54 protein-coding genes, 5 tRNA genes and 1 pseudogene (2 of these 60 running past the window's edge) are annotated in these 57,522 nt (G+C 50.8%); 29 read left to right on the forward strand and 31 right to left on the reverse strand.

What is annotated here, in order from left to right; all coding sequences use genetic code 11:
* A protein-coding gene (locus tag ACT3XD_RS04345) for a hypothetical protein (protein ID WP_018916097.1) crosses the window boundary here: on the reverse strand, positions 1–142 show its 5' portion. Its footprint begins 56 nt before the window's first position; only the first 142 of its 198 coding nucleotides appear in the window; the start codon lies at positions 140–142; its stop codon lies off the left edge, out of view.
* A 161-nt stretch (positions 143–303) separates the two neighbouring features.
* On the opposite strand from ACT3XD_RS04345, the gene ygfZ reads away from it, so the two are divergent.
* Positions 304–1,266, forward strand: a complete 963-nt coding sequence (gene ygfZ, locus ACT3XD_RS04350; RefSeq protein ID WP_192538677.1) for a CAF17-like 4Fe-4S cluster assembly/insertion protein YgfZ — start codon at positions 304–306, stop codon at positions 1,264–1,266.
* Between the two features lie 7 nt (positions 1,267–1,273).
* Here the strand turns inward: ygfZ and ACT3XD_RS04355 are convergent.
* From ACT3XD_RS04355 to ACT3XD_RS04395, 9 genes and pseudogenes are all read right to left on the reverse strand, one after another.
* Positions 1,274–1,492 (reverse strand): annotated as a pseudogene (locus ACT3XD_RS04355) (TatD family hydrolase); the annotation flags it as partial.
* A gap of 48 nt (positions 1,493–1,540) precedes the next feature.
* On the reverse strand, positions 1,541–3,130 hold the full coding sequence (locus tag ACT3XD_RS04360) for a peptide chain release factor 3 (RefSeq protein ID WP_192538678.1): 1,590 nt from the start codon (positions 3,128–3,130) through the stop codon (positions 1,541–1,543).
* 199 nt (positions 3,131–3,329) lie between these two features.
* Positions 3,330–3,854, reverse strand: coding sequence for a hypothetical protein (locus ACT3XD_RS04365; RefSeq protein ID WP_192538679.1), 525 nt, complete (start codon positions 3,852–3,854; stop codon positions 3,330–3,332).
* A 281-nt stretch (positions 3,855–4,135) separates the two neighbouring features.
* On the reverse strand, positions 4,136–4,345 hold the full coding sequence (locus ACT3XD_RS04370) for a putative motility protein (RefSeq protein ID WP_192538680.1): 210 nt from the start codon (positions 4,343–4,345) through the stop codon (positions 4,136–4,138).
* A 99-nt stretch (positions 4,346–4,444) separates the two neighbouring features.
* Positions 4,445–5,692: an NAD(P)/FAD-dependent oxidoreductase gene (locus ACT3XD_RS04375; protein ID WP_192538681.1), complete on the reverse strand. Its 1,248-nt coding sequence runs from the start codon at positions 5,690–5,692 to the stop codon at positions 4,445–4,447.
* Positions 5,693–6,055: 363 nt separating this feature from the next.
* Positions 6,056–6,130: transfer RNA gene (locus tag ACT3XD_RS04380), tRNA-His, on the reverse strand.
* Positions 6,131–6,164: 34 nt separating this feature from the next.
* Positions 6,165–6,239, reverse strand: a tRNA-His gene (locus tag ACT3XD_RS04385).
* Positions 6,240–6,300: 61 nt separating this feature from the next.
* Positions 6,301–6,377, reverse strand: a tRNA-Arg gene (locus ACT3XD_RS04390).
* Positions 6,378–6,467: 90 nt separating this feature from the next.
* Positions 6,468–6,544: transfer RNA gene (locus tag ACT3XD_RS04395), tRNA-Pro, on the reverse strand.
* A 206-nt stretch (positions 6,545–6,750) separates the two neighbouring features.
* Here ACT3XD_RS04395 and folD point away from each other — a divergent pair.
* Complete coding sequence (gene folD / locus ACT3XD_RS04400) at positions 6,751–7,611, forward strand: bifunctional methylenetetrahydrofolate dehydrogenase/methenyltetrahydrofolate cyclohydrolase FolD (protein ID WP_192538682.1); 861 nt, start codon at positions 6,751–6,753, stop codon at positions 7,609–7,611.
* A 104-nt stretch (positions 7,612–7,715) separates the two neighbouring features.
* The gene (gene mtnN, locus ACT3XD_RS04405) at positions 7,716–8,429 is read left to right on the forward strand and encodes a 5'-methylthioadenosine/S-adenosylhomocysteine nucleosidase (RefSeq protein ID WP_192538683.1); all 714 of its coding nucleotides are present in this window, start codon (positions 7,716–7,718) and stop codon (positions 8,427–8,429) included.
* Positions 8,430–8,495: 66 nt separating this feature from the next.
* Here mtnN and pyrC read toward each other — a convergent pair whose 3' ends face one another.
* Positions 8,496–9,533, reverse strand: coding sequence for a dihydroorotase (pyrC, locus tag ACT3XD_RS04410; protein ID WP_192538684.1), 1,038 nt, complete (start codon positions 9,531–9,533; stop codon positions 8,496–8,498).
* Between the two features lie 145 nt (positions 9,534–9,678).
* Between pyrC and ACT3XD_RS04415 the strand changes: the two genes are divergently transcribed.
* From ACT3XD_RS04415 to ACT3XD_RS04425, 3 genes are all read left to right on the forward strand, one after another.
* The gene (locus tag ACT3XD_RS04415; RefSeq protein ID WP_192538685.1) at positions 9,679–10,095 is read left to right on the forward strand and encodes a hypothetical protein; all 417 of its coding nucleotides are present in this window, start codon (positions 9,679–9,681) and stop codon (positions 10,093–10,095) included.
* Positions 10,096–10,102: 7 nt separating this feature from the next.
* On the forward strand, positions 10,103–11,374 hold the full coding sequence (locus tag ACT3XD_RS04420; RefSeq protein ID WP_192538686.1) for an ATP-binding protein: 1,272 nt from the start codon (positions 10,103–10,105) through the stop codon (positions 11,372–11,374).
* Between the two features lie 72 nt (positions 11,375–11,446).
* Positions 11,447–11,986 (forward strand): response regulator transcription factor, encoded by a 540-nt coding sequence (locus tag ACT3XD_RS04425; RefSeq protein WP_192538687.1) that lies wholly within the window; start codon positions 11,447–11,449, stop codon positions 11,984–11,986.
* A 43-nt stretch (positions 11,987–12,029) separates the two neighbouring features.
* On the opposite strand, the gene ACT3XD_RS04430 is transcribed toward ACT3XD_RS04425, so the two are convergent.
* Positions 12,030–12,803 carry a 3-hydroxybutyrate dehydrogenase gene (locus ACT3XD_RS04430; RefSeq protein ID WP_192538688.1) on the reverse strand — a complete coding sequence of 258 codons (774 nt, stop codon included), beginning with the start codon at positions 12,801–12,803 and terminating at the stop codon, positions 12,030–12,032.
* Between the two features lie 239 nt (positions 12,804–13,042).
* Here ACT3XD_RS04430 and ACT3XD_RS04435 point away from each other — a divergent pair, with 239 nt between their 5' ends.
* Both ACT3XD_RS04435 and ACT3XD_RS04440 read left to right on the forward strand, forming a co-directional pair.
* Positions 13,043–13,306 (forward strand): GrxA family glutaredoxin, encoded by a 264-nt coding sequence (locus ACT3XD_RS04435; protein WP_192538689.1) that lies wholly within the window; start codon positions 13,043–13,045, stop codon positions 13,304–13,306.
* Between the two features lie 259 nt (positions 13,307–13,565).
* The gene (locus ACT3XD_RS04440) at positions 13,566–14,333 is read left to right on the forward strand and encodes a DUF1338 family protein (protein WP_192538690.1); all 768 of its coding nucleotides are present in this window, start codon (positions 13,566–13,568) and stop codon (positions 14,331–14,333) included.
* Between the two features lie 37 nt (positions 14,334–14,370).
* On the opposite strand, the gene ACT3XD_RS04445 is transcribed toward ACT3XD_RS04440, so the two are convergent.
* Together ACT3XD_RS04445 and ACT3XD_RS04450 are read right to left on the reverse strand one after the other, a co-directional pair.
* Complete coding sequence (locus ACT3XD_RS04445; RefSeq protein ID WP_192538691.1) at positions 14,371–15,033, reverse strand: CoA transferase subunit B; 663 nt, start codon at positions 15,031–15,033, stop codon at positions 14,371–14,373.
* A gap of 59 nt (positions 15,034–15,092) precedes the next feature.
* Positions 15,093–15,791, reverse strand: a complete 699-nt coding sequence (locus tag ACT3XD_RS04450; protein ID WP_018916080.1) for a CoA transferase subunit A — start codon at positions 15,789–15,791, stop codon at positions 15,093–15,095.
* A gap of 133 nt (positions 15,792–15,924) precedes the next feature.
* Between ACT3XD_RS04450 and ACT3XD_RS04455 the strand changes: the two genes are divergently transcribed.
* The 3 genes from ACT3XD_RS04455 (at position 15,925) to ACT3XD_RS04465 (ending at position 18,681) form a co-directional block, all read left to right on the forward strand.
* Positions 15,925–16,815: a LysR family transcriptional regulator gene (locus tag ACT3XD_RS04455; RefSeq protein WP_192538692.1), complete on the forward strand. Its 891-nt coding sequence runs from the start codon at positions 15,925–15,927 to the stop codon at positions 16,813–16,815.
* A 91-nt stretch (positions 16,816–16,906) separates the two neighbouring features.
* Positions 16,907–17,788, forward strand: a complete 882-nt coding sequence (locus ACT3XD_RS04460; protein ID WP_192538693.1) for an acyltransferase — start codon at positions 16,907–16,909, stop codon at positions 17,786–17,788.
* Between the two features lie 119 nt (positions 17,789–17,907).
* Positions 17,908–18,681 carry a murein hydrolase activator EnvC family protein gene (locus tag ACT3XD_RS04465; RefSeq protein WP_192538694.1) on the forward strand — a complete coding sequence of 258 codons (774 nt, stop codon included), beginning with the start codon at positions 17,908–17,910 and terminating at the stop codon, positions 18,679–18,681.
* Positions 18,682–18,814: 133 nt separating this feature from the next.
* On the opposite strand, the gene gcvT is transcribed toward ACT3XD_RS04465, so the two are convergent.
* Together gcvT and ACT3XD_RS04475 are read right to left on the reverse strand one after the other, a co-directional pair.
* The gene (gcvT, locus tag ACT3XD_RS04470; protein ID WP_192538695.1) at positions 18,815–19,927 is read right to left on the reverse strand and encodes a glycine cleavage system aminomethyltransferase GcvT; all 1,113 of its coding nucleotides are present in this window, start codon (positions 19,925–19,927) and stop codon (positions 18,815–18,817) included.
* A 98-nt stretch (positions 19,928–20,025) separates the two neighbouring features.
* Complete coding sequence (locus ACT3XD_RS04475) at positions 20,026–21,432, reverse strand: alanine/glycine:cation symporter family protein (RefSeq protein ID WP_192538696.1); 1,407 nt, start codon at positions 21,430–21,432, stop codon at positions 20,026–20,028.
* 474 nt (positions 21,433–21,906) lie between these two features.
* Between ACT3XD_RS04475 and gcvH the strand changes: the two genes are divergently transcribed.
* Positions 21,907–22,296: a glycine cleavage system protein GcvH gene (gene gcvH, locus ACT3XD_RS04480; RefSeq protein WP_018916074.1), complete on the forward strand. Its 390-nt coding sequence runs from the start codon at positions 21,907–21,909 to the stop codon at positions 22,294–22,296.
* A gap of 83 nt (positions 22,297–22,379) precedes the next feature.
* Positions 22,380–25,274 carry an aminomethyl-transferring glycine dehydrogenase gene (gcvP, locus tag ACT3XD_RS04485; RefSeq protein WP_192538697.1) on the forward strand — a complete coding sequence of 965 codons (2,895 nt, stop codon included), beginning with the start codon at positions 22,380–22,382 and terminating at the stop codon, positions 25,272–25,274.
* 46 nt (positions 25,275–25,320) lie between these two features.
* On the opposite strand, the gene ACT3XD_RS04490 is transcribed toward gcvP, so the two are convergent.
* Positions 25,321–26,223, reverse strand: coding sequence for a LysR family transcriptional regulator (locus ACT3XD_RS04490; protein WP_018916072.1), 903 nt, complete (start codon positions 26,221–26,223; stop codon positions 25,321–25,323).
* A gap of 147 nt (positions 26,224–26,370) precedes the next feature.
* On the opposite strand from ACT3XD_RS04490, the gene ppnN reads away from it, so the two are divergent.
* From ppnN to ACT3XD_RS04510, 4 genes are all read left to right on the forward strand, one after another.
* On the forward strand, positions 26,371–27,753 hold the full coding sequence (gene ppnN / locus ACT3XD_RS04495) for a nucleotide 5'-monophosphate nucleosidase PpnN (RefSeq protein ID WP_225736219.1): 1,383 nt from the start codon (positions 26,371–26,373) through the stop codon (positions 27,751–27,753).
* 92 nt (positions 27,754–27,845) lie between these two features.
* Positions 27,846–28,577 (forward strand): sulfite exporter TauE/SafE family protein, encoded by a 732-nt coding sequence (locus tag ACT3XD_RS04500; RefSeq protein ID WP_192538698.1) that lies wholly within the window; start codon positions 27,846–27,848, stop codon positions 28,575–28,577.
* Positions 28,578–28,739: 162 nt separating this feature from the next.
* On the forward strand, positions 28,740–28,940 hold the full coding sequence (locus tag ACT3XD_RS04505; RefSeq protein WP_018916069.1) for a hypothetical protein: 201 nt from the start codon (positions 28,740–28,742) through the stop codon (positions 28,938–28,940).
* A gap of 197 nt (positions 28,941–29,137) precedes the next feature.
* On the forward strand, positions 29,138–29,341 hold the full coding sequence (locus tag ACT3XD_RS04510) for a hypothetical protein (protein ID WP_192538699.1): 204 nt from the start codon (positions 29,138–29,140) through the stop codon (positions 29,339–29,341).
* A 59-nt stretch (positions 29,342–29,400) separates the two neighbouring features.
* On the opposite strand, the gene ACT3XD_RS04515 is transcribed toward ACT3XD_RS04510, so the two are convergent.
* The 5 genes from ACT3XD_RS04515 to ACT3XD_RS04535 all read right to left on the reverse strand — a co-directional run bounded on the left by ACT3XD_RS04515 (position 29,401) and on the right by ACT3XD_RS04535 (position 31,976).
* The gene (locus ACT3XD_RS04515) at positions 29,401–29,583 is read right to left on the reverse strand and encodes a hypothetical protein (RefSeq protein ID WP_192538700.1); all 183 of its coding nucleotides are present in this window, start codon (positions 29,581–29,583) and stop codon (positions 29,401–29,403) included.
* 300 nt (positions 29,584–29,883) lie between these two features.
* A tRNA-Pro gene (locus ACT3XD_RS04520) sits at positions 29,884–29,960 on the reverse strand.
* 131 nt (positions 29,961–30,091) lie between these two features.
* On the reverse strand, positions 30,092–30,898 hold the full coding sequence (locus ACT3XD_RS04525) for an inositol monophosphatase family protein (protein ID WP_192538701.1): 807 nt from the start codon (positions 30,896–30,898) through the stop codon (positions 30,092–30,094).
* A gap of 93 nt (positions 30,899–30,991) precedes the next feature.
* Positions 30,992–31,444, reverse strand: coding sequence for an anti-virulence regulator CigR family protein (locus ACT3XD_RS04530; protein ID WP_192538702.1), 453 nt, complete (start codon positions 31,442–31,444; stop codon positions 30,992–30,994).
* Positions 31,445–31,556: 112 nt separating this feature from the next.
* Entirely contained in the window at positions 31,557–31,976 is a 420-nt protein-coding gene (locus ACT3XD_RS04535) for a type IV pilin protein (RefSeq protein ID WP_318782767.1), read from the reverse strand.
* 245 nt (positions 31,977–32,221) lie between these two features.
* Between ACT3XD_RS04535 and pilB the strand changes: the two genes are divergently transcribed.
* From pilB to ACT3XD_RS04565, 6 genes are all read left to right on the forward strand, one after another.
* Positions 32,222–33,916, forward strand: a complete 1,695-nt coding sequence (gene pilB / locus ACT3XD_RS04540; RefSeq protein WP_192538703.1) for a type IV-A pilus assembly ATPase PilB — start codon at positions 32,222–32,224, stop codon at positions 33,914–33,916.
* Positions 33,917–33,919: 3 nt separating this feature from the next.
* Entirely contained in the window at positions 33,920–35,152 is a 1,233-nt protein-coding gene (locus tag ACT3XD_RS04545; protein WP_192538704.1) for a type II secretion system F family protein, read from the forward strand.
* 17 nt (positions 35,153–35,169) lie between these two features.
* On the forward strand, positions 35,170–36,012 hold the full coding sequence (locus ACT3XD_RS04550; RefSeq protein ID WP_192538705.1) for a prepilin peptidase: 843 nt from the start codon (positions 35,170–35,172) through the stop codon (positions 36,010–36,012).
* Positions 36,013–36,141: 129 nt separating this feature from the next.
* Positions 36,142–36,732 carry a dephospho-CoA kinase gene (gene coaE / locus ACT3XD_RS04555; protein ID WP_192538706.1) on the forward strand — a complete coding sequence of 197 codons (591 nt, stop codon included), beginning with the start codon at positions 36,142–36,144 and terminating at the stop codon, positions 36,730–36,732.
* A gap of 31 nt (positions 36,733–36,763) precedes the next feature.
* The gene (yacG, locus tag ACT3XD_RS04560) at positions 36,764–36,997 is read left to right on the forward strand and encodes a DNA gyrase inhibitor YacG (RefSeq protein WP_018916059.1); all 234 of its coding nucleotides are present in this window, start codon (positions 36,764–36,766) and stop codon (positions 36,995–36,997) included.
* 33 nt (positions 36,998–37,030) lie between these two features.
* Positions 37,031–37,906: a DNA replication terminus site-binding protein gene (locus ACT3XD_RS04565; protein WP_192538707.1), complete on the forward strand. Its 876-nt coding sequence runs from the start codon at positions 37,031–37,033 to the stop codon at positions 37,904–37,906.
* 48 nt (positions 37,907–37,954) lie between these two features.
* On the opposite strand, the gene ACT3XD_RS04570 is transcribed toward ACT3XD_RS04565, so the two are convergent.
* The 9 genes from ACT3XD_RS04570 to ACT3XD_RS04610 form a co-directional block, all read right to left on the reverse strand.
* Entirely contained in the window at positions 37,955–38,293 is a 339-nt protein-coding gene (locus ACT3XD_RS04570; protein WP_192538708.1) for a hypothetical protein, read from the reverse strand.
* A gap of 1,030 nt (positions 38,294–39,323) precedes the next feature.
* Positions 39,324–39,701 carry a histone-like nucleoid-structuring protein, MvaT/MvaU family gene (locus tag ACT3XD_RS04575; RefSeq protein ID WP_192538709.1) on the reverse strand — a complete coding sequence of 126 codons (378 nt, stop codon included), beginning with the start codon at positions 39,699–39,701 and terminating at the stop codon, positions 39,324–39,326.
* Between the two features lie 294 nt (positions 39,702–39,995).
* The gene (gene rpsA / locus ACT3XD_RS04580) at positions 39,996–41,672 is read right to left on the reverse strand and encodes a 30S ribosomal protein S1 (protein WP_192537884.1); all 1,677 of its coding nucleotides are present in this window, start codon (positions 41,670–41,672) and stop codon (positions 39,996–39,998) included.
* 195 nt (positions 41,673–41,867) lie between these two features.
* Positions 41,868–42,557 (reverse strand): (d)CMP kinase, encoded by a 690-nt coding sequence (cmk, locus tag ACT3XD_RS04585; protein WP_192537885.1) that lies wholly within the window; start codon positions 42,555–42,557, stop codon positions 41,868–41,870.
* The gene (locus ACT3XD_RS04590; protein ID WP_192537886.1) at positions 42,550–44,808 is read right to left on the reverse strand and encodes a bifunctional prephenate dehydrogenase/3-phosphoshikimate 1-carboxyvinyltransferase; all 2,259 of its coding nucleotides are present in this window, start codon (positions 44,806–44,808) and stop codon (positions 42,550–42,552) included. Before ACT3XD_RS04590 ends, cmk begins: the two co-directional genes overlap by 8 nt.
* A 26-nt stretch (positions 44,809–44,834) precedes the next feature.
* On the reverse strand, positions 44,835–45,926 hold the full coding sequence (gene pheA, locus ACT3XD_RS04595; protein ID WP_018916052.1) for a prephenate dehydratase: 1,092 nt from the start codon (positions 45,924–45,926) through the stop codon (positions 44,835–44,837).
* 5 nt (positions 45,927–45,931) lie between these two features.
* The gene (gene serC, locus ACT3XD_RS04600) at positions 45,932–47,035 is read right to left on the reverse strand and encodes a 3-phosphoserine/phosphohydroxythreonine transaminase (RefSeq protein WP_192537887.1); all 1,104 of its coding nucleotides are present in this window, start codon (positions 47,033–47,035) and stop codon (positions 45,932–45,934) included.
* Positions 47,019–49,730, reverse strand: coding sequence for a DNA gyrase subunit A (gene gyrA / locus ACT3XD_RS04605; RefSeq protein WP_192537888.1), 2,712 nt, complete (start codon positions 49,728–49,730; stop codon positions 47,019–47,021). Before gyrA ends, serC begins: the two co-directional genes overlap by 17 nt.
* Before the next feature lie 149 nt (positions 49,731–49,879).
* Complete coding sequence (locus ACT3XD_RS04610) at positions 49,880–50,314, reverse strand: acyl-CoA thioesterase (RefSeq protein ID WP_192537889.1); 435 nt, start codon at positions 50,312–50,314, stop codon at positions 49,880–49,882.
* Between the two features lie 168 nt (positions 50,315–50,482).
* Between ACT3XD_RS04610 and ACT3XD_RS04615 the strand changes: the two genes are divergently transcribed.
* The 6 genes from ACT3XD_RS04615 to rsxA all read left to right on the forward strand — a co-directional run.
* On the forward strand, positions 50,483–51,421 hold the full coding sequence (locus tag ACT3XD_RS04615; RefSeq protein ID WP_192537890.1) for a recombination-associated protein RdgC: 939 nt from the start codon (positions 50,483–50,485) through the stop codon (positions 51,419–51,421).
* 55 nt (positions 51,422–51,476) lie between these two features.
* The gene (locus ACT3XD_RS04620; protein WP_192537891.1) at positions 51,477–52,661 is read left to right on the forward strand and encodes a 1-acyl-sn-glycerol-3-phosphate acyltransferase; all 1,185 of its coding nucleotides are present in this window, start codon (positions 51,477–51,479) and stop codon (positions 52,659–52,661) included.
* A gap of 124 nt (positions 52,662–52,785) precedes the next feature.
* Positions 52,786–53,067: a hypothetical protein gene (locus ACT3XD_RS04625; protein WP_192537892.1), complete on the forward strand. Its 282-nt coding sequence runs from the start codon at positions 52,786–52,788 to the stop codon at positions 53,065–53,067.
* Between the two features lie 138 nt (positions 53,068–53,205).
* Positions 53,206–55,242 carry a methionine--tRNA ligase gene (gene metG / locus ACT3XD_RS04630; RefSeq protein WP_192537893.1) on the forward strand — a complete coding sequence of 679 codons (2,037 nt, stop codon included), beginning with the start codon at positions 53,206–53,208 and terminating at the stop codon, positions 55,240–55,242.
* A gap of 199 nt (positions 55,243–55,441) precedes the next feature.
* Entirely contained in the window at positions 55,442–56,953 is a 1,512-nt protein-coding gene (locus ACT3XD_RS04635; RefSeq protein ID WP_192537894.1) for a sensor domain-containing diguanylate cyclase, read from the forward strand.
* A protein-coding gene (gene rsxA, locus ACT3XD_RS04640) for an electron transport complex subunit RsxA (RefSeq protein ID WP_018916043.1) crosses the window boundary here: on the forward strand, positions 56,950–57,522 show its 5' portion. It continues 9 nt past the right edge of the window; only the first 573 of its 582 coding nucleotides appear in the window; it begins with the start codon at positions 56,950–56,952; its stop codon lies off the right edge, out of view. Before ACT3XD_RS04635 ends, rsxA begins: the two co-directional genes overlap by 4 nt.

Consider the following 57,522-nt stretch of genomic DNA (forward strand, 5'->3'; position numbering starts at 1 on the left):
GTTTAACGCGGCCATCCACGTCTGCCCCATGGCGACCGACTTCTGCACTATCGACACCATCCAGCATCATCAACGCCGTGGTAATCTTGTTGACCTGTTCGGCATCTTTTACGCCTTGAAATGTTAGTGATTGCTGTGCCATGACGTTATCTTCCTCATTTATTCCTATGCAAAACTGATACAGAAGAAAGAGTCTAGCACGCTAATGACACCTTGCAATTAGCGTCTTTTGCCCACAGGTTGAGAGGCTTAGCGTCCTTACCACCCTTTTAACTATCAGCTACCTTCAAACCAGGAGTTTATATGGCAACGGTTATCCCCTCCACTACGATCACCGACAACGTGCGCCTGAGCCACCTGGCAGCACTGGATGTAAAAGGGGCAGATGCTGAAAAATTCCTACAGGGCCAAACAAGCGCTCAGGTGAGTTTAGCCGATGGCGAGTTTGCGCCACTTACCTGCTTTTGCACACCTAAAGGCAGAATGCTGGCTAATGGGCAGCTTCTTCGCCTCAATGCCGAACACTTCAGATTGATACTCAGCACGTCGCTGGTCGCCTCGCTGGCGGCCCATTTAAACAAGTTCGCCGCGTTCTACCGCGCCGAACTGGTACATAACACTGAGGTTACATTTATTGGCGCCAGCGACAATGCAAGCTCGTTAGCAACTTCTCTGAATGTAACGCTTCCCGAGAAACCCTTCGCTCAGAGTGTAAACAACCTTACAAGCGTTATCCGTGTGCCTGGGGAAATGCCCCGCTGGCTATTTTGTGTATCAGATGCGTCTTCTCTAAGCGTGGTCGACGATGAACCGCAAAAGGCGGCTTGGCAGCTTGAAGATATCCGCAGCGGAATCGCCTGGCTGACAGAAGCTCAACAGGATCACTTTTTACCCCAGATGCTTAACTGGGAGGCACTAGGCGGGGTGAGTTTTAAGAAAGGCTGTTATACCGGTCAAGAAGTAGTTGCCCGAGCGCACTTTCGTGGACAAGTTAAAAAGCGCTTGGTTCACGCTGAGCTCAAGGCAAATACATTGCCGGACGTCGGCGCCAGCATTACCAACGAAGTAGATAAAGCCTTGGGCGAAGTAGTGACAAGCGTTAGAAAAGATAATGACAGCGTGGAATTACTCGCCGTCATGAGTACCAAAGCAGTCGAAGAAGCGATGTCGCTTTATTGGGAAGGTAGCACCGTCACCCTGTTGCCGTTGCCTTACCCTCTTGAACGGCTTGACCCTGAACAACAAGCGGCGTCAATCAAGAGCTGAACCAATATCAGTCGATGGCGAGTTTAAACAAGCGAGCGGCATTCGCAGTACTGCATGCCGCTATTTGCTGCTCAGTCTGACCACGCAGATCTGCCACAATGCGACACACCTGAGCAACGCGCTTGGGTTCATTACGCTCGCCCTGGTGGCCGCTTAACGGCATATCGGGGCTATCAGTTTCTAACACAAAACCATCAGAGAGCGAGTTGCAGATAAGCGTGCGCAAGCCCTTCCCTGGGCGCACCGATATCAGATTTCATTGAGAGCCGCGGAATTAATGCTCGCGAGTAGGCTGGAAACGAATATCCGGCCAGCGCTCTTGGGTCATCTGTAAATTAACCCGCGTAGGTGCAATGTAGGTTAAGTAGCCACCGCCATCAATGGCAAGGTTGGCGCTGGCCTTACGCTTAAACTCTTCCAGCATTTTGGCATCTTCGCAGTATATCCACCGCGCCGTTTGCACATTAACCCCTTCGTACAAACAGTCGACCTTGTACTCTTCCTTCAGCCGGTGGGCAACCACATCAAACTGCAGTGTACCCACTGCGCCAAGAATCAGGTCATTGTTGTCCATGGGCATGAACACCTGCGTGGCGCCCTCTTCCGAGAGCTGCTGCAGACCTTTCTGAAGCGCCTTCATCTTCAAAGGATCTTTTAGGCGTACACGCTTGAAGAGTTCAGGGGCAAAGTGAGGAATACCGGTAAAGCGCATATCCTCACCGACCGTAAAGGTATCGCCGATCTGAATCGTGCCATGGTTATGCAAACCAATGATATCGCCGGGCCAGGCTTCCTCAACATGCGAGCGGTCAGATGCCATAAACGTCAGCGCATCGGCAATCTTGACGTCCTTGCCGATCCGCACGTGGCGCATCTTCATGTTTTTCTCGTACTTGCCGGAGCACACACGCAAAAAGGCGATGCGATCACGGTGATTAGGGTCCATGTTGGCCTGTATTTTAAATACAAACCCGGTAAAGCGTTCGTCCTGCGCAGTTACTTCACGTACGTCGGTGTCATGCGGCTGGGGAGCAGGTGCATACTCTACAAAGCCGTCCAACATTTCACGTACGCCAAAGTTACCCATGGCGGTACCGAAGTAAACCGGTGTGAGTTCGCCCCGACGGTAGGCTTCAAGGTCAAATTCATGCGAAGCACCGCGCACCAGCTCTACCTCCATACGCAGCTCTTCTGCCTGCTCTTCACCGAGTACAGCATCGACTTCTGGGCTATCCAGTCCTTCAATCCGCTTATCTTCGGGAATGCGGCTACCCTGGCCTTGCGTATAGAGGTGAATCACATCGTTATACAGGTGATACACGCCTTTAAAATGGCGCCCCATGCCCACCGGCCATGTCATCGGTGCACATTGGATATTAAGAACAGTCTCGACTTCATCCATGACTTCGATAGGGTCACGAATGTCACGGTCCATCTTGTTGATAAAGGTGAGGATGGGCGTGGTACGAAGGCGGCACACTTCCATCAACTTAACGGTTCGATCTTCGACGCCCTTGGCGCCGTCAATCACCATCAAGGCAGAGTCAACGGCCGTTAAAGTACGATAGGTATCTTCAGAAAAGTCTTCATGTCCTGGGGTATCAAGCAAGTTAACGATACGCCCGCCGTAGGGGAACTGCATAACGGAGGTCGTTACCGAGATCCCCCGCTCCTGCTCCATCTTCATCCAGTCAGAAGTCGCGTGGCGGTCGTTACGTTTACTCTTTACCGAGCCGGCCAGCTGGATGGCATTACCAAATAGCAGCATTTTTTCGGTAATCGTCGTCTTACCCGCATCCGGGTGCGAAATGATTGCAAAGGTGCGTCTAAGCCCCGCCTCGTAGGCTAACTGGGTATCTTTCATCTTGCCTCTATAGAAATTTGTACTCAGCTGCGTACTTACGCTTCGTAAGGAAGCCTTAAGCAACTCAAACTGAGGTTTGCATAATTGGGCGAGATTGTACCGTTAGGAGGGAGCAGGTGCCATGTTCATCACAAGGAAGTGTTAACGCAGGAACTAATAGTGCAGTTATACCCCGCCTAAGCGGGGCATAATAGATCGATTACTCGACAACGGGGCCTTCTTCCTCACCACCGCCTTCTTCCCACTCTTCAGTATTACCTGTAGGAGCGGCTGTACCCCGCGGCTCGCTATTGATTGTTTCCTGGCCGGCTGCATGACTATGAGCCTGGTTTTGGTTACCGGTTTCAACAACCGGGCCTTCGTCCTCACCACCGCCCTCTTGCCACTCTTCTTTATTGCCGGTAGAAGCGGCTAAACCACGCGGCTCACTATTGATCGCTTCATGGCCGGTTGAATGACTCCGCTCATGATCTTCGATATCAACGACCGGGCCCTCTTCTTCGCCACCGCCACTTTCCCACTCTTCTTTATTTCCAGTAGGAGCAGCTGCGCCGCGAGGCTGGTTTTCCAACACTCCCTCGTGACCTGCTCCCTGGACAGTGCTAGTACTTGTAGTAGTACCTGTATCAGTGCTCGTGTCAGTCTGAGCAAACACCAGAGGGCTTGCGGTCAAACCTAACGCCACGCCTAAGATACTAATTTTTTTCAACGTTTCCTTGTTCATAGCGATTCCTTTTTTGGCTACATATGCCTGGATAGCAAACAATTATTTAAAACCCACCCTACATATGTAGCAGTCGCATCACTTTTTGTAAAAGTTTTGTAAGACTTAGTTTTTAATCATTCGTTGCTCACAAGCAAAAAATAATGGAGGTGGGAGCGATTAGATTTAGCGTTCACCCAGCTGCCTCGGCTGGAAAACGATCCAGAAAAAACTATAAAAAAACGCCGAACAAGTCGGCGTTTGGCGTTTCAAAATAATCGTAAGCGCTTAATAAGCGCTTATTAAGCATATGTGTTGATCATGGTGCCAACATTGCCATCTTTAGCCAGGCCAGGTTCAGAGCCCATATTAGCGGAAGCCATAATTTCAGTGACTTGCTGAGCCTGCATATCCAAAGCCTGTTTAAACAACTGCATTTGGGCCTGTTCTGCGGTTTGCGCTTGGTTCATATAAAGCGCTGTACTCACCGTATTGCTTATAGAAACATCCATAAACCTTACCCTTAAAAAACCAAACGTTGTCTTAGACTAGCAAAGATACAGGTTAGCCACAAAAAAACGATCGCTACCGCTACGCCTCATTATATCTAATCAAGATCCAAAACGATCTGCTCGAAATGGTGCCATATCAATTTCTGTAGGCTTGTCTTCCATCATATCAGCCAATAGCTGCCCTGTGGCCGGACCAAGGGTAAAACCTTGATGGCCATGACCAAACGCTAGCCATAACCCAGGGTGACGCGGTGCGGGACCAATAACAGGCTTCATATCCGGCAGGCAAGGCCGTGCGCCCTTCCAGGCAACCGTGTCGCGCCGCTCATCCAATGGAAAAATGCTCCGGGCTACTTTTTCTGCAGCGCCCAACTGCTGTTCATCGGCGGGCGATTCCATACGGTCTAATTCAGCCCCCGTGGTCAGGCGAACCCCTGCATTCATTGGCGCTAACAAATAACCAACTTCAGCATCCATCAACCAGTTATTTAATTTGGCGGGTGGCTTAGTGGCATAGTGCATATGGTAGCCACGCTTCACAAAAGTGGGGAAATGATAGCCAAGCCCTTTCATCCAATCGCCAGCCCAAGGCCCCAATGCTACTACCACCTCATCAGCTTCCAGCGTTTGCGCCTGGGTAACCACCCGCCAACGCTCGCCGACCTGCTCAATTTTTTGAATATCCGCCTGAAGAATTTCTCCACCATGTTTAGTCACATCATCAGCGTAAGCGGCCACCAATGCGCCAGGATCTGACACGGTCCACGGATCTAGCCAGTGAATAGCACCTATAATATCGCTTCCCAGATTAGGCTCTTTACGCTCTATACCCGTGCGATCAAGTACAGCAAACTGAACGCCGTAAAGCGCACGCGCCTCTTCAGCCTCTTCAATACGCTTGTCCAAGCGCGCCTGAGTACGGTAAATCTCCAGCCAGCCTTCTCGGCGCACTAAATGCTCAGCACCTGCCGCTTCAATCATTGGCCCGTGTGCTTTTAGGCATAGCTGAATTAGAGAAGCCCATTGCGGAACGATTTTTTTATACTGTCGGGATGATGAGTTATGCCAATAACTTAATAGCGGAGAGGCAGCATTCAACATACCGGCTGCACGATAACGGATATCCACGCGCCGATTAGGCAACACGCTTAAAATTGTTTTCATGTCACGTGGGAATGCGTAGGGACGAACCGCCTCACGCTGAATAATGCCTGCGTTACCAAACGAGGTTTCACGACCAGGCTGACGGCGGTCCACCAGCGTTACCTGATGTCCGCGCTGCTGCAGATGCCATGCGATACTGACACCTACCATGCCTGCACCTAACACCACCGTTTGTCGCGTCATTTTATGCCCCTCGAAGTAGAATCCGTATTTACTATAAACAAAAACTAGAATTAATAAGCATTTGAAAAATATCACTAAACATCAGCCTTTTATATAGTCAAAAAATCTCTTTTAACTATCAAATACAGCAATTAAACCTACTAAAGATTTTATAACAGATGAGTTCACTACCAGGCGCTAATACTGCAGGATAAAAGAAGATAGACAGGTCTCAGAAACTCATACGGGAGGGTCGAATGCAGGTATGCAGAGTAAAAAAAAAGATGTATAGAAAAAAATTAGAAACGCAAAAAACCACAATTAAGTGGATAGAAGATAAAAAAATAAGGAGATCGACACAAGATATATAAGGAGAGAGGTTAATGGGGTGGATGATGGGGATCGAACCCACGACCACCGGAGCCACAATCCGGGGCTCTACCACTGAGCTACATCCACCACAACCTAAAACTGGGGCCTTGCTTCTATCAACTGGGGTGGATGATGGGGATCGAACCCACGACCACCGGAGCCACAATCCGGGGCTCTACCACTGAGCTACATCCACCATTGATAGCACTACTTAGAAGATCACCTAACCGGCTTTGACCATTTAAACGCTTTATTAATGGCACGCCCAGCAGGACTTGAACCCGCAACCTACGGCTTAGAAGGCCGTTGCTCTATCCGGTTGAGCTATGGGCGCACGTAAAGCATTCGAAACAAGCTGAATACCGATGAGCACTTGACCACAACCACGCTCGGAAAAGCAATGTACCACCTTTCACGTTAAGTGTGGTCGGGATGGAGGGATTCGAACCCCCGACATCCTGCTCCCAAAGCAGGCGCGCTACCAGACTGCGCTACATCCCGATTTATCACTCTTGACGCTTACCGCGCTGCCCGTCTCAAGCGAGGCATATATTACTATTTCTAGATTTAAAGTCAACACTTAATGCGATTGATTATGTAGATGCTTTGCCTTACCGCCCTGGCATGCGAAAATTACCTCTAGGCAAATGCTCAAGCAAAATCTGCTTTAGCGCTAAGTGTTTCAACCTCCACAGGGATCCTTGTCAATGACCGCCCAACTTATCGATGGAAAAGCCATCGCTGCTCATGTCCGCCAACGCGTTGCCGAGAAGATAGCAGCACGCAAGCTTGCTGGCGCTCGTGCACCAGGACTAGCCGTTGTTGTGGTCGGGGAAGACCCCGCGTCTCATGTCTATGTGAATACCAAGCATCGAGCCTGCAAGCAGGCTGGAATCCTGTCGTTCCAGCACGCATTGCCAGCAGATACCACTCAGCAGGCATTGGAAAACCTTATCGACCAGCTTAATGCGGATCCACGTATTGATGGCATTCTGGTACAGCTTCCACTCCCAGCTCATCTGGATGCCGGGCCTATTTTAGAGCGTATTCTTCCAGGCAAAGATATTGATGGTTTCCATCCCTACAACTTGGGCAGGCTTGCCCAGCGGCTACCGGCCCTACGCCCTTGTACACCCAAAGGGATAATGACTCTGCTCGCGCAAAGCAATCTTAGCGTACGCGGGCTCAATGCCACGATTGTTGGGGCCTCGAATATTGTAGGTCGCCCCATGGCCCTTGAGCTTATATTGGCAGGATGTACTACGACCATCTGCCATCGTTTTACGCGTGATTTAAAAGCGCATGTCAGCCGAGCGGATCTAGTCATCGTCGCGGTCGGTAAGCCCAGCATCGTAAAAGGCGAATGGATCAAAGAAGGTGCCATCGTGATTGATGTTGGCATTAATCGCCAGGAAGATGGCTCCCTGGTCGGTGATGTTGATTTTGCTGTAGCGGCCGAGCGGGCAAGCTTTATCACCCCCGTACCTGGCGGCGTTGGACCGATGACCGTTGCCACATTATTGGAAAACACCCTTGAAGCGGCTGAACGTCACGACGCTGAAGCCTAGGCTCACGATGTTTTAAATCCTCGATCGTTAATATCCGGCCGTTAATACTAGGTCTTTACTGCTGAATCTTTAATTTTTAACGTATGGACGATGGAGTCTACTCTATGAAGCGTATTGGTATTATTGGCGCGATGGCACAGGAAATTAACGTTCTTGTCGAACAACTCGACAACGCCGAACGCTATGAACACGCTGGATTTGTATTCCATACGGGTACACGCCACGGGCTGGAAATCGTGATTTTGCTATCGGGTATTGGCAAGGTAAATGCGGCAGTAGGTACGGCTATTTTACTAGAGCGCCATCAGCCGGATGCCATTATCAATACCGGCTCAGCGGGCGGCTTTGCAAGCGATCTCAAGATTGGCGATGTGATTATTTCAGATGAGGTTCGCCACCATGATGTAGACGCCGTAGTGTTTGGCTATGAAATTGGCCAGGTACCCGGCATGCCAGCGGCTTACCTGGCAGATAAGCTACTACGCGATATCGCCCGACAAGCCATTGCTACGGTCGGTGAAGTTAACGTTCGTGAAGGACTGATCGCAACAGGCGATGCCTTTATGGCGGACCCTGCCCGCGTCGCAGCGACCCGAGCGCAATTTCCTTCTATGCTAGCCGTGGAAATGGAAGCCGCCGCCATTGCGCAGACCTGTCATCTCTACCAATGCCCGTTTGTAGTCATCCGCGCGCTATCCGATATTCCAGGTAACGACGATAACCACCTATCCTTCGAGGAGTTTCTCGACGTGGCGGCCGCACACTCATCGCGCATGGTGGAAGAGATGCTTTTAGGGCTGGCAAGCGCCAATCAATAAAGCACTCTGCCCTACCACAAACAAACGGAGCCCACTGGCTCCGTTTGTTTTTTATACAGCGAAAGGTTACGCCTTGATTGACCACTCAAGCGACTCACCCGCCAGTAGCGGAATAATCTTTTTGTCTCCAGCATAGGGATAGCTTTCCGGCATATTCCAGGCTTTACGCTCCAGAGTAATCTTATCGGCGTTAGGCGCCAAGCCATAAAAGCGCGGACCATTGAGGCTGGCAAACGCTTCGAGCTTATCCAGTGCATTCATTTCATCAAACGCCCTGGCATATAATTCGATGGCCGCAGGTGCCGTATAAGCGCCAGCACAGCCACAGCTGGACTCTTTATCGCCCTGCGCATGGGGAGCACTGTCGGTGCCCAAAAAGAACTTGGGGCTACCGCTGGTAGCGGCCTTCAATAGTGCCTGACGGTGCTGTTCACGCTTAAGAATGGGCAGGCAGTAATAGTGTGGGCGAATTCCTCCGACCAGCATTTTATTGCGGTTAAACAGCAAATGATGAACGGTAATCGTCGCGGCTACATTATCCGGCGCTGAGGCAACAAGCTCCGCCGCCTGCTGGGTGGTGATATGTTCAAAAACCACCTTAAGCGACGGATGCCGCTCCAGTAGGGGTTTCATTACCTGTTCAATAAATACCGCTTCCCGATCAAAGATATCGATATCGGCGGTGGTTACTTCGCCATGTACTAGCAGCGGCATGCCCACCTTGGCGAGCATTGCGATGGTTTCATCGCAATGGGCCAGATCCGTAACGCCAGAATCCGAATTGGTGGTGGCGCCTGCAGGATAGAGCTTGACGGCCTTGATAACACCGCTTTGTGCTGCGCGCTCAATTTCTTCTGGAGGCGTAGTATCCGTCAGATAGAGCGTCATCAACGGCTCGAACGCACTTCCTTCAGGCAGTGCGGACAAAATACGCTCGCGGTATTCAAGTGCCTGTGCCGTGGTCGTTACCGGTGGGGTTAAGTTAGGCATAATGATCGCGCGCCCCATCTGGGCGGCGGTATGCCCCACCACGGCGCTTAACGCCTCGCCATCGCGTAAATGAAGATGCCAATCATCGGGGCGGGTCAGGGTAATAACGTCCACGGCAAGTCCTAAGCAGGTAAAAGAAAAAAACGCCAATACAGTATACGCGATAAGGCTGGCAGAGAAATCTGCTCATCGTTGCCACAGCGCGTGCCAAGTATCGTATTATAACGGCACTTTTAGAGGTTCTAAGGTCCAATTGTTTATGCAAAACGTGCGACGCTATGCGGACATCATTGCCAGCATAGAAGGTTTGGTGTGGCTAGGCTTGGCCTGGTCAATCTCCATTTCGGTCCATAACGGGAGTACCGAGCCAACTTTGGCAGCTCTATTCATTGCTGGCGCACTAATTTTATTTAGCTGGGCGCATCGTCCTATGCGCTTTTTATTGCGTCGTTACCATATTCGCAAGCGGCGTACGGATATGTGGATCCATATCCTGGCTCTCCCGCTGTTATTAGCAATGTTTTTTCATATCATGGTAGAAGCAACATTCGGCGATACATGGCTGCCACCTAAAATGTTGCTATTCAATCTTTTAGCCTCAGCGGGTTGGCTTACATACGTTATGACCCTGATCATCAAATCTATTATCCACAATATTAAAACGTCCAAGAAATAGGTGGCCCATGCAACCCGCTCTGCCGCTTCCTCTCTCTACGCCTAACCGAAATCTTGTTCGCCTAACGATTGTACGCGGCATCACCTGGACAGGTTTTTTACTTGCAATCATCGTGGGCGTTGAGCTTTTAGGATTCAATTTACCGGTTACCGCCGTCGTAAGTGTCGTTATCGCGATGGGGGCTTTGAATATCGTCACTTGGTGGCGCCTGGGTCGTCCACGTGCGGTTGAGCATATTGAGTATCTGCTGCATCTATTAGCGGACATTACCGGACTAACGCTTTTATTCTATTTTTCTGGTGGTTCAACCAACCCGTTCATCACTTACTATCTGGTGCCGGTCACCATTGCCGCGGCAACGCTACCGTGGCGCCACGCCTGGGCTTGTGCTGGCAGTGCCATGGCCGGCTACAGTTTTTTAATGTTCTATTACCACCCAATCCCTCAACTAGGCCATATCAATAGCGATGTGATGCTTAACCTACATGTTCTGGGAATGTGGCTAAACTTTGGCCTCTCTGCGGGCTTGGTAACTTTCTTTATTTACAAAATGGCCTATGCATTACGCAGCCGTGATAAAGCCCTTTCGCGCACCCGAGAAGCGGCACTGCGTAACGAGCAGGTGCTGGCCGTGGCGACCCAGGCCGCCGGCACAGCCCATGAACTAGGCACTCCGCTCTCAACCATGGCCATTTTATTAAAAGAGATGCAGGAAGAAACTCCTGAAGATGGGACCCTGCATCAAGATATTCGCCTGCTTCGCCAGCAGGTCGATATTTGCAAATCGCGCTTACAGCACTTGGTTACCAGCTCTGATCGCCAACGCATGGCTGAGCCAGAAATATTGGATGCGCAGGATTGGCTGACCGGAGTGGTGCAGCGCTGGCTGGTATTACGCCCAGATGTCAGTCATCAGTTTGATATTACCGAAAAGCGCGGCAGGCCTTGGCTTGCGGTAGATACCACGCTGGATCAGGCGCTCATGAACCTGTTGAATAACGCCGCAGATGCCAACCCCGAGCATATCGCCGTTCGCCTGGACTGGCAGGAAGAGAGCGTGGTCATCGATATTCGCGATCACGGGCCGGGGATTGCCATGTCCATTGCTGACCAGCTTGGCGACACGTTTATTTCCACCAAGAGCAAAGGCATGGGAATTGGTTTGTTTTTAACCCATGCCACGATCAACCGCTTTGGTGGCGGTGTCAGCCTGTATAATCACCCCGAAGGCGGCACCCTGACAGAAGTGACGCTGCCGAGAAGTTCAGCCCCCAATTAAAGTGCAGACCTGCCTAAGTAATGTATTTAAAACGCGCTTTAATCAGTTTCAAACAACCACGCTGAGGACATCATGCAAACGACAGATCAACGCCTATTAATTATTGATGATGATGAAATGTTCTGTCATGTCCTGAGCCGTGCCTTTACTCGCCGCGGTTTTGAAGTAATGACAGCGCACGATGCCGACCAGGCGCTCGCTGTCGCAACTCAGTTTCAACCCACAATGGCAACGTTGGATCTAAAACTTGAAAATAGCTCAGGACTAAAACTGCTGCCTGACATGCTAGCTGCCGTTCCCAGCTGTCGCATTGTCGTTCTGACCGGCTACTCCAGCATTGCCACCGCCGTTGAAGCGATGAAGCTTGGGGCGGTTAACTACCTGTGCAAGCCAGCTGATGCAGACGATATTATTGCCTCGTTTGAGCAACAGGAGGGCGATCCCAATATTGAACTTGCAGATAATCCACCTTCAATTAACCGTATCACCTGGGAGCACATTCAAAAGGTGCTTCAAGAGCATGATGGGAATATTTCCGCGACGGCCCGGGCGCTAGGCATGCATCGCCGTACGCTGCAGCGTAAACTGCAAAAACGCCCTGTACGGCGCTAAGTAAATAACACCTCGTCACATTGACTGAGCGTAGCGGAAAGCGTTACTGGGCTGTCCAGCCTAGATCAATATTCCAACTTGCCCCGGTTACCGCGCCGGCGGCATCGGATGCTAAGTACGCCACCATTTGGGCGACTTCTTGAGGCTCGATCAAACGTTTAACCGCTGCGTTTTTAAGCATGATTTTTTCGACAACTTCCTGTTCATCCATATTATTAAGCTTGGCCTGATCAGCGATTTGATTGTCAACCAAAGGGGTTTTTACATAGGCCGGACATATCGCATTGGCAGTGATTCCTTGCGTTCCACCCTCAAGCGCTGCCGTTTTGGTAAAACCGATCAAACCATGCTTTGCACTAACATAAGCAGCCTTGCCCGGTGAGGCTACCTGCGCGTGCACCGAGGCGATATTAATAATACGCCCCCATTCTGCTTTGCGCATATGAGGCCATGCGGCCTGCGCCAATAAGAAAGGTGCCGTCAACATCAGATCAATAATCTGACGCCACTTCTCCTCAGGAAAATCTTCGATTGCCGACACATGCTGAACACCGGCGTTATTGACCAATATATCCACGCTGCCAAAACGTCTTACAGCATCGTTGACCGCCTCACGACACGCCAAGGGGTCAGTCAAATCAGCTTGGAAAAAAGCCGCACCAGCAGCATCAGCTACTTCCTTACCTGCCGAGTTAAAGTCGACCGCAAGCACTTGATAGCCTAATTCGCAAAAATGCTTGACGACAGCCGCGCCAATGCCGCTGCTAGTGCCTGTTACTAGGGCGACACGAGGTGTTGAGCCTGTTTGAGACGTCATTCAGCGTTCCTTTTCGAGTAAGTAAAAACTGCTTAGCGAGAAACTCTATGAGTATAGAAGCCTCTTCAGTCTGATGCATACTCCTTACACACTGTTTACCCTAAGCTTTCCAGTAATGGGCGCGATTGCAAGCCGCGTCAATCACTGTGATTATCTGCATCTATTGGCGAAATGAGCGCGGCTACGCCACAATAAGCGCCGCTTCCCCTATTTAAACCCTCGACATCAGGAGCTCTTACATGTTTGTGGTAATTTTTGGCAGAATGTCCTGCCCTTTTTGTGTTCGCGCCAAATATCTTGCTGAACGGCTGGAATCAGCGGGTAAAATAGAGGGGTATCGCTATGTCGATATGCCTTCTGAAGGCGTGACTAAGGAAGACATCGCTAAAACAGCGGGTAAGCCCATTTACACGGTCCCTCAAGTATTTGTTGATCAAACGCATGTGGGCGGCTTTACAGAATTTGACCAGTTCGTTCGTGATAAGCAGTTACTCACGTCTTAGGGCTATAATTCAGCTCCTTCTACGCTGCGGGGTTTGGCAAGGAAACGCCCTGCTTTGCCCCTTTCAATTCTTTGCTCCCCAGCCCGCCACCGCGATAAAACCACGCGATCACTAGCGAAGGGTTACCGGCACTAAGCTAACTTTTGCGTTAAATATACCCCTTCTCCGCGTTGAAAACGGGGCTTAGCCGTTTGCCTATACTGAAGGGAACAAGTCATTTACTTCTAATAGAGCTTGTTTAGGCGGAGAGGACACCATCATGCAACGTGATGAATTCATACAACAGCTGTGGCTTGATTACATTCACATGCATCCTGATATTGGTGCCTTGAGACTCTGGCCACTGTCCACTATGCCGGAGTACTTAACCCTCGTTACGCTTAACCATGGCTCTTTTGCTGCTTCTGCCTTAAATAGCCGACTTGCGCATATGGGGTATCGCCATGTCGATCACTATGCCATGGCAGATAAAGGACTACTGATCCATCTACTCGCCCCCAATGATAACGGCAGTTGGCTTGTATTAGCCGAGCTGCAGCTTGCCACACTCCCCAAATCCCCGCGTGAGGCGCTGGGCGTACTGATCAATCAATCCCATCCTCAGGATTGCGTTGGGCATAATCTGCTGTGCCGTGGGCGCCCGTGGCCGATGCCTACCTGGCGACTTTACCAACAGATTCAACACGCCAGCCCATTGGCGGCTTGGATAGCCGTAATGGGGCCTCGTTTGCATCATGCAGGTTTTGATTGTGAAGCGCTAGGCAACTCGTTAACTGAGCTCAATGGTCAACTAGCGACGGCGGGCATGCCCTGCTTAAAAGAATCTCATAACGGCGTTTTCTCGCATTCATCGCTGATAGATCATTACTTTTACCCCACCATGCCGCAAAAGGTAACGTTTAGTGAAGGCGATGAGCACCGCCTGTGTCTGGGAGGACTAGCGCTGACTGAAAAGCACATAGAGGCAGGCCATGAAAGGATTGCCCAACTATTAATGCCGGCCCATGCGCGTTGCGAAATTGCTTAGGCGGCCATCCAAGACCGCCCAGTTGCGAAACTAGCGCTTAATCAGCAAACGTCATTTCCGGCACGTGGTCTGGCACTATCAACTTACCCGCTGTCTTTTCGATAATTTCCTCAACACTCACCCCTGGCGCACGCTCTTTAAGGACAAACGCACCATCTTTAATTTCCAGATAGGCCAAATCAGTCAGCACGCGATTAATACACCCAGCACCAGTAAGCGGCAGCGCACATTTTTCCAGCAGCTTGGATTCGCCATGTTTAGACGCATGAGTCATGGTACAAATAATATTTTCAGCGCCTGCCACTAAGTCCATGGCGCCGCCCATCCCCTTGATCAGCTTCCCAGGGACCATCCATGAAGCAATATTGCCTTCCTGATCGACCTCAAAAGCGCCAAGCACGGTTAAATCAACGTGCCCACCACGAATCATGGCAAATGACTCAGCGGAGGAGAAAATAGCAGCTCCAGGCCGGGCCGTTACGGTTTGCTTGCCTGCATTAATCATATCGGCATCCAGCTCTTCCTCGGTCGGGAAACGGCCCATACCCAATAGGCCGTTTTCCGACTGGAGCATGACGTCGATTCCATCAGGAATGTAATTGGCAACCAGGGTGGGAATACCAATACCCAGATTGACGTAGAAACCATCTTCAAGCTCGCGTGCGACACGCTGTGCCATTTGTTCTCGTGTTAAAGCCATGGTGGCAACCTCGTTATTGGACGTTAAAAAAATAGAGTGAGCCGTTATGCATCAAGAGATTAGCTATGCAGCGTGCGTTTCTCGATGCGCTTCTCGAACGTGCCTTGAATGATTCGATCCACATAAATTCCCGGCGTGTGGATCTGACTAGGCTCAAGCTCACCTGGCTCTACAATTTCTTCAACTTCAACCACGGTAATTTTCCCCGCCGTTGCCGCCAATGGATTAAAGTTTTGCGCGGTATGACGGTAAACCACATTGCCATAGCGGTCCGCTTTCCACCCTTTCACGATCGCGAAATCACCCACCAACGCTTCTTCCAGTATGTAATGGCGCCCGTTGAATTCGCGTACTTCCTTGCCTTCACCAATCGGCGTGCCATAGCCCGTCGCGGTATAAAAAGCCGGAATACCGGCGCCCCCGGCACGCATTTTCTCAGCAAGCGTCCCCTGCGGAGTCAAAATAACCTCTATTTCGTCATTGAGCATCTGCTGCTCAAAGAGCGCGTTTTCTCCCACATAAGAGGCAAATATTTTACTGATCTGGCGGTCTTCCAACAGTACGCCCAAACCAAACCCGTCGACGCCGCAGTTGTTGGAGGCGACCGTGAGATTTTTGACCCCTCGGCGTTTAATTTCTGCAATTAGGTTTTCCGGAATCCCGCATAGCCCAAAACCACCAGCCAATACGGTCATACCATCTTCGATACCTTCCATCGCTTCTGCGTAGGAACCTACACGCTTATCAAATCCTGCCATTGCTCGGCCTCACATTATTGTCGGTGGTTCGTAAAATGCGCTTGTCGATAATCTCAGTGTTGTCTCTGTTAATATATTTGTTAAGTTTGTTTTTCTTATCAATTAATTTTAAAAATTTATAAAAGAGAATCATATGACGGTAAAGCAGCTACGGGCTTTCCTAGTGGTCGCCCAAACCCTTAGCTTTACACAAGCCTGTGAACGTCTGCATCTTTCTCAGCCTGCCTTAAGCTTAGCCATTAAAGGGCTGGAGGCCTCACTGGGTGGCAAATTACTTATCCGCAGCACGCGAAGCGTGCGCTTGACGCCGGAAGGAGAGTCCCTGTTACCGCTGGCCAAGCATCTGCTCGCCCAATGGGATAATACCGAAGAACGCCTGCGCCAGCGGTTTACGCTTCAGCTTGGTAGACTTAGCGTAGCCGCCATGCCCTCGTTTGCCTGTAATCTCTTGCCCGCTGCAATGGTAAAGTTTCGTCATCTATACCCTAAAATCAATATCACGGTACATGACGTTATCAACGAAGAAGTGACGGAGATGGTGCGCTCCCGTCAGGTTGAAATGGGGATCATTTTCTCTTCTGAAGGGGCGGATCGCCTGACCTTTACGCCGCTTTTTGATGATCATTTCGTTGCTGTGCTTCCGCCCAGTTCTCCACTCATAAGCAAATGTTCTCTGACGTGGGCTGAGCTTTTAAACAATGACTTTATTACCCTCCAGCGGCCCTCTATGGTGCGCCGCTTGTTAGAGCAGGCGCTAAACCAACAGCATATCGACTTAACCGTGGCTTTTGAAAGCCATCAGCTTTCAACCGTAGGACGCATGGTGGCAGACGGGCTGGGGGTTAGCGCTGTGCCATCAATGTGTATTCGTCAAATGCATGAACTGGGCGCACACTGTGTACCGCTAACCGCCCCCAGTATTTCCTGCCAAGTGGGGATTATCACGCATCAAGAGCTATCCGTGGCAGCTCAAGCGCTACAAACAGTGCTGATTGAAACGGTACAAGCGCCTTGCTTTCCTTGAATGGCAGAATCCTTTTAGCACGTTGTGCTGGGCAGTATGAGCTTGATCCATTAGCATTAAAGGCATTTATTAGTTTTGGCGAAGGATAGGTATGGCGATTTTCAAGGGTTTCGTCAGCATTGTGTTACTCACGCTTAACACCCTTTTTTGGGGCGTACCGCTTATTGCGCTGACCTTTCTAAAGGTTATTATTCCCGTAAGGCGCTATCGAAACTGGATACTGAAAGGCCTATGCGCGGTAGCGCTCAACTGGATTGGAGTTAACTTGTGGTGGATGAAGCGCTGGCTGAAACCCCAGATCAATTTTTCGGTTCCGGATACGCTGAGCCCTCAGCAGTGGTGGCTGGTTATTTCTAATCATCGCAGCTGGACCGATATCTTTATCCTGATGATGGCCTTGCATCGCCGTATCCCAATGCCACGTTTTTTCCTAAAGCGACAGTTAATCTGGATTCCCATTGTAGGGCTTGCCTTTTGGGCGCTTGAGTTCCCCTTTATGCGTCGCTATAGCCGGGAACAGATCACCAAACAGCCTAAGCTGGCCACCATTGATCGGCACTCCACAGAACAGATGTGTCGGCAAGCGCGCCATGCCCCCATCACTATTATCAATTTCATTGAAGGCACTCGGTTCACAGCGGTTAAGCGCGATGTGCAGCAAAGTCCCTATCAGCACTTATTGCGCCCTAAAGCGGGCGGGGTTGCACAGGTACTTGGCCTGCTTGGCGATCAATTGAATGGTATCCTTGACGTAACGATCAGTTACGCTAATCCGTCGCCGACTTTTTGGGGATTTTTATGTGGTAAGGAAGCGCCCATCACACTAAACGCGCACCAATTAGCCATTCCCCAATGGATGTACGAATCCAACTACCACGATGAAAAGCAGCACAAGGAACGCTTCCACGCATGGATCAATTCACTTTGGATGGAAAAAGATGCCCTGTTGGACAGCCAAACCGACCACGCCTAGCTGGCTGGCTTTGCACCTGTTTACTGATTAGCCTTTTGGCGGGGTGTGCGAGCTCTCCTTCTTCAAATCAACGCGCCGCTATACCGACTAACAGCACCAGTCAGCTGAACGGCAACTGGGTGGAAGTTCAGCGTGGGGATACCCTTGGAAAACTGGCTAACCGCGCCAATGTGCCTCTTGAACGCCTTGAGCGCTTTAATCCGGGGGTAAATACCCGGCGCTTGGCCGTTGGACAGCGATTGCTGATACCTACGCAACAAGAACGTGCTCCCTCAGGCGGCCCTTATCGCTATCAGATTCGCGCCGGTGATACCTATTCAAGTATCGCCCGCCACTTTGGTACGACCAGTGGGCGCATTCAGAGTGCCAATGCAGGCACGTCACCTACGGCCTTGAGAGTGGGCCAAATCGTGAGCGTACCGCTTAGCAGCAGTGCCCCGCGTAGTACGCCTGCCAGCAGCTCCGCTTCTTCAAGCTCAAGCCCAACGCCCCCACCGGCGGCTACTTCATTGCCTGCCTCCGCGCGCCGCTGGCCCTGGCCGCTTGAAGACTATCGCGTGGTTCGACGCTTTGGCACGGATAGCCGAGGAACATTACAGCCAATGTTACTCGCCACCCAGGCAGGTGCTCGCGCAAAGTCGGTCGCTGCCGGCGAGGTACGCTTTGCCGATGGCATGCGCCAGTTAGGTGAAGTCGTTATCGTGCATCATGCGGATAATCTACAGACGGTGTATGCGCTTTGCTCGCGCACGCTGGTTTCCGTAGGCCAGCAGGTGAAAGCGGGTGATGAGCTTTGCGAAATAGGTAAGAGCAACGACAGCCAGCGCTATGATCTGCTGTTTGACCTACGCCAGGGAGGTAAGCCTATCGACCCACGCCAGGTACTGCGTTAAGCGTTTGAGCCTCAAGTAAACCTTGAAAAGCCCTGGAAATATTCCGGGGCTTTTTTTGGCTTAAACTTTTGCGCTTTTAATCATGTAAGGCTTAATTAGCTGCGATAGATTGACGGAACCGCGATAAACTGGCTTAACCGCGAAAGTAGCTGGGCTTGATAAATGGCATGGACGTCACGGTTACGGGCAGCTGTTTACCACGAACTTCCGCAAATATGTTACTTCCCTGACTTTCCCACTCACGGCTGACATAGCCCATGGCTACCGGCGTCCCAACGCTTGGGCCAAATGTACCCGACGTCACCACACCAATTTCATTACCTGCTGCATCCAGCAGTATGGCACCTTCACGAATAGGCGCCCGGCCTTCGGCCTGAAGCCCAACGCGCTTACGTGAGTGATCTTTAGCATCAACTTGATGAAGAACCAGGTCAGCCCCTGGGAACCCCGCTGGGCGCTCACCGCCATGACGACGAGGCTTGCCAATGGCCCATATCAACCCGGCTTCCACAGGCGTCGTTGTGGTATCCATATCATGCCCGTAAAGACACAGTCCGGCTTCCAGACGCAACGAGTCGCGGGCACCCAGGCCGATGGCCTCGACTTCCGGCTCAGCCAGCAACCGCTCTGCAAATGCTTCACAAGCATCTGCTGCGATGGAAATCTCAAATCCGTCTTCACCAGTATAACCACTGCGGCTCACCCAAACCTCGTGCCCGTCAATGGTAAAGCGCTGATGCTGCATAAACACCAGTTCGCACGCTTCTGGGCAGAGTCGCTGCATAACCACATGTGCCTGCGGTCCTTGCAATGCCAGTAAACCGCGGTCTAGCGGCTCAATCTCATGAGTGGCGCCCAGATTGGTACGTAAATGTGCTAAATCTTGGTCTTTACACGCGGCGTTAACTACCAAATAAAAGTGATCGCCAGCGTTAACTGCCATCAAATCATCAATAATCCCGCCGTCCGTGCTGGTAAATAACCCGTAGCGCTGCTGGCCTTCTTGTAGGCCTACCAGGTCCGCCGGAATAAGCGTTTCGAGTGCGCTTGCCACATCAGGTCCTGACACCAGGATCTGACCCATATGCGATACATCGAACAAGCCGCACTGCTGGCGCGTATGTTCGTGCTCTTTTTTAACTCCCAGCGGGTACTGCACAGGCATGGCATACCCGGCAAAAGGCACCATCTTGGCGCCTAATTTAAGGTGCAATGCATGAAGTGGCGTATGCTTTTGATCAGTCATGAAATTTCCTTGGTTAAAGCGAGAAACGGGAAGCCATGGCCATAGCTTCCCGATTCAGTTACTGCGTAAGCACTAGCCGAGCAAATGTCAGACGCGGCTTATTTGTCATGATCCAGTTCTTCGCCTGCTAAAATCTCTTTACCGGCAAAGTAGTCTTTAGTCAGCTTGAATACCACGGGCGACAGCAGCGCCAAGGCAATCAAGTTGGGAATCGCCATCATGGCGTTGAAGGTATCCGCCATTAACCATATAAAGCCCAGTTGCGCGATGGCGCCCAGCGGAATGGCCAGTACAAACAGTACGCGATAGAGCATGATCGAGCGTGTTCCAAACAGGAATTGGAAACACTTCTCGCCATAAAACGACCAGCCTAGAATCGTCGTGAATGCGAAGATAGCCAAGGCAATGGCCACAATTTGGTTACCAAAGCCGGGGAGCGCCTGGTCAAACGAGAGCGCGGTCAGCGAGGCCCCCTCTTCGCCCGTTTGCCATACCGTTGAGGTCAAGATAACCAGCGCGGTAATCGTACAAACAATAATGGTATCAATGAACGTTCCCAGCATCGCAATAAGACCCTGGCGCACTGGGTTTTTAGTATTGGCGGCCGCATGGGCAATGGGCGCGCTACCTAGGCCTGCTTCATTGGAGAAAATCCCCCGCGCGACACCAAACCGAATAGCGGCCATCACGGCAGCGCCTGCAAAACCGCCGGCTGCTGCGATCGGGTTAAAGGCATAATAGAAAATCAGGCTGAACGCTTCGCCGATTTGGCTCGCATTGACGATCAGTACCAGTATCCCGGCAACTACATACGCAATGCCCATGATGGGCACCAGCTTACCGGCTACCTTGGCAATACGCTTGATCCCGCCAAGGATAACGGCCCCGGCCAGCACCATGATAACCACACCGGTCAGCCAGTGTGGAATACCAAACGTGGCATCCATGGCATCCGCAACCGAGTTGGATTGCACGGTATTGCCAATCCCGAAAGCGGCTACCGCGCCGAAAAACGCGAACAGACCGCCGAGCCACAGCCATTTTTTGCCCAGGCCATTTTTGATATAGAACATGGGGCCGCCCACGTGATAACCGGTACTATCGGTTTCCCGGTAACGGACGGCCAGTACCGCTTCAGCAAACTTGGTTGCCATGCCGACAAGCGCGGTAATCCACATCCAAAACACGGCGCCAGGGCCACCTAAGGCGATAGCAGTGGCTACCCCCGCGATGTTGCCTGTACCAATCGTAGCTGATAGCGCCGTCATTAATGCGTTAAAAGGCGAAATCTCACCGTCTTGACCGGCTTTTTCGGGCACGCTTTTCTGGGTCGATTTAGCATCACGCCCCTGCCAAAGCAGACTGAAGCCCATACCCAGCTTTCGAATGGGCATGAACTTTAGACCAATTTGCAGATAGATACCCACACCTAACAGCAAGATCAACATCAATGGGCCCCAAACCACCCCATTGATCGCCCCAAAAAGGCTATTTAAAGTTTCCACATGTCTCTCCTTACCCTGTTAATTCGCTTGTTTTATAAGTGTTTGACGGTCGAATCACCGACATTCGCTTTTATTTTGTCTAGCAAATCTAGCGCTGTCACGAATAACCCTTTCATGGGTATAACGCATGAAAGCGATGCTTCACATACTTAATATCTGTTGAGGGTTGCCGCACAACAAAAGCCCTTAGCTGCCTAACCTGACTGTTTTACACCATTTCATAAGGGGTCTTCCATGCCTATGCTGCTTATACATGGCAGATGCGTAAGAGACCTCATCGCCTATTAGCCGGATGAGTAGCTAAAAATGCGCTCTTCTAGCCTCAATGGCGCATTTAAGAAATTTGTTTCCGATGAGAAACACGTTAACATGCTTAAAAATTCGCTTATTGCCTGGAAGGCTGACAGTCGCAAAGGCGACCGACAAGCGCTAGTATTCACCAGTCCAGACAATTGTTTCATAAAGGGAATCATCATGAGCAACCTTCCTGCTAACCTTCGTTACGCTAAAAGTCATGAATGGGTACTTGATCATCAAGATGGTACGGTCAGCATTGGCATTACTGATCATGCCCAAGAGGCGCTTGGCGATGTGGTATTTGTTGAACTGCCCGAAGTAGGCCAAACCCTTAGCCAGGGTAAAGAATTCGGCGTTATCGAATCGGTCAAAGCGGCCTCGGATCTCTACTCGCCGGTTAACGGTGAAGTCATTGAGGTCAACGAAGCGCTCGAAGACTCACCTGAAACGGTTAATGATGCGCCCTATGAAGGCGGCTGGATGATGAAAGTCCGCCTGACCGACCAAAACCTGGATGGTTTGCTTGATGCTGATGCCTATCAAGCCACTATAAGCGCTGACGATTAATTATGTTTGCTGAGCCTGCCTAATTGGCAGGCTTTGTATTTAGCCCCCCTGCAAAGCTTCTCTTTCACGCTCGGAATCTTCTCATGCCTTTTGAAACACGCCGCTTGGCCGAACTGGCCGACCACGATGCTTTTATCAAACGTCATAATGGCCCTAACGCCGCCGACGTAGATACCATGTTGAACGTGCTCAATATGCAGCGCATGGAAGATCTGATTGAGCAAACCGTGCCCAGCGACATACGCCTTGGCCGCGAACTCAATCTGGATGCCCCCAGCAGTGAAGCAGAAGCACTGGAATACCTAAGCCAGCTGGCCCGTCAAAACCGTGTAGCCAAGAGCTATATTGGCCAGGGCTATTACGGCACCTATATGCCGGCGGTTATTCAGCGTAACGTGCTGGAAAACCCAGGTTGGTATACTGCTTACACACCTTATCAGCCGGAAATTTCTCAGGGTCGCCTGGAAGGGCTGCTTAATTTCCAGCAGGTCGTTATGGACTTGACCGGTATGGAGCTGGCTAACGCCTCCTTGCTGGATGAGGCCACCGCAGCAGCCGAAGCGATGGCGCTATGCAAACGGGCAAATAAAAAGAGCAAGTCAAACGTCTTTTTCGTTGCCGACGACATCTTCCCGCAAACCTTGGATGTGGTAAAAACCCGCGCCACATTCTTCGGTTTTGAGCTGGTGTCAGGCCCGGCAGATACGCTGGCCGACCACGATGTATTTGGTGCGCTGCTCCAATACCCATCGGCAAGCGGTGATGTGCGCGATCTAGCGCCCCTGTTAAAAGCGGCCGCTGAACGTAACATCATGACCTGCGTTGCCTCTGACCTACTCAGTCTGGTGCTTCTCAAAGAGCCGGGCGCACTAGGTGCCGACATTGTGGTTGGCAACTCGCAGCGTTTCGGTGTGCCCATGGGCTTTGGTGGCCCGCACGCTGCTTTCTTTGCTACCTCTGACAAGCTCAAACGCTCAATCCCCGGCCGGATCATCGGCGTTTCAAAAGATAGCCGGGGCAACACGGCGCTGCGCATGGCGATGCAAACTCGCGAACAGCATATACGTCGTGAAAAGGCCACTTCGAACATCTGCACGGCGCAGGCGCTTTTAGCCAATATCGCAGGCTTTTACGCGACCTACCATGGCGCTGAAGGGCTACGCAAAATCGCCGGACGCGTCCACCGCTTAACCACGTTGTTAGCCGAAGGCTTAACGCAAGCGGGTATCACTTTAGCGCATGACAGCTGGTTTGATACGCTGCGCTTAGCGCAGGTAGATGCAGGTAAAATCCATGGCCGCGCCATGACACACGATATCAACCTACACTATTTCGCCAATGGCGATGTAGGCATCAGCCTGGATGAAACCACGACTGCACAAGATGTTGCTACGCTATTTGACGTGCTGCTGGGCAACGAGCATGGGCTTTCCGTGGCAGCTCTTGACGAGCAGGCGATTGCCAAAGGCGCAACAGGCATTCCGGAAGCCTGCCAGCGTGAAAGCGATTTCCTGAGCCACCCCACGTTTAATCGCTATCGCAGCGAAACAGAAATGTTGCGCTATCTAAAGCGGCTGGAAAATAAGGACCTGTCGCTTGCCCATGCGATGATTCCGTTAGGCTCCTGCACCATGAAGCTAAACGCTACCAGTGAAATGATCCCGGTTTCCTGGCCTGCGTTTGCCCACCTGCATCCGTTCGCGCCTCGCGACCAGGTGGCAGGCTATCATCAAATGATTGATGAGCTCGCTGCGTTTCTGGTGGAAATCACAGGTTACGATCATATCTCGATGCAGCCTAACTCAGGTGCTCAGGGTGAATATGCGGGTTTGCTGGCCATTCGTCGCTATCAGGATGCCCAGGGTGAAACGCACAGGACTGTGTGCTTGATTCCAAGCTCTGCCCATGGCACCAACCCGGCAAGTGCGGCCATGGTCGGCATGGACGTCGTGGTGGTTGAGTGTGACCAAAACGGCAATATTGATATTGACGACTTAACAGCTAAAGCTGCGCAGTACAGCGACAAGCTTTCGGCAATTATGATCACCTACCCCTCTACTCACGGCGTCTTTGAGTCTCACGTGCGTAAGGTATGTGAAGTAGTACACCAGCACGGCGCGCAGGTGTACGTAGATGGTGCCAATATGAATGCCCAGGTAGGGTTGACGCGCCCCGGCGATTTCGGAGGCGACGTATCACATCTTAACCTGCATAAAACCTTTTGCATTCCTCATGGCGGCGGCGGCCCGGGCATGGGGCCCATCGGCGTTAAAGCCCACTTGGCGCCTTATGTTTCCAATCACGTGGTCACCCCTATTAACGGGGTTAACGCTGATAGCGGCGCCGTTTCAGCGGCGGCATTTGGCAGCGCCTCAATCCTGCCTATCTCGTGGGCCTACATCAAGATGATGGGTGCGCGCGGCCTGCGTGAAGCGACGCAGTTAGCCATCCTCAATGCTAACTACATCGCCAAGCGTTTGGAGGAGTCCTATCCCATTCTCTACCGTGGAACCAGCGGACACGTGGCCCACGAATGTATCATCGATATTCGCCCGCTTAAGGCTACGTCTGGCATTAGCGAGGAAGATATCGCCAAACGTTTGATGGACTATGGCTTCCACGCACCCACCATGTCATTCCCGGTGCCGGGAACATTGATGATCGAGCCCACGGAATCCGAGTCCCTTTACGAAATCGACCGCTTCTGTGATGCCATGATTGCCATTCGTGAAGAAATCAAACGTGTCGAAAATGGCGAGTGGACGCTGGAGAACAACCCGTTGGTTAATGCTCCGCATACCCAGGCAGACATTATGGACAGCCAGTGGGAGCGGCCTTACGACCGCCAGCTGGGCGCGTTTCCGTCAGAGGCGGTGATGGGAGCCAAGTACTGGCCAACGGTCAACCGCGTGGACAATGTATTTGGGGATCGCCAGCTTATCTGCTCTTGCCCCAGTATCGATGAATATCGCCGCTAAGAGTACGGCAAACCAGTAAGCAGCTAATGAACGCCTTTGATCGCTTTTATTCGGATATCAAAGGCGTTCTTTCTTGAATACGCTGCCTATAAAAGCCGTCTAGCAGCTTTTCATAGCGTTTAGGCAGCACAGAGTCACGGCGACGCAGCAGATACAGCTCTTCATTAACCGCATTGGGCAATGTCAGCGCCTTTACCTGGCGCTGCCAGGGTGAGGTTTCAAGTACCAATAGTGATACCACCGTGAAACCCAGCCCCCTCGCGACAGCGTCCAGCACCATACTCACCTCATTGGTGAATCCTTGATGGCGAAAATGCGTCATTGAGCGAAACTCATCCGGATAGTTAGCTCTCAGCAACGCATTAGCGTGGTTAATGCCGTCGTAATAGTTGAGAAATCCTATCCCCATGAGATCGGACAGCGTATTACCAGCAAAATCCGCCGGCACTACCAAGCATAAAGGCTCTTTATGCCAGAGTGTGCAGGTAAGCTCAGGATTGTTAACCGCTTCGGTGACGATTCCAATATCGTAGCGCCCCTCCAGCAGGTCATTCACAATCTCATGATTAAAGGCAAAGCTATAGTTGACGGTTAAATTAGGGTGCATTTGCTGCTGCCCTAAAATATACGGATAAAACATGAGCCCGACACTGCCCGGCGAAGCAATCCGGCAGTCGCCGCTATCCAGGGAGTCATCATCTAAACCGTGGCGAAACTGCTCATGTTCGGCAAATAACTTTAAGGCGTAATCGTAAGCGCGACGCCCTGACTCGGTTAACGTGAAACTGCGCCCTTTGCGTTCCAGCAGCGTCTTATCGAGATACGTTTCCAATTTACGAACGTGTTGACTGACCCCCGGCTGCGTCATTTCCAGGCGGTGTGCCGTTCGGGTAAAACTACCAGTCTCTACCAAGGTAATAAATGTCCGAAAATACAGGGCATTAAACATAATAAAACGCCATCTTCTTTAGCCACCATGTGCGCGCATTTTGCGCATAGGGTAGCACAGTAAGGGTTAACGCTGGTGGCGCTGTACCCTCTGCTATAGCGTGGTAGTATGCGATAAGATGAAAAATGACCAGGAAACGATGCACTAATGACCTTACCTATAACACCTCGCGCCACTATCTCTAGCATTATTTCTCCCGAAGGGAGCTTGGAAGTATTGTCTCAGCAGGAGGTCAATCGCCTTCAGAATACGTCGCAAAATGGTTTACACGACTTACTGCGTCGCTGTGCGCTTGCGGTATTAAATTGTGGCCAGCCTACCGATGATAGTGTCGCCATTCTTGAGGCTTACAAGGATTTCGATATAGAAGTGCTGCAGCAGGATCGCGGGATTCGCTTAAAGCTGACCAATGCCCCGGCAGAAGCCTTTGTCGATGGTCAGATGATCCGCGGTATTCGCGAACATCTCTCGTCTATCATTCGCGATATTGTCTACGTCTATAATGAAATTCAGCACCATAATCGGTTTGACCTTAGCACTGCAGACGGTACGACTAACGCCGTTTTTCATATCTTACGCAAGGCAGGTACCTTAAAGCCGGGCCGCGACCCCAGCCTGGTAGTTTGCTGGGGTGGTCACTCTATTTCTCGTGAAGAGTATGAGTACTCAAAAGATGTGGGCTATCACTTAGGCCTACGCGATTTAGATATTTGTACCGGCTGTGGCCCTGGCGCCATGAAAGGGCCCATGAAAGGTGCGAACGTCGCCCATGCCAAACAGAGACGTAAGGATGGCCGCTATCTAGGGATTTCGGAGCCGGGCATTATTGCCGCCGAAGCGCCGAACCCCATTGTCAATGAGCTGGTGGTAATGCCCGATATTGAAAAACGCCTGGAAGCGTTTGTTCGCCTAGGGCACGGCATTATCGTTTTCCCCGGTGGTGTGGGTACAGCCGAAGAAATTCTCTATCTACTCGGCATACTTCTGCATCCGAATAACAGCGATATCCCCTACCCGCTTATTTTTACAGGACCTGCGGACTCAGCGGCGTATTTCCAGAAAATAGATGAGTTTCTGGTTTATACCCTGGGCGAGGACATTCGTCGCTATTACACGATCATTACCGGTGACCCAGTGGCGGTGGCCCGAGCAATGCGTCAGGGCATTGACACTATCAAGGAGTTTCGTCGTAACCAACAGGATGCCTTTTACTATAACTGGCGCTTGACCATCGCCCAGGAATTTCAGGCAACGTTTGAGCCCACCCACGAAGCCATGCTTGGGCTTGCTCTGCACCGTCAGCAACCCAAGCACGAGCTTGCCGCGAATCTGCGCCGGGCGTTTTCGGGCATTGTGGCCGGTAACGTTAAAGAGCAGGGAATACGCGCCATTGAAGCGCATGGCCCCTTTGTACTCACGGCAGAACCAGCTTTAATGCAGCGCCTGGATGAGCTACTTACCTCGTTTGTCGCTCAAGGGCGAATGAAGCTGGATGGTCAGCCCTATACACCCTGCTACGTTCTTAAATAATACGTTCTCAAAAACGTACTATTGCGCGATAAACCTTACGCATTGCAGCCGTGATAACGGCTGTAATGCGCTATAGAAGCCAGGACAAAACCTTGTTAATCGCTCTGCTGACTCTTTTTGCCGCCGGTATTGTAAAAGGCGCTATTGGTTCTGGCGTACCAGTACTCGTAGTTCCGGTGCTAACAATGCTTTATGACGTCAAGCTCGCTATCGCGGTGCTTGTTGCACCTAATTTATTTAGCAATATGCTGCAGGTATGGCAGTACCGGCGTCATTTATTACCTCTTCGCTTTCTGGCAGCTTTTTCAGTAGCTGGCGCTCTAGGAATTATTTTAGGCACGTGGGGGTTAGTAGCTCTTTCTCCGGAAATACTTTCGTTAGGCGTTGCGGGCGCTATCATCCTGTACTTAATTATTAAGCTGACGAGGCGACGTTTAGCCATGCCATATGCGACGGCTTCACGCATTGTCATTCCAGTAGGCTTATTAGGCGGCGTGCTTCAAGGCGCAGCGGGCATGTCGGCCCCTGCCTCCATTACGTTTCTTAATGCAATGCAGCTGGAAAGGCCCGTCTTTATCGGCTCTATTTCAGTCTTTTTTGTCTCAATTACCTGCGTACAAATCCCCGCATTGCTCAGTGCTGGTATATTGACTCCACAACTTTCTCTTTACAGCGTGATCGCTCTGGCAATTATTCTTATCGGTATGCCTTTGGGAGCCCAACTAGGCAAGCGATTGCCCCATCGCTGGTTCGATAATCTGATTATGCTGCTACTAGCGGGCATTGCGACTAAAATTATTATTGATGCATCACTTGCCTCTTGAGCGCCTAAACCTAAGACACATAAGCAAAAAACAGTAAACGATCTACACTATACGATGTCCATGTACGGTACAGAGGCGTTCGTTTAAGGCTTGCATCCTTAATCACAAGCCTTCGGGCTAGCTGATGCATGTCCCGATATCTACCAAGGAAAGGAAAAAGTTATGACGATGATTGATCAATTACGTGATGGCAAGACAAAAGCATTCGCCAAACACTGCTTTGAAAGTGGTTCCGTTGAAAAACTCCGCGCTGCAGCCGAGGGTAGCGCAGATCAAGCAGAAATGGAGCATTGGGGCATTACGGAGGGTCAGTGGGAAGAAGCCGTTGCTGCGGCACTGGCGGACCATGAAGCGGCAGAGTAAATCTGCACTTTGCTAGGCTTTGCATTTAAAACCGTCCGCTTTACGCGCTGACGGTTTTTTTAATTATGCTTTTTTCTTAAATTATTAATAAGTATTAAAACAGCATTTTTATAAGCGTTACCTAGCAAATCGGTGCAACCAAAGTTTGCTCATAAAGTCATAGAACCAGGGAATAATGCAGATCAAGGAGAAAGATAATGTCCATTATGATTGACGACATTTTAATGCTGCCAAAGACGGACTTTGATAAAGAACTTTCGGTAGGCGATGAATGTGAAAATTATGGCCTAAAGGATAAACGCGATGAGTACAACCAGGTTTCACGAGACGTTACCCTTAAAGTAGTCGCTGTCCATGACGATGATTACGAAGTCAAAGTTATCGATATATTGACCGAATAAACCGCGACAAGCACTGATGAGCTACATCAGTAACGTAATCAGTGCTTTCTCTTAGCCCTCTACTCTTCTACTGTGACTTTTCGCAGGTCATCTACGCTAACCCCTTCCGGCAATTCAGATGCATCGGTGGGCAGCCATACAGGCGATAGATCGCTATCCTCACGCCCATTCTTGTGAGTATGGCCGGGTATACGGTAAACCACCTGGCCTCGACGATCATCCCAGGCAAAAATGCGGTCCATATCGCGTTCCTCCATTCAGCTACATTTTAATGTGGGAGTTGAGTAATGCGGCATTATCATTACTCATTATATTTAGTCGAGCACTAGCGCAGAAGCATTTTCTACGCTCAAAACAGCAGATATTATATACCGGGTATAGTGTATCGGGCTGACCGTCAGCGAGTTTAGCGCCGACTTTGCTCTTACAGCAGCAAGGGCAATGCATAACGGCCACGCACAATGACAGTGTAGTCGAGGCGATTTTGAAGGCATAAAAAAACGCCGCTCGGTGTAACCCTTAAGCGGCGTTTTTTACTTAATTGGTCGGAGTGACAGGATTCGAACCTGCGACCTTTGCAACCCCATTGCAACGCGCTACCAAGCTGCGCCACACTCCGATGTCTCGTTGGCATTTGCCTTAAGACGGTGCGTATACTAGCGTTTTACGAGGCAAATGAAAAGCTCTTTTTGCGCTTTCTTTTCAAGTATTTGCCATGACAACGAGTTGCCTTTGTCAACCGAGGGCTTATCACTGACTGGCATCGAGCAGCAGCCGTTCCATCGCCTGGTATACAGCTGGCGCAGCTACCAACAACTCCTTGGGGTATAAATCGGCAGGCACGCCTTCAGGAATTGCTGCGAGATGCCCAACAGTAGCGCCAGCCTCACGCGCAATCACCCAGCCGGCGACAAAATCCCAGGGTGAAACCGTTTCGTAATAAGCGCCTAGACGACCACAAGCGACATCGCATAAATCAAGTGCGGCGGCACCGTTACGTCGGACGTCACGACACTTGGCCAAGACAGCCCCCAATCGAGGCATCAAAGCTAGCCGGGCCTCTTTCTGATAAGGAAAACCGGTACCCACTAGTGTCTCAGCTAATAAACTTACCTTGCCCGCCTGGATAGGCTGCTGGTTGCAAAAAGCACCTAGCCCTTCTGCCGCGCTAAATGTTTCATTCAAGAAAGGCGCATGCACCACTCCCACTTTGCCAACGCCCTCTTCCATCCAACCAATAGACACGGCAACATGCTTTAAACCCTGGGCAAAATTGACCGTTCCATCGATAGGGTCAACGACCCAGAGCTTTGCAACGTTGGCATCTAGCGCACGCTCTGGCGCCAACTCTTCGCTCAGTAGCGCCTCGCCAGGGAAGTAACCATTCAAGCGCTGACGTATGAGCTGATCGACGGCTACGTCAACATCGGTGACCAATTCTTCGTCAGCCTTTAAGCGTTGCGAGAACGACTGTTCTGCGCGAGCCTTACGAATGAGTTCCCCCGCTTCTTGAGCGATTGAAATCGTTAGCGCTAAACGTTCTTCCAATGTATGCATGCTCTTCTGTCCTTTAAACACATGGCTAAAATTTCAGAGCATAGTCACACACTATGACTTTTTAAGTCACGCCCCGCAGTAAGAGCGTAAATATTAACGAAGTGCGTCCACCAGTATATCAACCACTATCCGCGTTGCTGCCTCGATCAATACCACATCGTGGCCGACATACTCCCACTCATAGCCGGGGTAGCTGGGTAATTGAGTGGCGATTGACCTATCAAAACGCTTAGCGATGCCAGGAGGCAAAGGCTTGCCCCGTTCAAGCTGGCGTTGAATGCCCGGCGGCAATGACGCTGTTGCCGGTGCATTGAACTCACGCAATAGACGTATCAGCTCGCGCTCGTTCACACGTGGTAAATCAACATACTGATCGTTGCGCTCATTACGTGATGGGCGAGCGTCTTTATGATGTCGCTGTTCGTGGTGCCCATTGTTATCACGTGCACCATGTGCCGGAGCATGGGCCGGCTGCGCAAAAGCGGTATTTACGCCAAGAAGCAACCCTAAAATACTCAATAAGACCATATAGTTAGCATGTTTCATCGTAAGCTCCCAGCCTGACACAGAAGCCTACAGTGTAGAGAGGAAATACGCAGACAGTGTGGAAATAAAATGACTTATCTAGATAAATCCGTCAGTTATGACCTGATTAATATCAAGAATTTTCAGGCATAATATTGCCAGCTTGAATCTTGATACTGCCAGCACTCTCACCACGGTAGGTTCTAATATCGTCTACGTCATCGGTTGGCTCTCTGCTTATAAAAGCCGCAGCTAAATCTTTCTTGCTAACTGTCGATGCATCAATGACACAGGAATTAAAATCAAAATCATTATAAATTTCCGCATCAACCTCTGCTGTCTGCGAGAGGGCATAATCAGTCAATATTACATTGCGAAAGGAAGCCAACTCGCCTTCACAGGCTGTTAATGAAGCTTTATCAAGATAATTGCCATATTGCGGCACCGCCACCATCATTAAAATACCGATAATGGCAATTACGACCATTAGCTCTATAAGAGTAAAACCACATTGAGAACTCACGCCGCTGATATTCTTAGCATATTTTTTCATCCCGCCCCCATTGAATCACGTAGAAAAAATTCCCTCCACAACTCTCACCACAGGCGCTGCGCTCTAATAGGCTTCCTACTACGCCTCCCAAACAATAAAGCAAACCAAATAATAATTAACCAATATTTTAATAAAAATATTGTTTTTGATGTTCTACCATAGGAACATAGTTATTAGTTATACTTTAGATAATCAATAAATACACTAATATCAGCACCTTATAAAATTACTTTCTTGAGCTGCCAATGAATTCAGGACTGGCTAGTCGTTTAATCAAAAATAAGCTTTTAAGCTATGATCAGGCAGAAAAAGCGGGCATAGTCTCCCAAGCATCGGGCATTTCGTTATTACAATATGTCGTTGAACAAAAGCTAGTCGGCTCGATTACTGCAGCCACAGCGGCGGCTTACGAATACGGTTTGCCGATTATCGATTTAGACGCTGTACAGCTGCAGGCACTACCTGAAGCCTCTATATTTCCTTCTCGCCTGTTAAAATCATTAAAAGTGCTCCCGCTAGCACTTCAGAAACGGCAATTAATCGTGGCTGTTTTTTGCCCATCGGTGCTATGCCAACTTGACGAGTTAAGATTTGCATTGGATGTCATCTGTATTGAGGGCATTCTTGCGCCCCTCGACCAATTAGAAGCTGTACTAGATAGCTACCTTAACCATCATCGCTACGCTGCATTAAAGAACACAAATGATGAGGTGAGCCACGCCTCTTCTATTGACGTTCAAGAAAGCGCTACGCTTGATGATACAACACTGAATGTCGATGACGGCCCTGTCGTTGAACTGGTTAATAAGGTGATCCTGGACGCTATTGATCGAGGCGCCTCGGATATTCATTTCGAGCCCTATGAACAACTTTTTCGAATCCGATTTCGTATTGACGGTGTGCTTATTGAAGTCGCCCAGCCACCCAAAGCAATGCGCCATCAGATAGCCGCCCGCTTAAAAATTATGGCTCGTCTCGATATTTCCGAGCGGCGCCTCCCTCAAGACGGCGCCATTAAACTGGCACTGTCAGACGCTCGGTCATTGGAGCTGCGCATCAATTCTCTCCCTACAGTGTATGGTGAGAAAATTGTGCTTCGCTTACTTGATCCTGCGGCCGTGCAATTGGGAATTGACCAGTTGGGTTTTACCGACGATCAGCGAGCGCTGTATGAACAGGCGCTAAAGCAACCGCAAGGCATGATTTTGGTAACCGGTCCTACGGGGAGCGGTAAAACGGTCTCGCTGTATACGGGCATTACGCTACTTAATAAAGTAGAACGCAACATTTGTACTGCTGAAGATCCTGTTGAAATCAAGGTGCCGGGCATTAATCAGGTCAATGTTCTGCCTAAAATCGGCCTGGATTTTGCCCATGCATTACGGGCTTTTCTTCGCCAAGATCCTGACGTGGTTATGGTGGGTGAAATACGCGATTTGGAAACCGCGGAAATAGCGGTAAAAGCAGCGCAGACGGGGCACCTGGTACTTTCAACGCTACATACTAACTCTGCGGCACAGACACTGACTCGCTTATCCAACATGGGCGTTTCAGCGTTTAATATCGCAAGCTCTGTTAGCCTTATTATTGCTCAGCGCCTTGCCCGCAAACTGTGTAACCACTGCAAAGAACCTGCTGACATTCCTATCGAAGCGCTGTACAGCGAAGGCTTTATGAACGCTGATATTCAACACGCTACCTTCTATCACGCTGTTGGCTGTAAGAAATGTACACAAGGCTATAAGGGAAGAATCGGTGTTTATGAAGTCGTGCCCGTCTCAGAAGCCGTCCGGCAACTGATTATGCAAAATGCACCGGCTATTGATATTGATCAGCAAGCTAAAAAGGAAGGATACCCAGGGCTTCGTCAGAGTGGTTTCCATTACGTTACCCAAGGCGTTACCAGTCTTGAGGAAATCAACCGGATCAGTAAGGAGTAACGCATGGCCCGGCATACCGCTAAACACAAGGCGCATTCTCCTCGACTGTATCGCTGGAAGTGGACAGGCCTTGGACCTCAAGCACGCTTATTGAGTGGAGAAACCATTGCCCATAACAAAGCGGAGGTTATCGCTACACTAACCAAACAAAATATTAATGTTCGCCGTATCCATAAACAAAATGGCCTGCGTAGCCATGGCCGAATAAAACCTTATGACATCATGATTTTTTCACGCCAAATGGCAACCATGATTCAAGCAGGCATCCCGCTTCTGCAAGCTTTTCGAGTAGTCGCGGAAAGTCTTAAAAAACCAGCCTTGGTCGCCACGGTTCACAAGCTATCCAATGATGTAGCCTCAGGAACAAGTTTTTCGGATTCCTTACGACGCCATCCGCAACACTTTGATCGCTTATTCATCAATATGGTGGATGCAGGCGAGCAGTCAGGTACCCTCGCTAAAATGCTTGAGCGCAACGCTCTTTATAAAGAAAAGGTTGAATCACTCAAAGGCCGTGTAAAAAAAGCCCTCTGGTACCCCGCTATCGTGATGCTCACAGGTATCGTTATTACGCTGCTATTACTGATTAAAGTAGTGCCCCAGTTTGAAAGCATGTTTCAAAGCTTCGGTGCTGAACTGCCGGCGATTACCCAATTCACCGTTAATCTATCGGTGGCTGCTCAAGAGTACTGGCTACCCATGACAGCGCTACTATTAGCCACTGCGCTCGTACTCAGATGGTTAACACGGCGGTCCCCAACGCTTGTCTTTCACCTACACCGTTTACTCTTACGCCTACCTATTATCGGTAGCATCATCGATAAAGCCGCCGTCGCCCGCTTTTCTCGCACACTGGCGACAACCTTCGCCTCTGGAATTCCTTTAGTGGAGGGACTGGAAACAGCTGCGGGCGCAACAGGTAATAAAGTGTATGAACAGGCAGTACACCAGGCCCAATCAGATGTAGCCACAGGTCAACAGCTGCATTTTTCAATGCGAATGACCAATTGCTTCCCCGCCTTAGCGATTCAGATGGTAAGTATTGGGGAAGAGGCTGGCGCGCTGGACACCATGCTTCTGCGCGTAGCCGATTACTATGAAGAGCAGGTCGACAACCATGTCGACGCGCTAACCTCTCTAATCGAGCCTTTTATTATCGTTGTGCTGGGAGCTCTAGTCGGAGGTATCGTGGTTGCAATGTATTTACCGATATTTGAACTGGGCAGCATTCTGTAGGCCTATTAAGGAGCGTTATGAGTTCGTCGGCATTGGGTATTGGTGTAGCAGTCTTTGTATTAGGACTTTGCCTGGGCAGTTTTTTAAATGTGGTGATTACCCGCCTTCCCGTCATGCTGATGCATCACTGGCGCCATGAAGCACGCACGGCACTTGAGCTGCCTATTGAGCACTCCTCGCGCTTTAATCTGGCAACACCTGGTTCGCTATGCCCGCGCTGTGAACAACCCATTGCCTGGCACGATAACCTTCCTCTGATTGGCTGGATCAAACGGCGTGGACGTTGTGCAAACTGCCAAACCACTATCAGCCCGCAATATCCTCTTATTGAGCTGATGGGGGGTCTGCTTGCCTTGGCCGTTACGTTACTCCATGGACTTAGCATTTCGAGCCTGTTTATTTATGCCGCGTGCATGACACTTTTAGCACTCGCGGTTATCGATTTTCGCACGTATCTTCTGCCCGATGTGCTGACACTGCCACTACTCTGGGCCGGCTTGTTATATCAACTAGTTTTTCAGCCCTTCTTACTGACTAATGCAGTCGTAGGCGCCATGGCGGGCTACCTAATACTTTGGAGTTTTTTTTGGACGTTTAAACTGCTTACGGGCAAAGAAGGCATGGGTTATGGGGATTTCAAGCTTCTGGCTGCTTTGGGTGCTTGGCTCGGGTGGACATTTTTACCGTTACTGTTATTACTCTCAGCGGGCCTTGGGGCAATTGTCGGCATTATTGCGCAAGCAAGTTTTCCACGCCTACGTGGTGCTCCTCTTCCCTTTGGCCCCTTCCTGGCGATTGCGGGATGGGTATGTTTATTAGTAGGTAACGATCTAATGGCTGTCTATCTCTCTTATCCCTAAGGCCTCAACACTGCTCCACTTCCTGGCCTTTCAATCATTGTTTATGGTCAGGATATCAATCGGAAGGTACCGACTTTCCACTCAAAAGCGCGTAAAATGAAACCTCAAAGAACGTATTGAAGGGCGGCTATGATTATTGGCTTAACCGGGGGTATTGGTTCAGGAAAATCAACGGTTGCACGCGCATTTGAATCGTTAGGTATTGGCTGGGTCGATGCCGACGATGTCGCCCGGGAAGTGGTTAAACCAGGCGAACCTGCACTAAGCGCAATCATCAATTACTTTGGTCCGCGTGTTGCCAAAACAGATGGCACGCTTGATAGAGCGATGCTGCGCTCGCTGATTTTCGAAGACCCATCTAAACGTCAGTGGCTTGAAGCGGTAACACATCCTCGAATCAGAGAGCGCCTGATCGAACACCTGACACATCTATCTGGTCACTCGCCTTACGTTTTACTCGTCTCACCGCTACTTTTTGAATCTGGCCAAGATGCTTTAGTTGCCCGTTCAATCGTGGTGGATGTACCGCCCGACATGCAGCTTTCACGCACGCTCGCCCGCGATGGGGTAAGCGCTAAGCAAGTTCACGCAATTCTTGCCGCTCAGCTTCCCCGTGAAGAGCGCTTAGCGAAAGCCGACGACGTGATTGATAACAGTGGTAACCATGCCCACTTGATGGAACAAGTCGAGCGCTTGGACAGAGCCTATCGTAACGGCTGACTTAATTTTTTAATTTTAGGATTTTTTTGTTATGTCTCATTCCGCCAATGATGCCCCGCTTGAAGTTAACTGCCCACAATGCGGCAAAGCGGTTGCATGGTCACCTGAAAGCACCTATCGACCGTTTTGCAGCAAACGCTGTCAATTAATTGATTTTGGCGCGTGGGCAGAAGAATCTCACCGAATCGCAGGCGAGTCCGCCATGGACGAAGCTGATCTAGACACCCTGTTGGCACAAGCTGATAAAGATGCGCCTCTTTCTTAACGGATTGTTGATCAGGTGAGGTAAATATTGGCCATGCTGGAACCCGACGTAACCGCTTATCGCTTATTGCATGAGCTTGATGATCGATTTGACCATCTGGTTGGCACTATTGAGGTGGCCCTGGTCCTGTACGAACGGCAGCGCCCGGCTACGTGGGTCCTGCATCAGCCCACCGTTGATTCCGACTGGCTGCGCCACGCGCTGCTGGATATGTGGCATCAGGAAGGCCAGGACGGGCGGGAAACACGTAATTACGTAGGGGTAATTGCCGCTGACGAACCGCTTATCGAAGCAGTAGACGCAATTAACCATGCTAAAACAGCGATTAGCGAATTAATTCAAAAAATAAAAGCGCTCTCTCCAAAAGCGTTTGGAGAAATTAAACACCGCCTACCGCAACGACACCCTCACGTAGACAATGTACTGCGGCGCAGTGGCTTTGCCAGGCTGCATCTTAAACAGTGCTGGCGACATCTACCTATCGCTGAGGCGCCCGTCTCACGCATACGGCTTGCCTGGTATAGCAGTGGCCGCTCTATCAAGCGGCTGAGTGTCCAAGAGGCGGAACGAAAATTAATGCTGCTGGATACCGAAGCGCCACACGTACGTATCCAGTTACGCAAGCTGGCCGCCCTGCCTAGCAATGAAATATTGGCTCAGGTGCAAGCACAAGCGCCTTTGATGCGAGCCAACCTCTTTTTTACTGAACCGTTGCTTGATGGGCATTCGCGACGGGCTCTTAATATTGCCATGCCCCTGCTTGTTCCCGCCCCTGATAAGCGCCTACCTCAAGTTAACTCGCCCTCTTTACAACCGCCCTTAGAGCGAACGCGGGCTAAAAGACGCGATGAGAAGATTGAGCACGACGCGTACCTACCTAGCTTACGTATTTATCGCTACCGTCAGTAAGGCCTGCGAACGGTTAGCGATAAACCATCAACAGACGTACACAAGCCCTTAAGGCGTAGAAATGGCGGGAGCTTCGTCTTGAGGCCAGAGGTCATATTCTAACAATGTTGAAATCAATTCATTTAATACTTGGTCAGACTGATCATATTCGCTCATTAGCGCTTTCAGCTGCTGCTCGAACAAACGATCTCTTACCTGCTGCTGTTCGACTGCATCGTCTTTTTCTAACGCGGCTAAGGAGCGTACGGGAGGCCCTGTTGGAATGTCAAAACCACTATTAGGATCTTCCAGCTGACGTAATGCCTGAGCAAATGCATCATCCAACTCACGAAACTTACGCAGCTTGTCACGCTCATCCAACTGTTTTGGAGCTTTGTGATATTTCATTGATGTTTCATTTACACCTTACTTGAAATGGTCGAAGCACCTGGTAGACAGGCATTTTCCACAAGTGTGTTCAATTGCGTAAAGTTAACCTAAAAATGACTATTTGCCTGATGGAATGTAACTAACAAGCCATCATAACGCACAGCCCTATCAATGCGGATCTGTTGATGCAGGGTGAGGCAATTGCACATAACCTAGCAAAGAAAGGGAGAATGCCTGCCCCTGCAACACATGAGTATATATAGGCAATGATATACCCACTTGCCAGCAATACTATAGTTCATCAGATGTTCAATAAAGGCTAACAAGGCTGAAAACAATCCATACCGGTAGCACAAGCGCTCAGAAAATACATGGCCAACCCATGTGACGCATGATCATGCGACCTAAAAATCTGAGCTGTAAATACGCTTAGTAAAACGCCCTACAGCAGCAACTTTGCAAATTGTCTAACGTCGCCGACGGAGCGTCGACTCGCTCAACACAGACCCTAGTTTACTATTAAACTACTCTCAATTCTTCTTTAGCGGTGGCAATCAAGGTAAGTAGGCTATGGCAAACGTGACACAGCACCTGAGGCACCTGTACGTAGCTTCTGGCCCGTCAGCTCAATGTGCGGCGATAGGTCACGCATTCTGCAGAGAGCTAAGCAACCCCAATCCCTTTTTATAGAGTTACTAATTAATAAAAGCAAATACGCTAAGGGTCTATTCAATGCCATCTTACCTACGATACGCCATAGGAGTATACCTTGAAAATCCCCACGATGGTTATCGTCTAGCGCTGCCGATCAAATAATGCAGAGGCGACATTTCCAATGTTTCCTCGATCAATTAACACAAAAAATAGACCGAAGCTTTGCAGAGAAGCACTGTCGCTTCACAGCATGCCCTTCTCGCTAGATTAAGCATCCCGCTGCTATGCTAGCCGCTATCAACTAAGGATGGATCTTCAGGCTACTATTTTAGAGATTTAAACAACGATAAAAATGAAAACGGCATTTCCTAGTAGAAATGCCGATCATTACTATTTAGTCTTCCATGCTTTCCAGCCATGACTCTACGGCTTCGTCACCGTATTCGTCTTTCCAGCTACGCAAACCTTTATGGTTACCACCTCGGGTTTCAATTACTTCACCCGTTTTTGGATTTTTGTAAATTTTAAGACGGCGCTTACGGCGATTCGCATTATTACCTGCCGACGCTTTCGTACCACGCTGATCATTTGCAGGATCTAGCAGTGCAATAACATCTGCGGGACGTTTACCAAACTCGTTCATTAGCGCTTCAAGCTTAGCTTTGAATTCCAACTCGCTTTTTAAACGCTGATCGCCTTCAAGACGTTGCAAGTCTTCTTGAAGCTGCTTAAGTTGCTGCTCTTTTTGAATATATTCATTTAGAAGTGACATGGGGGAGTCCTTATACTTCAGGTTTATCTACTAGATACTGAATTGACCTGCACAATATCCATTAGTTCAGAATGCGCGCTCATTATTACTTTAAAACTACACTTTGACAATAGTCTAGACGGTTTTCATTCGACTACTAATATTTTTTTAAGTGTTTAATGTAATTTTATAAACGTTTAAATACGTCATTAGCGTCAATCTAATAAAACAACACTATTAGAAAACCATAAATTCACATACAAAAAAAAGCGCCGCCCATAGGGCGGCGCTTCTTAGAACCAGCGACTAAATAGCTTAGTCTTGGCCCATCTGCTGTTTGATCAGATCACCGATAGTGGTCGGACCACCAGCTTCGGGTTCTTGATCACGCAGCTTTTTCAGGTTCTGACGGGTATCATCCTGCTCTTTCGCTTTGATCGACAGATTAATCTGACGGCTCTTGCGATCGACATTAATGATACGCGCTTCAACGCTGTCGCCTTCGTTCAGCACATTACGCGCGTCTTCAATACGGTCAGCACTGATTTCAGAGGCTTTGAGGATGGCAATAACGTCGGTTGCCAGCTCAACGTGTGCTTCTTTAGCGTCTACTTCAACAATACGGCCAGTCACAATGCTGCCCTTATCGTTAACAGACAGGTATTCAGCAACAGGATCGGAATCCATTTGCTTGATACCTAAAGAAATGCGCTCACGCTCAGGATCGATAGACAGAATAACGGCTTCGGCTTCATCGCCTTTCTTGAAGTTACGAACCGCTTCTTCACCAGTCTCTGTCCAGGAAATATCGGATAGGTGAACCAGACCATCGATACCGCCTTCAAGGCCGATAAAGATACCGAAGTCAGTGATTGACTTGATGGTACCTGAAACACGGTCGCCCTTGTTGTATTCAGCGTTAAACGTTTCCCACGGATTAGCAGTACACTGCTTGATACCCAGAGAAATACGACGACGCTCTTCATCGATATCCAACACCATGACGTCAACATCGTCGCCCACTTGGACAACTTTAGACGGATGGATGTTTTTGTTGGTCCAATCCATTTCAGAAACGTGAACCAGACCTTCAACGCCCTCTTCCAGCTCAGCAAAGCAGCCGTAATCGGTCAGATTAGTGACCACAGCATGTACTTTGGTGCCTTCCGGGTAACGCTGCTTAATGTTGACCCACGGATCTTCGCCCAATTGCTTCAGACCCAATGAAACGCGGTTGCGCTCACGGTCAAACTTCAGCACTTTAACGTTGATTTCGTCGCCAACAGCAACGATTTCAGACGGGTGCTTGATGCGCTTCCACGCCATATCGGTGATATGCAGCAGGCCGTCAACACCACCCAGATCTACGAACGCGCCGTAGTCTGTCAGGTTCTTAACGATACCTTTGATCTGCTGGCCTTCCTGAAGCGTTGCCAGCAGCGCTTCGCGCTCGGCACTGTTTTCAGCTTCAAGAACGGCACGACGAGAAACAACAACGTTATTGCGCTTCGGATCAAGCTTGATGACTTTAAAGTCCAGCTCTTTATTTTCCAAATGCGCAGTATCGCGAACCGGACGTACGTCGACCAAAGAACCCGGCAGGAAGGCACGGATAGAGTCGACGTCGACAGTGAAGCCGCCTTTGACTTTACCGTTGATCACGCCTTTGATGATTTCGTCTTTCTCGAAGGCGGCTTCCAGAATCTTCCAAGCTTCTGCGCGCTTGGCTTTTTCACGGGACAGACGTGTTTCACCGAAGCCATCTTCTACGGCTTCCAGTGCAACGTGAACGTCGTCACCGATAGCGATGTTTAACTCGCCATTTTCATCGCGGAATTGTGCCGCCGGGATCTGGCCTTCAGATTTAAGACCAGCATTGACGGTAACCCAGTCGCCATCGATGTCGACAACTTGAGCCGCGACGATAGCGCCTGGCTCCATGTTAATGTCGTTAAGGGACTGTTCAAACAGTTCAGCAAAGCTTTCGCTCATGGTTTTCCTACGTGATCAACGTTGTTGAGGCATAAATGCCTTCTCCGTACCACCAGCGAGTACGGGCCTAATGTCACTCTGCTTTTGGAGGTGTTAGCGCTGGTTAGACCTGACCGGGCTCACTGATATGAACGATCATATGAACTGCCGCCCTGCCACGTCGTGACACCTTTCCAAAAACGCCGCAAGGGAGAATCAGGTGTCGGATGCCAACCCTTTCAGGGCAAGCAATTCCGTCAGCCGTTCAACCACTTCCGGTATGCTCAGGCGCGTGGTATCAAGCGTAATGGCATCATCTGCCGGCTTGAGAGGTGCCACGCTGCGCTGCGTGTCGCGTGCATCGCGTGCCTGAATCTCCTTCAAAAGACTCGAAAGACTAGCATTCATGCCCGCTTCCTGCAACTGAAGATGGCGTCGACGCGCACGTTCTTCAGCACTAGCGGTTAAAAATATCTTTAATGGCGCATCCGTGAATACCACGGTTCCCATATCACGGCCATCGGCCACGAGCCCTGGCGCCTTCTGAAAATCCCTCTGTCGTTGAAGCAGAGCCGCACGAACGGCGGGTAGCGCAGCTACCTGAGAAGCCAACTCACCAGTTTGTTCGGTCCGGATCGACTGGCTTACATCATCACCTTCAAGCAGCGTACGGGGCTTACCGCCCTCAATGGGGAAAGCGACATCCAGCGACTCTGCTAATGCGGCAACTGCCTCTTCGTCATCAAGCGCAATACCGTGCTTCACCGCTGCGGTAGCCGTTAGCCTATAAAGCGCCCCGCTATCCAGCAAATGCCAGCCCAAACGTTCGGCAACCAAACTACTAATGGTTCCCTTGCCTGCCCCACCGGGTCCATCAATGGCCAGAACAGGGATACGCTTAGTCATGCTGCCCCTCCACGTTAACCCTCATGCCAATTTTATTAGCCAGTTCAACGAAGCTGGGGAATGACGTTGCCACATTGGCGCAGTCATCAATGATAATGTCGTCACTAGCCCGCAGTGAAGCAATCGTAAACGCCATGGCGATACGATGATCACCCAGGCTATCAATGCGTCCACCGCCGTAGCTTGGCACTTGTGCGTCAGCGTTACCCAGGATATCGATACCATCTTCAACTACCGTATGCTCAACGCCTAAAATTGCCAACCCATCGGCCATGGCCTGAATACGATCAGACTCTTTAACGCGGAGTTCTTCAGCACCACGCAAGCGCGTTGTTCCTTGGGCGTTAGCGGCGGCTATAAATAGCGCAGGGAATTCATCAATCGCAAGCGGCACTTGGTCGACCGGAATATCAATACCCTTAAGCGGCGCATATCGAATGCGAATGTCGGCCACCGGCTCGCCGCCCACTTCAGCTTGGTTAAGAAGCTCAAGATTGGCGCCCATCAGCGTAAGAATATTAATGACGCCAACACGGGTCGGGTTAATGCCTACATGCTCAAGGGTGATATCGGCCCCTGGCGTAATCGCTGCGGCCACCATAAAGAACGTCGCCGATGAAATATCGGAGGGGACGTCAATGGGGCCAGCGCTTAAGGTTCCGCCACCCTGCAACCAGCAGGTGTCACCTTCGCGTGACACTGAATAGCCAAAACCATTAAGCATACGCTCAGTATGATCACGCGTTGGCGCCGGTTCTCGTACGCGCGTTTCACCTTCGGCATAAAGCCCGGCCAACAGTAGGCATGATTTCACTTGGGCGCTAGCCATGGGCATATCGTAGAAAATGCCTTTAAGCGCCGTGCCACCTTTAATTTTTAGTGGCGGACGGCCACCCTCAGCCGTTTCAATAGAAGCCCCCATCAAACGCAACGGGTCAGCCACCCGTGCCATAGGGCGTTTGGTCAACGACTCATCACCAGTAAGCTCACTATCAAATGCCTGCCCGGCTAAAAGCCCCGCGAACAGCCGCATGGCGGTTCCAGAGTTACCAACATAAATTGGTCCGGCCGGTGCTTTAAGGCCCTTTATTCCCACACCGTGAATTGTTACACGCCCCTGGTGTGGACCTTCAATCGCCACGCCCATTTCACGAAAGGCTTGCAGCGTGGCCAGGCTATCTTCACCTTCAAGAAACCCTTTGACCTCAGTCACGCCTTCGGCGAGGGCGCCCAGCATAATGGAGCGGTGCGATATGGATTTATCGCCCGGTACGCGTAAACGGCCTTGAGCCTGGCCGCCTGGCCGTACTCGATAAGTTACCTTACCTTGTGGTTGCATATTATATTCCGCTTGATAGCTGGTTTTATTCAATAACGTATCAAAGTAATGCCGTGCGTGGCTGGCACGATCGAAGGTCGCAATAAGGGCATCGCTATCGCCCTGCTCAATCGCTTGGCGCAGCCGGGCAAGACCTGCTTCAAAATCATCCAGTGACGTCAGCACCGCCTCGCGATTGGCCGTAAAGATATCCCGCCACATCACCGGGTCGCTGCCAGCGATACGCGTAAAGTCGCGAAAACCTCCGGCGGCGTATCGAAATATCTCAAGACGCTCGTCTTGACGGGCAAGCGTATCAACCAATGAAAATGCTAATAGATGGGGTAAATGGCTGGTCCGCGCCAACACCTGATCGTGACGCTCAACGTCCATCTCCAGCACACAGGCACCGCAGGCCTGCCACAACGCGCGCACCCGCATCAAAGCATCTGGATCAACATCCGGCTCAGGGGTCAAAATAACGTTGTGGTGAACATAAAGCGCCGGGTTAGCCGCCGCCACACCGCTCTTTTCTGAGCCTGCTATAGGATGGCCCAAAACCATATTGGGCGGTACTCGGCCAAACACACGCGCCGCGCAGTCTCGGATGGTCGCTTTCGTGCTACCTACATCCGTTAATACCACGTTGCTAGCAGCATGTGTGATCAGGTCTGCAAGCGATGCCATCACCGACTCCATTGCCAACACAGGTACCGCGATAACGATCATGCTGGCGCCTGCCACTTGATCAGCAAGCGCCACGCCACCGGTATCGATTAATCCCATATCGATACCGCGGGCAATTTCATCTTCGCTTGGATCACAGGCCGTGATCACACCCTTAAATCCTGAGGCACGCAAGGCCGCCGCCAAGGACCCGCCAATCAAGCCCAAGCCAACGATCAGCAGGCGCTGTTCGTGGCAGGAAGGCATACCATTTACCGGCAATACTGCAGCCGTCACAGCACGCCCTGCGGATAAGAACCCAAGACACGCAGCTCAGAGGCACGCAGCCTGACTTCTTCCAGCACGGCAGCGACTCGAGGCTCATCAGCATGGCCTTTAAAATCGATGAAGAATACGTAATTCCAGACACCGCTGCGTGACGGGCGCGTTTCAATACGCGTCAAATCAATTTTATGGCGATGGAAAGGCTCTAGCAGATCATGTAGCGCGCCGGGCAAGTTACGCATGGCCACCACAACCGACGTTTTATCGTCACCCGCCATGGGCACTTGCTGATTGCCGATAATTAAAAACCGGGTCGAATTATCCGGTCGGTCTTCAATTTTATCGGCAATACGCTCAAGGCCGTAAAGCTTTGCGGCCATGTCGCCAGCGATTGCCGCGCTGTGCCATTCGGTTTTTACCAGCTTGGCTGCTTCAGCATTAGACGACACCGGTACACGTTCCGCGTGCGGATAATGCGCATCCAACCACTTGCGGCACTGTCCAAAAGACTGGGGATGGGAATAGATACGGGATATTTTATCGCGCCGCGTCGTATCACTAATCAACAGATGATGGTGAATACGTAATACGACCTCACCACAAATATGGATAGAAGAATCCATAAAAGTGTCGAGCGTATGGTTAACTACGCCTTCCGTTGAGTTTTCAACGGGCACAACACCGTAGTTAACCGCGCCGGCTTCCACTTCACGAAAGACTTCATCAATGGCCGCCATGGGTAGACTGATAGCGCTGCCGCCAAAGTGCTTTAAGGCTGCCTGCTGGGTAAACGTGCCTTCAGGGCCCAGATACGCAACCTTAACTGGCTGTTCAAGAGCCAAACACGCCGACATGATTTCGCGAAACAGCCGCGCCATCTCTTCAGAATCAAGAGGCCCCTGGTTTAGCGCCATAATACGCCGCAATACCTGCGCTTCGCGCTCAGGACGGTAAAACACCGCATCTTTGTCTTGAGCAAGCTTAACGTGAGCGACTTTCTGGGCGCAGTCAGCACGCTCACTGATCAGGCGTAGAATATCGCCATCCAGTTGATCAATACGCTGCCGCAGTTCGTCCAAATCGACCGGCGTGTCGGACATAGTTATTAGCCCCTTCGTTTTTCAAAATCTGCCATAAAAGCCACCAATGCATCGACTGCTTCTTCGGGCACCGCATTGTATAAACTGGCGCGCATTCCTCCCACGCTGCGATGGCCTTTTAAATTTAGCAGCCCAGCCTGATCCGCTTCTTGCAAAAAAGCCTTATCGAGCGCTGAATCGGCTAGCACAAACGGCACGTTCATGCGTGAGCGGTTCTGTTCAGCAATCGGATTGCTATAAAAATCGCTGGCTTCAATGGCGGCATAGAGTTTGTCCGACTTGCGCTGATTGATTGCATCCATAGCCGTTAGACCACCGATATCATTGCGCAACCATTCGAAGACAAGCCCAGCCAAATACCATGCATAGGTTGGCGGTGTATTCACCATGGACCCGGCTTCCGCCAGCATTTGATAATCAAACAACGAAGGAATATCGGGCTTAGCGCGGCCTATTAGATCATCACGCACCACCACCAGTGTTAATCCCGCAGGGCCTATATTCTTTTGTGCTCCGGCGTAGATAACGCCAAACTCCGAGACATCAATTGGCTTGGAAAGAATGTTGGATGACATATCGCACACTAGCGGAACGGATTGACCATCCTCACGTGTCATGTGCGGCGTGTAATCAAACTCCAGACCACCAATCGTTTCATTGGAGGTGTAGTGCAGATAGGCAGCGTCTTTGCTGACCCGCAGTACATCATGCTCAGGCACAGCAACGTGCCCGTTAGGCTCGCTGCTGCCCGCCACATGACACGCATAGCCCAGCCGCTTGGCTTCGTTAAGTGCCTTTTTGCCCCAAATGCCTGTCTGAATAAAGTCAGCACTGCCACCCTGACCCAACAGGTTCATGGGCAGCATGGAAAATTGCAGGCTGGCACCGCCTTGCAAAAACAGCACTTTATAATTTTCGGGCACGCCGAGCAGCTGGCGAAAATCCGCCTCTGCCTTTTCCGCAATCGCGACAAACTCATCGCTGCGGTGGCTCATCTCCATAACGGACAAGCCACGCCCTTGATAGTCCACCAGCTCGCTGCGGGCCCTTTCGAGCACCGCAACAGGCAGGGCCGCTGGCCCTGCACAAAAGTTATAGTGACGTGTCATCAGTCCCAGTGTCCTGTGCGCTTGCGTCCGCGTTGTCTTGCTCGCCCTCGTCAACCAGTGTCTCCAGTTCACTGTCAACAGGCTCATCAACACGCACGGTTTTAACCAGTTTTTCTTCTTTACCCAGACGAATCAGCATGACGCCCTGGGTATTACGCGAAGTGGTAGAAACCTCTTCCACGCGTGTACGCACCAGCGTGCCACGGTCTGTAATCAGCATCATTTCATCGCTGTCATAAACCTGCATGGCGGCTACCAGCGAACCGTTGCGCTCACTGGTTTGCATGGCGATAACACCTTGACCGCCACGCCCACGCAGCGGGAACTCTTCCAGACGCGTACGCTTACCGTAACCATTTTCACTGGCCGTCAGAATGTAGATCTGACCTTCTACCTGAGTGCTTTCAGTGGCGTTTTCTTCAACACCTTCTGCAACCACATCGGCATCGGCTTCCGCGTCAATCTGCTGGCTTTTGGGGATAATCAGGCTGATTACTTCAGCGCCATCCGCCAGACGCATGCCACGCACACCGCGAGCGGTACGGCCCATTGCGCGCGCCTTGCCTTCTTCAAAACGGATCGCTTTACCATTCGAAGAGAGCAACATGGCATGGTCAGAGCCTGACGTAATGGCCGCGCCGACCAGACGGTCGCCTTCTTCCAGGTCGATGGCAATCAGGCCTACGCTACGCGGACGAGAGAACTGCTCAAGGCTTGTCCGCTTCACGGTGCCATTGGCGGTCGCGAAGAAGATATAGTGTTCCGGATCGTAATCACGTACCGGTAGAATGGCGTTAACCGATTCGCCCTCTTCCAGCGGCAGCATATTGACCAGAGGCTTGCCGCGCGAACCACGGCTAGCGGACGGCATCTCGTACACTTTCAGCCAATACACTTTACCGCGGTTGGAGAACAGCAGAACGGTATCGTGGGTTGAAGCAACGAGCAGATGTTCAATCACATCCTCGTCTTTCATCGACGTTGCCGACTTGCCGCGTCCTCCACGCCGCTGCGCTTGATAATCCGAAAGCGGCTGGGTTTTAGCGTAGCCAGAGCGTGATACGGTAACCACCATGTCTTCTTCGGCAATCAGGTCTTCGATCGACAGATCCAGATGGCTTGCCTGAATTTCAGTGCGGCGATCATTGCCGTATTGATCGCGTACGGCATGCAACTCTTCGCGAATCACTTCCATCAACCGGTCGGCCGAGGCAAGGATTTCGGTCAGCTCGGCGATTCTTTCCAGAATAGCCAGGTACTCATTGAGCAGCTTCTCGGTCTCAAGGCCAGTTAAGCGATGCAGCCGCAGCTCAAGAATGGCCTGCGCCTGGGCAGGCGATAGGCGATATTCGGTAGCCGAGGGATTAAGGCCAAAGCTTTCATCCAACTCTTCGGGCTTGCATGACGTGGCGCCCGCCCGCTCTAGCATCCCGGTGACCTGGCCAGGCTGCCACGTTTTCGTCAACAGCTTCTCTTTGGCTTCAGCGGCATTGGGCGAGGCTTTAATCATCTCGATGATTTCATCAATATTCGAGATGGCAACCGCCAGGCCTTCCAATATATGCCCGCGCTCACGCGCTTTCTTAAGCTCAAACAGCGTCCGACGCGTCACCACCTCACGGCGGTGACGAATAAACGCTTCCAGCATTTCTTTCAGGTTCAGCGTGCGTGGCTGGCCATTTTCAAGGGCCACCATATTGATACCAAACACGTTTTGAAGCTGTGTCTGGGCAAAGAGATTATTAACGACGACTTCACCCGACTCGCCGCGCTTAATCTCAATAACGACCCGCAAGCCGTCTTTATCAGACTCATCGCGCAGCTCGGCAATGCCTTCGATTTTCTTTTCTTTAACCAGCTCGGCGATTTTTTCAATCAGGCGCGCTTTGTTTACCTGATAAGGCAGCTCGGTAATGATGATGTGATCACGCCCCGTCTTATCATGGTGCTCGATCGTGTGGCTGGCACGTACATAGATGCGCCCACGCCCGGTGCGGTAAGCATCTAAAATGCCCGCACGCCCATTGATAATACCTGCGGTCGGGAAATCAGGACCGGGGATGTACTCCATCAGATCGTCCACCGACAGCGTGTAGTCATCGATCAACGCCAAACAGCCGTCGATAACTTCGCGCATGTTATGCGGTGGAATATTGGTCGCCATACCTACCGCAATACCCGATGAGCCGTTAATCAGCAGGTTGGGGACTTTAGTGGGCAATACGGCAGGAATACGTTCGGTACCGTCGTAGTTATCGACCCAATCGACGGTATCTTTTTCAAGATCCGCCAGCAACTCATGTGCCAGGCGCGACATGCGCACTTCGGTATAACGCATGGCGGCGGCGTTATCGCCATCAATCGAACCGAAGTTGCCCTGGCCGTCGACCAGAACGTGACGCATCGAAAAGTGCTGCGCCATCCGTACGATGGTGTCGTAAACCGCACTATCACCATGCGGGTGATATTTACCGATGACATCGCCGACAACACGCGCCGATTTCTTGTACGGTTTATTCCAGTCATTACCCAGTTCATGCATGGCAAACAGCACACGCCGGTGAACAGGTTTCAGACCGTCACGCACATCGGGTAGCGCGCGGCCGATAATGACACTCATCGCATAGTCGAGATACGACTGTTTGAGCTCGTCTTCAATATTGACGGGCAAGATTTCTCTGGCGATGTCACCCATGAAAGTCAGATCCTTTGCACTGCATTGGCACTGCGAGAGTTGAAAGCGCTTAAATACCGCTACTGCTAGACAGCAAGACGGTGCGCAGATACTGCTACATCATACCACTGCATCCGCAGCAAGGGCAGCCGGGTACCGCGCATTGATTGTTATACCGAAAACTGCTCTTTGGTTAGTATCAATCCTTTAAGCGCATGACTCACGCTGCCTTCGATGGTCGCCGCCTTATTGGCCCGCATATCGAGAAGCACAAAGGTAAGGTCGGCTTGGGCAATCAGTACGCCATCGTCTCGATAAATTCGATGATGGCAAATGGCGCTTCGCTCGCCCACCTCCACAATACCCGTCAATACGATTAAATCATCGCCATGCCCTGCTGCCGCTCGGTAATCAATATTCAGATTCACCACGACAAATGCACGCCCGGCATCATGAAGCTCGCTAATCAACGCCGGGTGTTCGTCAAAAAATGCCCAGCGGCCCTCCTCCATAAATTCCAGATAGCGGGCGTTGTTGACATGCCCGTAACCATCTAAATGAAAACCGCGAACGCGCAGATGAACGCGAGAGAGCGACTTGGACATAACAACTCCTTTGGTGGTTGTTCAATAAACTTAAAAAGCGACTGATAAGCCATTGACTTAATCAAACACAAGTTTAAAACACATACAATAAGCACCTATACAGTAAGGTGCTGGCAGGAATGCCCCGCTTTCGACATAATGTGCCACCTTTTGAACAGGATCGGTGACATGTGGTTTAAGCACCTGCATTTATATCGCCTACACGGCGCGCCAGAGCTCGACAGCACAACACTTTCTGATGCGCTACAAGCTCACGCAGCCAAACCGCTGGGCAATGCGGATGCCCGACGCCTGGGCTGGACAGCTCCCGCAGGACGGCTTAGCGGTGGCCAGTTGCTCCACGAGATTCAAGGCCAGCGTTTGCTTTCGGTATTGCGTCAAGAACGCCTGCTCCCCGCCTCGGTGGTGAAAGAAGAAGTTGATGAGCAGGTTGCTGACATAGAAGCCCGTGAAGGCCGCAAGGTCACACGTAAAGAGAAGACGGCGCTCAAAGAGCAGGTAACCGAAGCGCTTCTTCCGCGAGCCTTTGTGCGCAGCCAGAAGGTTGATCTGTGGTGGGATACGCGACGCCACTTGATTGGCATTAACGCAAGCTCCCGCACCCGAGCTGAAGATCTTCTGGATCTACTCCGTGAGACACTGGGCAGCCTTAAAGCCACGCCTTTATCGTCCCAGACGCTACCCATCCGCGCGATGACGACCTGGCTTGGCGACCCCGCCAGCCGCCCTGCGGATTTACAGTTGGGCGATCAGGTTGAACTTAAAGCCAAGGGCGATGATGGCGTACTCCGCGCCCGTCAGGTTGATCTGGATAGCGATGAAATTCAGCAACTGCTGGAAAGTGGACGTCAGGCAAGCAAGCTTGCGATGAGCCTGGAAGGCCGCTTAAGTTTTGTACTGCATGACGACCTCGCGCTTAAATCGCTACGGTTTGGCGATGCCTTGATCGAAGAAGCGGACCACGCAGACGATGGCGATGACGCCCTGGCCCGACTTGAAACCGACTTTATTTTAATGGCGCAGGCGTTATCCGATGACGTTGCGCGTCTGATAGAGTGGCTGGGTGGTGAAAACAAGCAGGAACCTGCGACGCCAGCAGATGCCTAACGTTTGATCTCGCTGCAATGAATCGATTTTTACTGTTTATCATCCAACGGATCGCATGACTCATCACAACGACGTAACCAACGCTCTAAATGCCACCGACCCGTGGGCAGATATACGCCCGTATACGGACACCGAAGTGGCCGATGTCCTTGCACGACTGGCCCGCGACAGCGAGCTACTGGATGCGCTTACCCGCTTTCGATTGCCCCGCATGGCACGCTGGGTTCCATCGCTTGCGCGCAAGCTTGCAAGCAATGCGATACAGCGTGAAGTAAAAGGGGTCACGACGGTACGCGATTTTCAAATGCGCATTGCCAGCTACATGGAGCGCATGATTCGCACCACAACAGATGCATTTGAAGTCTCAGGCCTGGATAAACTCGATCCAGAAAGTGCCTATCTGTTTATTGGCAATCACCGAGATATATCGCTCGACCCCGCCTTTGTTAATTACGCACTCTACCAGGCAGGGCGCGATACGGTGCGTATTGCCATCGGCGATAACTTGCTGAAAAAACCGTATGTCACCGATCTGATGCGGCTTAATAAAAGCTTTATCGTTCCGAGGAGCGCACGCGGCAAACGCGCCATGCTGGCCGCCTACCAGCAACTTTCCGCCTATATTCGCCACTCGATTACCGGTGATAACCACTCTATCTGGATGGCGCAGCGTGAAGGGCGTGCCAAAAACGGCATTGACCGCACTGACCCCGCGATCATCAAGATGCTCACCATGGCCAAGCGTAATGCAGAGCGCGACATGGTGTTTGGCGACGCCGTGGCTGAACTTAAACTCGTCCCGGTCTCCATCAGCTATGAATACGACCCCTGTGACCTGCAAAAAGCCCAGGAGCTGCATGACATAGCGAACCAGGGAAGCTACGCAAAAAGCGAATTTGAAGATATTCGCTCGATTGTCTCGGGTATTACCGGTGAAAAAGGCCGAGTACAGCTACGCTTTGGCACCCCGGTAGGTGCCGACATGGCCACCCCAGACGAAGTAGCAGCTGAGATTGATCGCCAGGTTATCGGCGGTTATCGGCTTTACCCAAGCCATTACCTGGCTCTGGAAGCACTCGGTGAAGCACCGGAGCTAGTGGCTCGCAAGACGATTACCCGCCAGGACCGTGAGCGCTTTAAAGCGCGTATGGAAAGCATTCCTGAGAACCTTCGGCCATACTGGTTAGCACAGTATGCCAACCCCGTTAAACACAAAGCGGGGCGTTTGACGCTTAAATAATAGGACTGCGCGATAGGCTTTGGACCCAGTCGAGCCATGCCCGCTCCACAAAAAAATGCTATGGTCAATGCATTGACTGGCCCCGCTTGCCAATATGCGCAAGCGCGGCGTTAAGGAGAGCTTTATGTCTGCATCAGAAATTCAAAAAACGCGTATTATTAATGAACTACGCGGCTTTATACGTAAATTGCTTCAAGACCCCAATATTCTTGAACAGTCGCTGGTGATCGCTCGTCAGCAATTAACTGAAGGCAGCAGCCCGACCGTTATGGCACGGATCGCCAATGAAATTTCGGACACTACCAGTGTGCATATTCCAGAAGATCCTGCCGAGCATTCAGAGGCCGACAGGCTATTTTTAGAACTTTTGAAAGAAGTCGTTCAAGAAGAGCAAGCGCTGTACTAGCCTCATGAAAAGCGAAGATACAGGTGTCCTATTCATCTGATCTGCTGGCATCTTCGCCACTTAATTACGCTAACCGGCTAAGCCGTCGGTTAACTTCGCCGTTTTATTGTCATCGCCTAATCGGAATTATCATTCACCATGTCTAACTCTGCCACGCGCAACATTCTGGTGACCAGCGCGCTCCCCTACGCTAATGGAGCTATTCACCTCGGTCACTTGCTTGAATATATCCAAACCGATATCTGGGTACGTTTTCAGAAAAGCCGTGGCCAGCAGTGCTACTACGTTTGTGCCGACGACGCTCATGGCACGGCCATCATGCTGCGTGCCGAGCAGGAAGGTATTTCACCGGAAGCCTTGATTGACCGGGTCTCGCAGGATCATCAGGAAGATTTTGCCCGCTTTGGCGTGGGTTTTGATAACTACCACTCCACGCATTCCGATGAAAATCGTCACTTCAGTGAGCTAATTTATAAGCGTCTGCGCGACAAAGGCCATATTGCTACCCGCGATATCGAGCAGATGTACGACCCTCAAAAAGGCCTGTTCCTGGCAGACCGCTTCATCAAGGGTACCTGTCCGAAATGCGGGACGGAGGATCAGTATGGCGATAACTGCGAAAAATGCGGCGCCACCTATACCTCAGCCGACCTAATTAATCCGGTCTCAGCTATTTCTGGCGCCATTCCTGAAGTGCGCAGTTCAACCCACTATTTCTTTAAACTGCCCGACTTTGAAGCGTTTCTACAGGCCTGGATAAACGATGGCCATGTTCAACCACAAATTCGCAACAAGCTGATGGAGTGGTTTGAGTCAGGCTTTAATGAGTGGGATATCTCCCGGGATGCACCCTACTTTGGATTTGAAATTCCGGATGCGCCAGGCAAGTATTTTTACGTTTGGCTTGATGCGCCTATCGGCTACTTGGCCAGCTTTAAAAATCTATGCGAGCGTGAAGGCATCGATTTTGATAGCTATTGGCATAAGGATTCCAGCGCCGAGGTCTATCACTTCATTGGTAAAGATATCGTTTATTTCCACGCACTTTTCTGGCCGGCCATGCTGCACGGTGCCGATTTACGCACGCCTACTGCGGTTAACTGCCACGGCTTTCTAACCGTGGACGGCGCCAAAATGTCTAAGTCCCGTGGCACATTTATCAAAGCTGCTACCTACGCCGACTACTTGAATCCTGAGTACTTGCGTTACTACTTTGCGGCAAAGCTCACCTCTAAAGTTGATGACCTTGACCTCAACCTGGAAGACTTTTCAGCGCGGGTTAATGCGGATCTCGTTGGCAAAGTGGTCAATATCGCCAGCCGCTGTGCCGGGTTCGTAAAAAAGATTGGTGGCGGTACGCTTTCCGCGCACTGCGCCGAACCGCAGATGGTCGCTCGGTTTATTGCCGCGGGCGATGAGATCGCCGAGGATTTTGAGGCACGCGAATTTAGCCGTGCCATGCGCAAAATCATGGAACTGGCTGATGAAGCCAATACCTATATTGCCGATAAAGAGCCCTGGGCACTTGCCAAGCAGGACGGCCGTGACGAAGAAGTACTCGAGATTTGTTCAGTAGGCATTAACCTCTTTCGCCAGCTGATGGTGTACTTAGCCCCAGTGGTACCTACCATGGCCGCCCAGGCACAAGCTTTCTTGAAGCTTGACTCACTTAACTGGGAAAGCCGTCATAGCGTGCTGGTGAGCCATGAGGTGGAGAAATTCAAGCCCCTGATGACCCGAGTAGAACGTGACAAAATCGACGCCATGATTGAAGCCTCAAAGGAGGATCTGGTGGAAGAGCAAAAGCTTAAAGAAGCTCCTAAAGGACCTCTGACAGATGACCCTATTGCCGCTGAAATCAGCTTTGACGACTTTGCCAAGGTAGATCTGCGCATTGCCCGTATCACCAAGGCGCAGTACGTAGAGGGCGCCGACAAGCTGCTGCAATTGACGCTGGATTTAGGCGGCGAAACCCGCAATGTTTTCTCCGGCATTCGCAGTTCCTATGCACCCGAAGCGCTGGAAGGGCGTCTTACCGTCATGGTCGCCAACCTTGCCCCGCGTAAAATGCGTTTTGGCCTTTCCGAAGGTATGGTGCTTGCCTCGGCCAATAAAGACGGCATTTATCTGCTTTCACCTGATGCTGGTGCCGAACCCGGCCAACGTGTAATGTAGCCGACCTTTAAGCACCTCCAGGGGGTAGAGACGGCCAGACTCTGCCCCCCCCCTTCTTGCGTGTATTACTTAATAAACCTTTTACAAGACTCTCCGTTTAGGCCTGATTATGCTTCGGCACTTCTCTCAATCACTGCGTTTTCAATTTTTAGTAGCGTTGAGTGGTGTGCTATTGCTCGCTCTATGCTCGTTAGTCGTGATGAGTAAATGGTTTATTTTTCCCGCCCTGCACGAAGAAGAGCGTGGCGTTATTAATCAGGAGCTAAAACGTGTTGAACGCAGTCTCGACTTAGCCCAGCAAAGCCTACTGGCTCAAGCGCGTGATTGGGCTCACTGGGACGATACTTATCAATTCGTTCAAAATAACTATCCACGCTACGCCGACGTTAATTTCAGCCCTGATATGATGAGAGAGATGCGCTACCAGTTGATAGCGTTTTTTGATGCTAACGGCGAGATCTACTTTCTTTCAGGCTTAGACCCTGACACTAACCAGTTTGCAATCTGTGCAGGCGTTACTGATGATTGCGCCTGGATGGCAGCGTTGATTGACAGTATCCAGCGTTCGATAGATAACACCCCTGAACAGCAATATTTTCTTTCACCAGGGGTTAGCGCTCCGGCAATGGTCTCCATTACGCCAATTCTGCGCACTGACGGCAGCGGCCCGAGCGCCGGCTGGTTAGCCAAAGTGCGCTTAATGGATAAACAATGGGTAGCGCAGATGGAAAATGTAACAGGCCTTCCGATCACCATTGAGCAGCGACCGACTTCTGACCCCATACCGTTTACCAACATTGAGGGCGAGACGATTCACGCCCATCATTTACTGCCGACCAATGTGCCCACCATTAGCATCTTGGTGGGCACTCAACTTAACCGTACTCATTATCTAGCAAGCCTTAGTACCATTCGCTATGTATTAATCTGGACAGTTTGCCTCATGCTGTTTGTGATTGGCTTTGTACTCTGGCTTATGGAGCGCATGATTTTAAAGCCACTTAAAGCACTGGCCATTTTTGCAAAACAAACTATGAGTGAAGACAGTAATTTGGACTCTGCACTGCTTTGCCAGCGTAACGATGAAATTGGGCTGTTAGCGCGAAGCTTTGATCAGCAGCTAAGTCGACAACGTGAGCTTAATGCTGAGCTTTTAAATCTCTCCACGCATGATTCTTTAACGGGCCTACCTAACCGGCGGCTGTTCGACCAGCGCCTTCAAGCGTCCATTCATGAAATGGAGGCGTCATCGCAACCGCTCGCCGTGATGATGCTGGATATCGATCATTTCAAGCTTTTCAATGACCACTATGGGCACCAGAAAGGCGACCAGTGCTTGCAGCAGGTCGCCCAGGCACTGCAAAAAGTGGCCACCACGCATGATTTTTTAATCGCCCGAACCGGGGGTGAAGAATTTAGCGCATTACTGCCCAATACCTCTGCCCAACAGGCAAAACATATTGGTCAGTTGCTGCATGACACGATAGATGCTTTAGCATTTCCTCATCTGGCCTCGCCCGTAGCGCCCTATTTTACTATTAGCGTAGGAATCGGGTCGCTTGACGAAGGCACCGATATTTCTCCGAATGTACTAATGAGCACCGCCGATCAAGCGCTTTATAGCGCCAAAGCGGCAGGACGCCACCAGGTCAAGATATTCACACCGCCTAATGCTGATTTTTCTGTCGTCAGCCACGATACGTCACTATGAGCGAGTTATTTATCATTCTGATCAGCACGGCGCTGGTCAATAATTTTGTATTGGTACAGTTTTTGGGGCTGTGCCCGTTTATGGGGGTTTCCAATAAGCTGGAATCTGCCATGGGCATGTCGCTGGCGACCACTTTCGTATTAACACTTGCCTCGGCTGCAAGCTACGTTGTCTATTACGGCCTGTTGGTGCCGCTGGATGTGACCTATCTGCGCACCATCAGCTTTATTGTGGTGATTGCCGCAGTTGTGCAGTTCACCGAGATTATGGTGCGCCATTTAAGCCCGCTGCTGCATCAAGTACTGGGCATCTTTCTGCCTTTGATCACGACCAACTGTGCGGTGTTGGGTGTCGCCCTGCTCTCGCTCAACCGCGAGTTAAGCTTTTTCCATACCACGCTTTACGGGCTTGGCGCGGCGCTGGGGTTTTCATTGATCCTGGTGCTTTTTGCCGCCATGCGTGAGCGTTTAGCCGGGGCGGATATTCCCAAGCCGTTCAGGGGTGCCGCTATCGCCATGATTACCGCCAGCTTGATGTCACTCGCCTTTCTCGGTTTTTCCGGTTTAACC

Source organism: Halomonas sp. AOP7-B1-5, assembly GCF_052353045.1.
GTDB classification, from domain to species: Bacteria; Pseudomonadota; Gammaproteobacteria; order Pseudomonadales; family Halomonadaceae; genus Vreelandella; species Vreelandella colorata.

Bases quoted from the DNA above. Each gene is read 5' to 3' on its own strand.
- ACT3XD_RS04530 (WP_192538702.1), bottom strand. From the start codon at position 31,444: ATGAAACATGCTAACTATATGGTCTTATTGAGTATTTTAGGGTTGCTT.
- ACT3XD_RS04490 (WP_018916072.1), bottom strand. From the start codon at position 26,223: ATGTTTAATGCCCTGTATTTTCGGACATTTATTACCTTGGTAGAGACT.
- ACT3XD_RS04635 (WP_192537894.1), top strand. From the start codon at position 55,442: ATGAGTAAATGGTTTATTTTTCCCGCCCTGCACGAAGAAGAGCGTGGC.
- coaE (WP_192538706.1), top strand. From the start codon at position 36,142: ATGATTATTGGCTTAACCGGGGGTATTGGTTCAGGAAAATCAACGGTT.
- ACT3XD_RS04505 (WP_018916069.1), top strand. From the start codon at position 28,740: ATGACGATGATTGATCAATTACGTGATGGCAAGACAAAAGCATTCGCC.
- ACT3XD_RS04525 (WP_192538701.1), bottom strand. From the start codon at position 30,898: ATGCATACATTGGAAGAACGTTTAGCGCTAACGATTTCAATCGCTCAA.
- ACT3XD_RS04360 (WP_192538678.1), bottom strand. From the start codon at position 3,130: ATGAAAGATACCCAGTTAGCCTACGAGGCGGGGCTTAGACGCACCTTT.
- gcvP (WP_192538697.1), top strand. From the start codon at position 22,380: ATGCCTTTTGAAACACGCCGCTTGGCCGAACTGGCCGACCACGATGCT.
- ACT3XD_RS04625 (WP_192537892.1), top strand. From the start codon at position 52,786: ATGTCTGCATCAGAAATTCAAAAAACGCGTATTATTAATGAACTACGC.
- ACT3XD_RS04420 (WP_192538686.1), top strand. From the start codon at position 10,103: ATGCAACCCGCTCTGCCGCTTCCTCTCTCTACGCCTAACCGAAATCTT.
- ACT3XD_RS04615 (WP_192537890.1), top strand. From the start codon at position 50,483: ATGTGGTTTAAGCACCTGCATTTATATCGCCTACACGGCGCGCCAGAG.
- ppnN (WP_225736219.1), top strand. From the start codon at position 26,371: ATGACCTTACCTATAACACCTCGCGCCACTATCTCTAGCATTATTTCT.
- gcvH (WP_018916074.1), top strand. From the start codon at position 21,907: ATGAGCAACCTTCCTGCTAACCTTCGTTACGCTAAAAGTCATGAATGG.
- ACT3XD_RS04455 (WP_192538692.1), top strand. From the start codon at position 15,925: ATGACGGTAAAGCAGCTACGGGCTTTCCTAGTGGTCGCCCAAACCCTT.
- ACT3XD_RS04445 (WP_192538691.1), bottom strand. From the start codon at position 15,033: ATGGCTTTAACACGAGAACAAATGGCACAGCGTGTCGCACGCGAGCTT.
- ACT3XD_RS04565 (WP_192538707.1), top strand. From the start codon at position 37,031: ATGCTGGAACCCGACGTAACCGCTTATCGCTTATTGCATGAGCTTGAT.
- folD (WP_192538682.1), top strand. From the start codon at position 6,751: ATGACCGCCCAACTTATCGATGGAAAAGCCATCGCTGCTCATGTCCGC.
- ACT3XD_RS04460 (WP_192538693.1), top strand. From the start codon at position 16,907: ATGGCGATTTTCAAGGGTTTCGTCAGCATTGTGTTACTCACGCTTAAC.
- metG (WP_192537893.1), top strand. From the start codon at position 53,206: ATGTCTAACTCTGCCACGCGCAACATTCTGGTGACCAGCGCGCTCCCC.
- cmk (WP_192537885.1), bottom strand. From the start codon at position 42,557: ATGACTAAGCGTATCCCTGTTCTGGCCATTGATGGACCCGGTGGGGCA.
- ACT3XD_RS04370 (WP_192538680.1), bottom strand. From the start codon at position 4,345: ATGGATGTTTCTATAAGCAATACGGTGAGTACAGCGCTTTATATGAAC.
- serC (WP_192537887.1), bottom strand. From the start codon at position 47,035: ATGACACGTCACTATAACTTTTGTGCAGGGCCAGCGGCCCTGCCTGTT.
- ACT3XD_RS04610 (WP_192537889.1), bottom strand. From the start codon at position 50,314: ATGTCCAAGTCGCTCTCTCGCGTTCATCTGCGCGTTCGCGGTTTTCAT.
- ACT3XD_RS04575 (WP_192538709.1), bottom strand. From the start codon at position 39,701: ATGTCACTTCTAAATGAATATATTCAAAAAGAGCAGCAACTTAAGCAG.
- rpsA (WP_192537884.1), bottom strand. From the start codon at position 41,672: ATGAGCGAAAGCTTTGCTGAACTGTTTGAACAGTCCCTTAACGACATT.
- gcvT (WP_192538695.1), bottom strand. From the start codon at position 19,927: ATGACTGATCAAAAGCATACGCCACTTCATGCATTGCACCTTAAATTA.
- gyrA (WP_192537888.1), bottom strand. From the start codon at position 49,730: ATGGGTGACATCGCCAGAGAAATCTTGCCCGTCAATATTGAAGACGAG.
- mtnN (WP_192538683.1), top strand. From the start codon at position 7,716: ATGAAGCGTATTGGTATTATTGGCGCGATGGCACAGGAAATTAACGTT.
- ACT3XD_RS04415 (WP_192538685.1), top strand. From the start codon at position 9,679: ATGCAAAACGTGCGACGCTATGCGGACATCATTGCCAGCATAGAAGGT.
- ACT3XD_RS04365 (WP_192538679.1), bottom strand. From the start codon at position 3,854: ATGAACAAGGAAACGTTGAAAAAAATTAGTATCTTAGGCGTGGCGTTA.
- ACT3XD_RS04545 (WP_192538704.1), top strand. From the start codon at position 33,920: ATGGCCCGGCATACCGCTAAACACAAGGCGCATTCTCCTCGACTGTAT.
- ACT3XD_RS04510 (WP_192538699.1), top strand. From the start codon at position 29,138: ATGTCCATTATGATTGACGACATTTTAATGCTGCCAAAGACGGACTTT.
- ACT3XD_RS04515 (WP_192538700.1), bottom strand. From the start codon at position 29,583: ATGGACCGCATTTTTGCCTGGGATGATCGTCGAGGCCAGGTGGTTTAC.
- ACT3XD_RS04375 (WP_192538681.1), bottom strand. From the start codon at position 5,692: ATGACGCGACAAACGGTGGTGTTAGGTGCAGGCATGGTAGGTGTCAGT.
- yacG (WP_018916059.1), top strand. From the start codon at position 36,764: ATGTCTCATTCCGCCAATGATGCCCCGCTTGAAGTTAACTGCCCACAA.
- ACT3XD_RS04440 (WP_192538690.1), top strand. From the start codon at position 13,566: ATGCAACGTGATGAATTCATACAACAGCTGTGGCTTGATTACATTCAC.
- ACT3XD_RS04435 (WP_192538689.1), top strand. From the start codon at position 13,043: ATGTTTGTGGTAATTTTTGGCAGAATGTCCTGCCCTTTTTGTGTTCGC.
- ACT3XD_RS04430 (WP_192538688.1), bottom strand. From the start codon at position 12,803: ATGACGTCTCAAACAGGCTCAACACCTCGTGTCGCCCTAGTAACAGGC.
- ygfZ (WP_192538677.1), top strand. From the start codon at position 304: ATGGCAACGGTTATCCCCTCCACTACGATCACCGACAACGTGCGCCTG.
- ACT3XD_RS04535 (WP_318782767.1), bottom strand. From the start codon at position 31,976: ATGAAAAAATATGCTAAGAATATCAGCGGCGTGAGTTCTCAATGTGGT.
- ACT3XD_RS04550 (WP_192538705.1), top strand. From the start codon at position 35,170: ATGAGTTCGTCGGCATTGGGTATTGGTGTAGCAGTCTTTGTATTAGGA.
- ACT3XD_RS04570 (WP_192538708.1), bottom strand. From the start codon at position 38,293: ATGAAATATCACAAAGCTCCAAAACAGTTGGATGAGCGTGACAAGCTG.
- pheA (WP_018916052.1), bottom strand. From the start codon at position 45,926: ATGTCCGACACGCCGGTCGATTTGGACGAACTGCGGCAGCGTATTGAT.
- ACT3XD_RS04590 (WP_192537886.1), bottom strand. From the start codon at position 44,808: ATGCCTTCCTGCCACGAACAGCGCCTGCTGATCGTTGGCTTGGGCTTG.
- pilB (WP_192538703.1), top strand. From the start codon at position 32,222: ATGAATTCAGGACTGGCTAGTCGTTTAATCAAAAATAAGCTTTTAAGC.
- ACT3XD_RS04425 (WP_192538687.1), top strand. From the start codon at position 11,447: ATGCAAACGACAGATCAACGCCTATTAATTATTGATGATGATGAAATG.
- ACT3XD_RS04450 (WP_018916080.1), bottom strand. From the start codon at position 15,791: ATGGCAGGATTTGATAAGCGTGTAGGTTCCTACGCAGAAGCGATGGAA.
- ACT3XD_RS04620 (WP_192537891.1), top strand. From the start codon at position 51,477: ATGACTCATCACAACGACGTAACCAACGCTCTAAATGCCACCGACCCG.